The 57671-nt window shown below is 47.8% G+C and carries 40 protein-coding genes (1 of these 40 running past the window's edge); 28 read left to right on the top strand and 12 right to left on the bottom strand.

From position 1 onward, the window contains the following. Window positions 1–443 carry the 5' portion of a 23S rRNA pseudouridine(2604) synthase RluF gene (rluF, locus tag ADIS_RS03780; protein ID WP_010853004.1) on the bottom strand. It extends 274 nt beyond the left edge of the window, so 443 of the gene's 717 nt are visible here — the first part of the coding sequence; it begins with the start codon at window positions 441–443; the stop codon falls past the left edge of the window. 3 nt (window positions 444–446) lie between these two features. Continuing rightward, a complete protein-coding gene (locus tag ADIS_RS03775; protein WP_162141550.1) occupies window positions 447–1901 on the bottom strand; it encodes an alpha/beta hydrolase family protein in 1455 nt (484 codons plus the stop codon). A 580-nt stretch (window positions 1902–2481) separates the two neighbouring features. Here ADIS_RS03775 and ADIS_RS03770 point away from each other — a divergent pair. Further along, complete coding sequence (locus ADIS_RS03770) at window positions 2482–3372, top strand: DUF6807 domain-containing protein (protein ID WP_051113253.1); 891 nt, start codon at window positions 2482–2484, stop codon at window positions 3370–3372. A 9-nt stretch (window positions 3373–3381) separates the two neighbouring features. Here ADIS_RS03770 and ADIS_RS03765 read toward each other — a convergent pair whose 3' ends face one another. Beyond that, entirely contained in the window at window positions 3382–3963 is a 582-nt protein-coding gene (locus ADIS_RS03765; protein ID WP_035804575.1) for a hypothetical protein, read from the bottom strand. A 230-nt stretch (window positions 3964–4193) separates the two neighbouring features. On the opposite strand from ADIS_RS03765, the gene ADIS_RS03760 reads away from it, so the two are divergent. The 19 genes from ADIS_RS03760 (at window position 4194) to ADIS_RS03670 (ending at window position 30786) form a co-directional block, all read left to right on the top strand. Then, window positions 4194–4967, top strand: coding sequence for a sialate O-acetylesterase (locus tag ADIS_RS03760; RefSeq protein WP_051113252.1), 774 nt, complete (start codon window positions 4194–4196; stop codon window positions 4965–4967). Further along, window positions 4957–5862 carry a metallophosphoesterase gene (locus ADIS_RS03755; RefSeq protein ID WP_010852996.1) on the top strand — a complete coding sequence of 302 codons (906 nt, stop codon included), beginning with the start codon at window positions 4957–4959 and terminating at the stop codon, window positions 5860–5862. The genes ADIS_RS03760 and ADIS_RS03755 overlap by 11 nt, the downstream gene beginning before the upstream one ends. 111 nt (window positions 5863–5973) lie before the next feature. Further along, window positions 5974–6474: a hypothetical protein gene (locus ADIS_RS03750; RefSeq protein ID WP_010852995.1), complete on the top strand. Its 501-nt coding sequence runs from the start codon at window positions 5974–5976 to the stop codon at window positions 6472–6474. A gap of 5 nt (window positions 6475–6479) precedes the next feature. After that, entirely contained in the window at window positions 6480–8378 is a 1899-nt protein-coding gene (locus tag ADIS_RS03745) for a DNA topoisomerase IV subunit B (protein ID WP_010852994.1), read from the top strand. A 128-nt stretch (window positions 8379–8506) separates the two neighbouring features. Continuing rightward, entirely contained in the window at window positions 8507–11119 is a 2613-nt protein-coding gene (locus ADIS_RS03740) for a DNA gyrase/topoisomerase IV subunit A (RefSeq protein ID WP_010852993.1), read from the top strand. Window positions 11120–11217: 98 nt separating this feature from the next. Beyond that, window positions 11218–11898, top strand: coding sequence for a TrmH family RNA methyltransferase (locus tag ADIS_RS03735; RefSeq protein ID WP_035804597.1), 681 nt, complete (start codon window positions 11218–11220; stop codon window positions 11896–11898). 132 nt (window positions 11899–12030) lie between these two features. Further along, window positions 12031–13980: a threonine--tRNA ligase gene (gene thrS, locus ADIS_RS03730; RefSeq protein ID WP_010852991.1), complete on the top strand. Its 1950-nt coding sequence runs from the start codon at window positions 12031–12033 to the stop codon at window positions 13978–13980. 87 nt (window positions 13981–14067) lie between these two features. Further along, a complete protein-coding gene (infC, locus tag ADIS_RS03725; RefSeq protein ID WP_010852990.1) occupies window positions 14068–14619 on the top strand; it encodes a translation initiation factor IF-3 in 552 nt (183 codons plus the stop codon). 21 nt (window positions 14620–14640) lie between these two features. After that, a complete protein-coding gene (rpmI, locus tag ADIS_RS03720; RefSeq protein ID WP_010852989.1) occupies window positions 14641–14835 on the top strand; it encodes a 50S ribosomal protein L35 in 195 nt (64 codons plus the stop codon). 88 nt (window positions 14836–14923) lie between these two features. Beyond that, the gene (rplT, locus tag ADIS_RS03715) at window positions 14924–15268 is read left to right on the top strand and encodes a 50S ribosomal protein L20 (RefSeq protein WP_010852988.1); all 345 of its coding nucleotides are present in this window, start codon (window positions 14924–14926) and stop codon (window positions 15266–15268) included. Between the two features lie 196 nt (window positions 15269–15464). Beyond that, complete coding sequence (locus tag ADIS_RS03710) at window positions 15465–18680, top strand: UvrD-helicase domain-containing protein (RefSeq protein WP_010852987.1); 3216 nt, start codon at window positions 15465–15467, stop codon at window positions 18678–18680. Further along, on the top strand, window positions 18677–21550 hold the full coding sequence (locus tag ADIS_RS03705; protein WP_316931193.1) for a PD-(D/E)XK nuclease family protein: 2874 nt from the start codon (window positions 18677–18679) through the stop codon (window positions 21548–21550). The genes ADIS_RS03710 and ADIS_RS03705 overlap by 4 nt, the downstream gene beginning before the upstream one ends. 173 nt (window positions 21551–21723) lie before the next feature. After that, window positions 21724–22803, top strand: a complete 1080-nt coding sequence (locus tag ADIS_RS23335) for a response regulator (protein WP_010852985.1) — start codon at window positions 21724–21726, stop codon at window positions 22801–22803. A 47-nt stretch (window positions 22804–22850) separates the two neighbouring features. Next, on the top strand, window positions 22851–23648 hold the full coding sequence (locus ADIS_RS03695; RefSeq protein ID WP_010852984.1) for an MlaE family ABC transporter permease: 798 nt from the start codon (window positions 22851–22853) through the stop codon (window positions 23646–23648). Window positions 23649–23651: 3 nt separating this feature from the next. Continuing rightward, complete coding sequence (locus ADIS_RS03690; RefSeq protein ID WP_010852983.1) at window positions 23652–24401, top strand: ABC transporter ATP-binding protein; 750 nt, start codon at window positions 23652–23654, stop codon at window positions 24399–24401. Beyond that, entirely contained in the window at window positions 24398–25378 is a 981-nt protein-coding gene (locus ADIS_RS03685) for an MlaD family protein (protein ID WP_010852982.1), read from the top strand. Before ADIS_RS03690 ends, ADIS_RS03685 begins: the two co-directional genes overlap by 4 nt. 138 nt (window positions 25379–25516) lie before the next feature. Then, window positions 25517–28297, top strand: a complete 2781-nt coding sequence (acnA, locus tag ADIS_RS03680) for an aconitate hydratase AcnA (protein WP_010852981.1) — start codon at window positions 25517–25519, stop codon at window positions 28295–28297. A gap of 392 nt (window positions 28298–28689) precedes the next feature. Further along, window positions 28690–29697 carry a Gfo/Idh/MocA family protein gene (locus ADIS_RS03675; protein WP_035804571.1) on the top strand — a complete coding sequence of 336 codons (1008 nt, stop codon included), beginning with the start codon at window positions 28690–28692 and terminating at the stop codon, window positions 29695–29697. A gap of 63 nt (window positions 29698–29760) precedes the next feature. Further along, the gene (locus tag ADIS_RS03670) at window positions 29761–30786 is read left to right on the top strand and encodes a Gfo/Idh/MocA family protein (protein ID WP_035804569.1); all 1026 of its coding nucleotides are present in this window, start codon (window positions 29761–29763) and stop codon (window positions 30784–30786) included. Window positions 30787–30789: 3 nt separating this feature from the next. Here ADIS_RS03670 and iolG read toward each other — a convergent pair whose 3' ends face one another. Further along, window positions 30790–31782, bottom strand: coding sequence for an inositol 2-dehydrogenase (gene iolG, locus ADIS_RS03665; protein ID WP_010852978.1), 993 nt, complete (start codon window positions 31780–31782; stop codon window positions 30790–30792). A gap of 119 nt (window positions 31783–31901) precedes the next feature. Here iolG and ADIS_RS03660 point away from each other — a divergent pair, with 119 nt between their 5' ends. The 4 genes from ADIS_RS03660 to ADIS_RS03645 are packed head-to-tail and all read left to right on the top strand — an operon-like array spanning window position 31902 to window position 38174. Further along, window positions 31902–34928, top strand: a complete 3027-nt coding sequence (locus ADIS_RS03660) for a PSD1 and planctomycete cytochrome C domain-containing protein (RefSeq protein ID WP_010852977.1) — start codon at window positions 31902–31904, stop codon at window positions 34926–34928. Between the two features lie 2 nt (window positions 34929–34930). Next, window positions 34931–36394, top strand: a complete 1464-nt coding sequence (locus tag ADIS_RS03655) for a DUF1501 domain-containing protein (RefSeq protein ID WP_051113250.1) — start codon at window positions 34931–34933, stop codon at window positions 36392–36394. 4 nt (window positions 36395–36398) lie between these two features. Next, window positions 36399–36851 carry a DUF1569 domain-containing protein gene (locus ADIS_RS03650; RefSeq protein ID WP_035804568.1) on the top strand — a complete coding sequence of 151 codons (453 nt, stop codon included), beginning with the start codon at window positions 36399–36401 and terminating at the stop codon, window positions 36849–36851. A 51-nt stretch (window positions 36852–36902) separates the two neighbouring features. Next, window positions 36903–38174 (top strand): M14 family zinc carboxypeptidase, encoded by a 1272-nt coding sequence (locus ADIS_RS03645; RefSeq protein WP_155907100.1) that lies wholly within the window; start codon window positions 36903–36905, stop codon window positions 38172–38174. 62 nt (window positions 38175–38236) lie between these two features. On the opposite strand, the gene ADIS_RS03640 is transcribed toward ADIS_RS03645, so the two are convergent. From ADIS_RS03640 to ADIS_RS03615, 6 genes are all read right to left on the bottom strand, one after another. After that, window positions 38237–39172: an FKBP-type peptidyl-prolyl cis-trans isomerase gene (locus ADIS_RS03640; RefSeq protein ID WP_010852973.1), complete on the bottom strand. Its 936-nt coding sequence runs from the start codon at window positions 39170–39172 to the stop codon at window positions 38237–38239. Window positions 39173–39271: 99 nt separating this feature from the next. Continuing rightward, window positions 39272–40495: an FG-GAP repeat domain-containing protein gene (locus ADIS_RS03635; protein ID WP_010852972.1), complete on the bottom strand. Its 1224-nt coding sequence runs from the start codon at window positions 40493–40495 to the stop codon at window positions 39272–39274. A gap of 14 nt (window positions 40496–40509) precedes the next feature. Beyond that, window positions 40510–43596, bottom strand: coding sequence for a PVC-type heme-binding CxxCH protein (locus ADIS_RS03630; protein WP_010852971.1), 3087 nt, complete (start codon window positions 43594–43596; stop codon window positions 40510–40512). 199 nt (window positions 43597–43795) lie between these two features. After that, the gene (locus ADIS_RS03625) at window positions 43796–45031 is read right to left on the bottom strand and encodes a PQQ-dependent sugar dehydrogenase (RefSeq protein WP_010852970.1); all 1236 of its coding nucleotides are present in this window, start codon (window positions 45029–45031) and stop codon (window positions 43796–43798) included. Between the two features lie 175 nt (window positions 45032–45206). Then, window positions 45207–45989: a 3-keto-disaccharide hydrolase gene (locus ADIS_RS03620; protein WP_035804591.1), complete on the bottom strand. Its 783-nt coding sequence runs from the start codon at window positions 45987–45989 to the stop codon at window positions 45207–45209. Between the two features lie 19 nt (window positions 45990–46008). After that, window positions 46009–47526 (bottom strand): DUF4301 family protein, encoded by a 1518-nt coding sequence (locus tag ADIS_RS03615; protein ID WP_010852968.1) that lies wholly within the window; start codon window positions 47524–47526, stop codon window positions 46009–46011. A 215-nt stretch (window positions 47527–47741) separates the two neighbouring features. Here ADIS_RS03615 and ADIS_RS03610 point away from each other — a divergent pair, with 215 nt between their 5' ends. Further along, window positions 47742–49508: a TIM-barrel domain-containing protein gene (locus tag ADIS_RS03610; protein WP_035804589.1), complete on the top strand. Its 1767-nt coding sequence runs from the start codon at window positions 47742–47744 to the stop codon at window positions 49506–49508. A 74-nt stretch (window positions 49509–49582) separates the two neighbouring features. Here the strand turns inward: ADIS_RS03610 and ADIS_RS03605 are convergent, their stop codons facing one another. Next, the gene (locus tag ADIS_RS03605; protein ID WP_010852966.1) at window positions 49583–51667 is read right to left on the bottom strand and encodes a M48 family metalloprotease; all 2085 of its coding nucleotides are present in this window, start codon (window positions 51665–51667) and stop codon (window positions 49583–49585) included. 898 nt (window positions 51668–52565) lie between these two features. Further along, complete coding sequence (locus ADIS_RS03595; protein WP_035804563.1) at window positions 52566–53621, bottom strand: helix-turn-helix domain-containing protein; 1056 nt, start codon at window positions 53619–53621, stop codon at window positions 52566–52568. Between the two features lie 187 nt (window positions 53622–53808). Between ADIS_RS03595 and ADIS_RS03590 the strand changes: the two genes are divergently transcribed. The 3 genes from ADIS_RS03590 to ADIS_RS03580 are packed head-to-tail and all read left to right on the top strand — an operon-like array spanning window position 53809 to window position 57235. After that, window positions 53809–54777 (top strand): AAA family ATPase, encoded by a 969-nt coding sequence (locus tag ADIS_RS03590; protein ID WP_035804561.1) that lies wholly within the window; start codon window positions 53809–53811, stop codon window positions 54775–54777. Window positions 54778–54786: 9 nt separating this feature from the next. Further along, window positions 54787–55797 carry a S8 family serine peptidase gene (locus ADIS_RS23110; RefSeq protein ID WP_010852959.1) on the top strand — a complete coding sequence of 337 codons (1011 nt, stop codon included), beginning with the start codon at window positions 54787–54789 and terminating at the stop codon, window positions 55795–55797. Continuing rightward, window positions 55679–57235 (top strand): S8 family peptidase, encoded by a 1557-nt coding sequence (locus tag ADIS_RS03580; RefSeq protein ID WP_316931191.1) that lies wholly within the window; start codon window positions 55679–55681, stop codon window positions 57233–57235. The genes ADIS_RS23110 and ADIS_RS03580 overlap by 119 nt, the downstream gene beginning before the upstream one ends. The last annotated feature ends 436 nt before the right edge of the window (window positions 57236–57671 follow it).

Below are 57671 nucleotides of genomic sequence, written 5' to 3'. Positions count from 1 at the left end.
CGATCAATAAAGTGTTGATCGAGCGGACGGTTTACGGTCACAATGTATTCCTTTTCGTGGTTGTTGCCTGCCCGGAGTATTTTATTGACGATATCGCCGTCGCTGGTAAGCAATATCAACCCCTCGCTAGGCTTATCGAGCCTGCCAATATGGAAAATTCTGCGGGGATGACCGACAAAATCGATGATATTTTTTTTTTCGTTAGCGGTGTCCGTAGTGCAAACGATGCCCACGGGTTTGTTCAGTGCAAGATAGACATGTTCCTCTTTTGGAGGGTTAACCACTTTGCCGTTTACCGACACCTTATCTCCTTCGAGGACTTTGGTGCCAACTTCAGGGATTTTGCCGTTGATTTTCACCTTCCCTTCCTCGATCAATCGATCGGCTTCCCGCCGTGAGCAAAATCCGATTTCACTGAGAAATTTATTGATGCGGGTTGCCATGCGCTAGTGCAGTTGCTTGATCCAATCGACCATGTCCTGAATTACCTGTACGTTAAAGGTTTCTTCAATTTCTCCATACTCGGAGACGGCACCCGTTTTTGCGGTCTGAAAAAGGTGGTTTAAAGCTGGGTAGCTTTTTATAACATGGCGGGCATTGTCCGGCAGGATTTTTCTAAGGGCATCCCCGTTTTCTGCGGCATTGACCTGCACGTCTTTTTCCCCAAATGCTGCCCATACCGGTAATGTGAGTTGCCTGATCAGCGTGCCGGGATCGGTGCGGATGAAATGGTAAAACCAGGGGTCTAAAAGCTGCTCGAAGGAGGAAAGTTGGTCGGTAACCTGCTTTTCCAGTTGGGATCCGCTTAGTCCCTGCTGGGTTCCGTGGATTTCCAGCACTTGCGTCAGGGAATTCTTGGCCGAGGCGGGGTTGTCAGCCTCTGCAATTGCCTGGTAGAGGCTACGATTAAAGGCTCCTTGGCTTTTCGCCAATGTCTCCGGTGCTCCGGTTGCCCGGATGGCGTCCTCCGTCTGCCGTTCCATCAATTCGGCAATGGGCACCACCGGAGGTGCCAGTGCCAGCACAAAATTGGGTAGCTGTTTCTGTTCCGCTCCGAGTATCCATGCAATAAGCCCTCCCTCGCTGTGTCCAATAAGGCCAATCTGGTTTGGGTCAACAAACTCAAAATAGGGAAGTCGTTCCATGGCAGCGCGGGCATCTTCGGCAAACTGCCACGAGGTAGTGCCATCAAAGGATCCCTCGGATTGGCCAACACCCCGTTCATCGTAACGAAAAACCACGATTCCCTGACGGGTAAGGAAGTCGGCGATAACCCAAAAAGGCTTGTGGCCCAATAGTTCCCCATTTCTGTTTTGAGGCCCGGATCCTGTTACCAGGACGACAGCCGGGAAGGGGCCCTCGCCAGCGGGTTTTGTGATCGTTCCCTTCAGCGCGATCTTTTCGGTGCCCGAGACGAAGGTTACTTCCATCGTTTCATAGGGGAAGGGACCTTTGGGTTCCTGCGGACGGTTGACTGTTCCACTACCTGAAGCGACCCCCGTTTGCTTTAGCAGAGTAAGCGGCAATTTAAAACCGTTTTGGTTAAACTGCCCTCTGAACTCCCCTTCCTGCAAAACACCTTCAAACGTTGCCTGCAGCGGTTCTATTTCCACTAGGAGCATCATTCCGTCAAACAACACCTTGGTTAGCGGAATTCCTTCTGCTCCCTGGCTGGGACTGTCCATCTTTCCCTTCCAGTTTCCGGCATTACCTTCAAAATGAAATAGAAGGGGAAGTTTTTGAAAACCCAGGTCTAGATCGCCCTTCCAGCTACCAACCAACGGAGCTTGGGAGTAGGCCAAAGGGCTAAGCGCAAAGAAAAGACCGAATAAAAGGCAAATGTTTTTACGGGAAAGATTACGCCAGGAAATAGCGAGGAAAAGGGAGGTCTTACGGTACATCGGATTCATAAACTAACCTAAGTGTGTCGGTGCCAACCGTGCGCACCCGAGTACAAAGCTATCGGATTATTCAGAAATTAGTTCACAAAGGTGTCAAAAATCCCCATTTGTCCGAATGATTTAGGTGAAATATATTTAATATAAACTTCATGAAATTTTTATCCGATAATATTGCATCGTGCCATATTATTAGTATGTTTAAGCGATTTTAGAATTCAAAACGGATATTAAAGTCAACATAAACGAAATAATAATAGCTGTTAGTCAGTTATAATGAACCCAGCCTAGAGGAATCTGAACACAGATTCCTTTTTTTATACCCTTTTTTTAAACCAATATTTGGGTGATTTTTGCGAAAATTCATTAAATAGGTTCAAATCAAAACCACTCCAATCGCAAGGTGATGCTGAAACATAGACTGGGATGTTTTGAAATTGACCTTGTTTTTGGGATATAATCCCCATTTTTAGCAACCACGTTTTTTTGAGAACCAGCAGCTACCCGCAATTTTTTTTAAACGGGTTTCCTCGCCGCCTATTTATTTCTATTTTTGGCGATGTCAATCAATCCCAACATGATCATGAACTACTTGTTTTCTACTCTTTTTGTTTTGATAACCCTACTCGCTCCGCTGAAAGCCCAGCAAAAAGTACGGGCAGAAAAAATTGGAGACCGCATAGATGTGTATATAGGTAATCTGTTTTTTACCAGCTATCATTTTGCCACAAACGAAAAGTACCCGTTTTTCTATCCCGTAAACGGGCCCTCCGGTGCGTCGGTAACCTCCAAGCGAAACGGTACCTATCCCCATCACAGTTCCCTGTTTTTCGGCTGCGACAAGGTAAACGGGGGCAACTATTGGCAGGAGGGTTTGGACCGCGGACAGATCGTTACCCTTCGGGCGGAAATAGAGCAGGTTTCTGAGGGGATGGTGGTCATTCACAATGAGAACATTTGGACAAGACCGGGTGCTAGCGCCCCCATCAAAGATGTAAGAAAAATATCCATCAGCAATCCATCGTCTTCTGTCTTCCAAATCGACTTTGACGTAGAAATGGAAATGCTTCAGGATGTGGTCATCGAAAAGACCAATCACTCCCTGTTCAGTGGCCGTATGGATCCGGATCTCGCCGTTACAAACGGAGGGACCTTGATCAACGCAGAGGGTGAAAAGGGAGAAAAGGACACCTTTGGCAAGTCCTCTGCTTGGATGGATTTCTATGGTAAGCGTGGAAACGGCATAGAAGGAATGGCAATTCTTCAGCATCCCTCCAATGCGTGGTTCCCATCACCTTGGTTTACAAGAGATTATGGTTTCTTTTCTCCTACCCCCATGTATTGGCCCGAAAATGACAAAGAGACCCGATTGGCTAAAGGAGAAGTCGTCAAACTGAAGTATAGGGTGTTGGTTCACAGCGGCGACCATATACAGGCCGAGATTGCCAAGCATTTCGAAACCTACGCCAAATGAGCCAACCTGCTAAAGAAAGTCAAGTTGATAAAGCAACTGGACTCCGGTAAAGGAACCTATGAATGTACCGGTGGCTACTTCTATCCAGCGGTGCCTGCCCAGGTGTACCCGAGACCAAGCCAATAGAGGGATAGCGGCCGCCAAAACCACCGACCAAGTTGGGTTGAGTGGGACCAGGCCCAAGGCAATGTAGCTACATACCGCGAGGTGAAGGGAGGATTTAAGGCGGAAGTTAACTAGGAATGAAAGGACTATAACTTGGATCATCAGCAGTGAACCGAGTCGTATTTCCCGAGGTTGTTCACTGAGGTAAAGGTAGGCGATAAGCAAGCCGGCAAGTAGGAAAACAAAGCCGAACATAGAGTAGCGCTGTTCGCGAACAGATACATCGAAATTATGGTAGACCCCCTGCTTAAGTTTTATCCAGTTCCAAAGGGTCAACGGGATGATGGTGAGTCCGATCATCGCAGCGATCGTTACAAGGGCTTGGGAAGACTCCTGAATCTTGATGTTACTGTAAAAGACAAAAAAAGTCAGGATTACCAACGGATGAACCAAACGGGAAATAAAAAGGGCAATTTGTTTTGTCATGCGTCTGTCATGGTTTTTTCAAGGTCATTAATTGTCCCGATAGACGACGGGAAAATCCTTGGTATTTCCCCGTTGGCGGGGCTCGGTTTCATTTGATTGGATCTTTCTCTGGTTAATCCGCCTCAGTCAGGATAAGTCAGAGTGCGTTCATGCCTACGGAAAGTCGCCTCGGTAAATCCTTTTAAATATAGGGTCATATCGCTATCTTTCAAAAAATCATTATCGGTACTATGCGTTTCTTTCTGATATTCGTCGCTATTGTTGGAGTTTATCTGCCTGAATCGATCGGCCTGGCCCAACAGGCTGCCAGGCCCATGGAGATATATCTGGCCATAGGGCAGTCCAACATGGCGGGTAGGGCTAATATCCCGCCCAAGCTTACTGGGGAGTTGGCTGGTGTTTTTTTGTACACAGGTGACGGGTCCACTCCCTGGGTTCCTGCAAAGAATCCGTTAAACCTGTACTCATCCATTCGAAAGGAGGAGTCCATGCAACGGCTTAGCCCGGCCTATTCGTTTGCGCGACACGTAGCAAAACGTACTTCGGCCAAAGTGGGTCTGGTGGTCAACGCGCGCGGAGGAACCTCAATCGCAGAATGGATGCCCGGTACAGATTATTATGAGCAATTGATTCAAAAAGCCCGCGAGGCAGCCGCTTTCGGGATCATAAAGGGGGTGATATGGCATCAAGGCGAATCCGATTTGGGGAAACTGGATACCTATATGTCTGATCTGGAGAAACTGATCCAACGCATACGAGCCGACATGGAGTTGCCCCAGTTGCCCTTTGTAGCGGGCGAAATAGCAGAAGATCAACCGGGCAGAGATGCCTTCAACAGGTTGCTCATGCAGCTACCGGGGCAGGTACCCCATACGGCCGTAGTTTCTTCGAAAGGTACCAAAACCTTTGATGAAGTTCATTTTGACACCAAAAGTCAATTGAAGTTGGGTAAACGATACGCGCAAAAGATGAAAAATTTAACCCACCCTACCCATGAGCTATAGTCTTACTATTTTGTTTATGCTTAGTGCCTGTTTTACAGCCTACCCTGCATTCACACAAACCAACGATCTTCCTTTGTTTTCCTTTGGCGTGATTACGGACGTGCAGTATGCAGATAAGGATCAGGCTGGTTTGCGGAATTACCGAGGGACACTGCGTACCTTGGAAAATACCATTAACGTGCTAAATGGGTATGAACTCTCGTTTACGGTAAACCTGGGTGACTTGATCGATGAAGACATTGATAGTTTTGCGAAGCCACTAGCACTTTTACAAGCCAGCAAATCTCCGGTGTATCATGTATTTGGTAATCACGACTTCAGCGTAACGGACGCCGAAAAAAGAAAGGTTCCGGGAATCCTTGATAATCCCCGAGGCTATTTTTCCTGGCAGCAGGGGCCGATACAGTTTGTGGTCTTGAATGGGATGGATGTAAGCTTGGATGGGCATGAAAAGGGTTCCAAAGGCTATCGTCATGCCGAAGCCCTGTTGCTGTCACTTGAACAGTCTGGTGCCAATAATGCCAAGCCTTGGAACGGTGGACTTGGCAAAAAGCAAATGAGCTGGCTACAAAAAGTCCTAAAGTCCGGTGAGCAAGAGGGATTGAAAACCGTCCTTTTTTGTCATTACCCAGCCCTGCCGGAAAACGGGCTTCAGCTGCTTAACCATGGGGAGGTATTACGAATAATAGCTGATTTTCCGGGAGTAGTCGCCTACTTTTCCGGGCATCACCACGGGGGCAACTATGTAGTAGAAGATGGCGTGCATCATCTAACCTTTTATGGGATGGTAGAATCCCCCACCGACGCCCTCGGAGCTGTGGTGGATGTTTATCCCGACCGTTTATTTCTCCGGGGAATTGGAAAGCAGGAGGATAGGGAGTTGGTGTTCCGATAAAAAATGTGGCCTGTAAATCCTTGGTTTATTGCAGGCTCGCGTATGGATTGGTGAAGTGGGGGAAATGAAACCGTTTTAATATTTATATTAGCGGCTTAATTCACCAAAAATATGTACGTTAGACTTGGCAAGGCATTTTATTTTCTGAGTGCAGTATTCTTTCTGATTGCTTTCCTATATATCTACTCGGCGTCCCCGGAATATGTTACCTATGAGCTTTCTGCACGCGGATTACCCCTAAAGCAAGTAAGTAAGGAGATCCTGTTTTACTTGGTCGTCGGGGTTTTTCTAGTCTCCAATGTTTTGCTGATCCTGCCCGCCAAACTGATAGAAACGCAGTACACGGGTTCATTGAAACGGGTTTTTCCGGTTGGTGATCCATTTCGCGATCAGGTGCTGACCTGGGTCTACACCTTTACTGGAGTCGTGAATATTTCCACCATCGTTTTTGTGTTTTATTTGCACAGCATTACCAATCAGAATGAGATTAAGAGTGAGGAGATCAATTTCTTTTTTTACCTGGTGCCGATATTATACGTCGTTTGGATCGCGGTTTTGTTTTACCTCCTAGCCGCTAAGATCAAGCAAGTAAAGACAGGCCCTACTAATTAGCAGCTATGGCAGATAATGTGAAATACACCGAAGAAAGTATCAAGTCCCTGGATTGGCGGGAGCATATTCGCCTACGTCCGGGCATGTATATCGGTAAATTAGGAGATGGCAGTGCACAGGATGATGGTATTTACGTCTTGGTGAAGGAAGTGTTGGACAATAGTATCGACGAACACATGATGGGTTATGGACGTACCATCGATATCAAAATATCCGAGCACTTGGTAGAAGTGAGGGATTACGGACGGGGGATTCCACTTGGTAAGGTCATAGATTGCGTATCCAAGATCAATACGGGCGGAAAATACGATTCCGGTGCGTTTCAGAAATCCGTCGGCCTCAATGGGGTGGGTACCAAGGCCGTGAATGCACTTTCTCAGTATTTCAGGGTACAATCTTTCAGGGATGGAGAGACCAAGATTGCGGAATTTGAAAAGGGAATTCTTACGGTAGATAAGCCGCTTGAAAAGACCACGGAGCGAAATGGTACCAAGGTTGTTTTCACTCCGGACGCTACAGTGTTCAAAAATTACCATTTTATTCCGGAGTACCTGGAAAACCAGATCTGGAACTATGCCTTTCTTAATGCCGGTCTTACCATCAATTACAACGGAAAAAAATATTTCTCCGAGCGGGGTCTATACGATCTACTTATGCGCAAAGTGGATGACGAACAGATTCGGTATCCGGTCATCCACCTTAAGGGCAAGGATATCGAGATGGCAATTTCCCATAGCAATCAGTATGGCGAAGAGTACTACTCTTTTGTAAACGGCCAGTTTACCACGCAAGGGGGCACCCATTTGGCGGCGTTTCGGGAGGCGGTGGTAAAAACGATTAGGGAATTTTATAAAAAGGATTACGATGCCTCCGATATTCGGCAATCGGTGGTGGCTGCCATTGCGGTAAGGGTACAGGAACCTGTTTTTGAATCACAGACCAAGACGAAATTGGGATCGCAGAGCGTGGGTCCGGATGGCCCGACCCTGCGGACTTTTGTCAATGATTTTGTCAAGACAGAGCTGGATAATTTTCTCCACAAAAACCCCTCCGTGGCGGATGCCATCCTGAAACGAATTCTCCAGTCTGAACGCGAGCGAAAGGAGATATCGGGAATAAAAAAACTGGCCAACGAAAGGGCCAAAAAGGCAAATTTACACAACAAAAAGCTGCGGGATTGTCGGGCACATTACGACGACACAAAGGTGGATGAAGAGCTTAGAAACAACACCATGCTGTTCATTACCGAGGGAGATTCAGCTTCCGGATCCATCACCAAATCCCGTGATGTCCAAACCCAGGCGGTTTTTTCCCTACGTGGTAAGCCCCTTAACTGCTTTGGTATGACCAAAAAGGTGGTGTATGAAAACGAGGAGTTCAACTTGCTGCAACATGCCCTGAACATAGAAGATGGCATCGAGGGGCTTCGGTACCGAATGATCGTGATAGCAACTGATGCGGACGTGGACGGCATGCACATACGGCTGTTGATAATGACCTACTTTCTTCAGTTTTTTCCGGACTTGGTACGAAATGGCCACCTTTTCATTCTGGATACACCCTTGTTTCGGGTGAGAAACAAGAAGGAGACCATTTATTGCTACACTGATGAGGAGCGACAGCGGGCTATCCATAAGCTGGGGAAAAGTGCTGAAATAACCCGGTTCAAGGGGCTTGGTGAGATTTCACCAGAAGAGTTTGGGAATTTTATCGGTGAGGAAATCCGGTTGGATCCGATTATTCTCAACAAGGAAACCAAAATTGCGGAGCTGTTGAGTTTTTATATGGGCAAAAACACGCCCAATCGACAGGCATTTATCATAGATAACCTCCGGATCGAAAGAGATTTGGCACTTGATGACCCCAAAAAGGCGCAAAGTGAGGAGGACAGCGAAGCCGCGTGATCCATTTATCGATATTTACCCGGTGGAATCATTTCCGTTCGTGAAAGTAATTGGTAATCAGCAGGTTTTCTACCCACAGGTTGGACTTGACCAACCGAATTGATTAATACGAAGTAGGATACAAACACATGAGTGAAGATACAAACGAGCTAGGCGACAAAGGAGGCGAAAGCCTGCACGATTCGGTGCCGGTTACCGGCATGTACAAGGATTGGTTCTTGGATTACGCCTCCTATGTGATCCTGGAGCGGGCCGTTCCCGCTATCGAAGACGGCCTCAAGCCGGTACAGCGGCGAATTCTTCATGCGATGAAGGAGATGGACGATGGCCGGTTCAATAAAGTGGCCAATATCATCGGCCAATCCATGCAGTACCACCCCCATGGAGACGCCTCGATCGGTGACGCCATCGTGAATTTGGGGCAAAAAGACCTGCTCATCGAAACCCAGGGTAACTGGGGTGATGTGCGTACCGGTGATGGCGCCGCCGCTGCCAGGTACATCGAGGCGAGGTTGTCCAAGTTTGCGCTGGAGGTGGTATTCAATCCCCAAACGACCGAGTGGCAGCTTTCCTATGACGGCAGAAAAAGGGAGCCGGTCACCTTGCCTGTGAAGTTTCCGTTGTTGCTGGCGCAGGGAGTTGACGGTATCGCGGTGGGGCTTTCCACAAAGATTTTGCCCCATAATTTCTGTGAGCTTATTGCCGGATCAATATGCGTCCTAAAGGGACAAAAGACCACTATTTTGCCCGATTTCCCGACAGGAGGGCTTGCGGATTTTTCCGAATACAACGAAGGCCTGCGGGGTGGAAGGGTAAAGGTAAGAGCCCGGATAGAGGAAGAAGACAATAAGACCCTACTCATCAAAGATATTCCATTTGGAACTACCACCAATTCCCTGATCGATTCCATCATCAAGGCCAACGACAAAGGAAAGATCAAGATCAAAAAGGTAGTGGACAACACAGCCAAGGATGTGGAAATTCAGGTTCAGCTGGCCCCTGGCCAATCCCCGGATATGACCATCGATGCGCTGTATGCCTTTACAGATTGCGAAGTCAGCATTTCTCCCAATGCCTGTGTGATTATCGACGAGAAGCCAGTTTTTTTGTCGGTAAACGAAATGTTGGCCTATAACACCCAACTGACCAAGGAGCTGCTGCGAAGGGAACTCGAGATTCGAAAGGGGGAACTGATGGAGAAGCTTCTGTTTTCTTCTTTGGAGAAGATCTTTATCGAAAACCGGATCTACCGTGATATAGAAGAGTGTACTACCTGGGAGTCGGTATTGGAGACCATAGACAGGGGATTGGATCCTTATAAGCCAGACTTTTACCGGGAGATTACCACAGAGGATATCGTACGTCTGACGGAAATCAAGATCAAACGTATTTCGAAATTTGATGCATTCAAAGCAGACGAGCTGATGCGTAGGCTGCAGGATGAACTGAAGGAGGTAAACCACCACCTGAACCATCTTACCGAATATGCTATCAGCTATTACGAAAACCTGCTCCACAAATACGGAAAGGGTAGGGAGCGAAGGACAGAGATCAGGGCCTTTGACACCATCGAGGCTACCGTGGTAGCGGCCAACAACGCCAAATTATATGTGAACCGTCAGGATGGATTTGTGGGATATGGTCTCAAGAAGGATGAATTTGTGTGTGACTGCTCCGATTTGGATGATGTCATCGTGATCCGACGGGACGGCGTATGCGTGGTAACACGGATTCAGGAAAAGGGCTTCGTGGGCAAGGATATCCTGTACGTGGGCATATTCCGAAAAGGGGATGAGCGAATGGTGTATAACCTGGTGTACTTGGATGGGGCTTCCGGCAGAAGTATGGTCAAACGCTTTCAGGTATTGGGTGTAACCAGGGATAGGGAGTACGACCTCACCAAAGGAACAAAGGGATCCAAAGTAACCTACCTGACTGCCAATCCTAATGGGGAGGCGGAGATCGTTTCCGTCAGCCTGACGCAGGGTTCCAAGGCAAGGGTCAAGGTCTTCGACTTTGATTTCAGCACCGTTGAGATTAGGGGCAGGGGTGCAGGTGGCAATATACTCACCAAGTATCCGGTCAGGAAGATTCAGTTTAAGATGCAGGGAGCCTCTACGTTGGGCGGATTGGACATCTATTATGATGCCTCCATCGGTAGGCTGAATACGGATCAGCGTGGTAGGAAAATAGGTAATTTTCTCGGTGAGGATAAAATCATCGTATTCTATAAAAATGGGGATTATGAATTGACCTCCTTTGAGCTGACCAATCGGTACGAGGCAGCGCAAGTGCTACTGATCGAGAAGTTTGACCCCCAGAAGGTGGTTTCTGCGGTTTATTACGATGGTGCCTCCAAGACGTATTACGTAAAGCGGTTTTTGATCGAGACCAGCACGATGAACAAAAAGTTCAACGTGGTTTCCGATCACCGCCAGTCTTATCTGCAGGTAGTGTCCACTGACAAGCAGCCACAGGTGAGGATCGTGATCAAAAAAGGCAAAGAATCCGAAGAGCAGGAATACGATTTGGATATGCTCATCGATGTGAAAGGATGGAAAGCCATCGGTAATAAAATATCCTCCTATCCTGTCGAAGAGATCTCCATGCTGCACAATTCGGAGCCGGAAGAAGAAGAGAATGATGAGGACGACGAAGAGTTGGAAATAGGGTCCCAGGTGGATTTTAAGATTGAAAAGGAAAAGGGAGAAAATGACGAGGAACAGCTGGGGCTTTTTTAGCAACTATAGGGATGTTATTCCTGGAAATGTACATCAAGAATCCTACTTTCGGTTTCGTTGATTTGCGGTTTTCGATGCTGCATTTGGAGATTATAACAATGAATGCAAGAGATCTACAATTTTTGGAATATCTCAAGGGATATATTACACCTCATAAACTCGGGAGAATCGAGGAGGTGTTAGCATTCAGGACACGGTATCTGACGGTCGTATTAGAGGACATCTATAAACCCCACAATGCCTCCGCGGTTTTGCGCACTGCGGATTGCTTTGGCATACAGGACGTACATGTGATCGAAAAGTCCAGTAGCTACAAAATCAATCCCTACGTGACCCGGGGGGCGGCCCAATGGATAGACTTGCATAAATATGCTGACTCTTCCCAATCTGCGGTAGCTTCTTGTTTTTCATCCCTGCGGGGCAAGGGCTATCAGATTTATGCCACCAGCCCAAACAGCGGGAGCGTATCCATCCGGGATTTTTTCCCCCGTCAGAAGACAGCGCTGGTATTCGGTAATGAGCACGAAGGTGTTAGTGACGAAGTGGTACGGGAAGCCGATGGCCTGATCCATATTCCGATGTTTGGCTTTACCGAAAGTTTCAATATTTCTGTTACCGCTTCGCTTTTCCTGTACGATTTTTTGGGAAAGATCCGACATGATTTGCCTGAAGGGTTTTTTCTGGGGGATTCTGAAAAACAGGAACTGCGCTTTCGCTGGTACCAGGAAATCGTGAAAAACGCTCACATACATAGAAAGAAGTTTTTTGGCGACGGCTAAAAAACCGCTAGAAAGCAAGATATCCCCATTGGGGCATTCACCGGATTTTTAAAAGCCATTGGCAATTGCCATATTTGCAGCTTGATAAAAGGTGCCTGTTTGTAAAGGTCGCCGTAACCAAACCAAATTTACATGTCTAATCAGGAAATTAAAATTACCTTCCCGGACGGTTCAGTCCGGGAGTTTGAAAAAGGGAGTACTGGCCTTCAGATCGCTTCCAGTATCAGCGAAGGTTTAGCAAGAAACGTGCTTGCGGCCAAAGTCAACGGCGATGTTTGGGATGCGACCCGTCCGATCGAGGGAGATGCTTCCATCGAATTACTTACATGGAACGACCGGGAGGGCAAGTCTACTTTTTGGCATTCATCGGCCCACTTGATGGCAGAAGCGTTGGAAGCACTGTATCCGGGCATAAAGTTTGGAATCGGCCCTCCGATAGAAAATGGTTTTTATTATGATGTGGACTTTGGAGATAAGCCCCTAGACGGGGCCGATCTGGAAAAAATAGAAAACAAAATATCCGAACTTGCCAAGCAAAAAAGTGAGTTTGTACGGAAGGAAATCGCCAAACCCGCTGCCGTAGAATACTTTAAGAACAAAGGGGACGAGTATAAACTTGATCTCCTTGCAGGATTGGAAGATGGCTCGATCACCTTTTATGAACAGGGTAACTTTGTGGATCTCTGCAAAGGGCCCCATATTCCCCATACCGGGTTTATCAAGGCGGTGAAACTCCTCAACATAGCAGGGGCCTATTGGAGGGGTGACGAAAAAAACAAGATGCTTACTCGTATCTACGGTATCACCTTTCCCAAAGCGAAGGAACTCCAAGAATACCTGACAATGCTGGAGGAGGCAAAGAAACGAGACCACCGAAAGTTGGGCAGGGAACTGGAGTTGTTTACCTTTTCCGAAAAGGTGGGGATGGGTCTGCCTCTTTGGTTGCCAAAGGGTACACTTTTGAGAGAGCGCTTGGTCACTTTCCTGAAAAAGGAACAGGATAGGTCGGGCTATCAGCAGGTGATCACCCCGCATATCGGACATAAGGCACTATACGAGACTTCCGGCCATTACGAGAAATACGGCAAGGACTCCTTTCAGCCGATTGCGACACCCAATGAAGGCGAGTCGTTTTTGCTCAAACCCATGAACTGTCCCCATCATTGTGAGATCTACAAGAGTAAGCCCCGTTCTTATAAGGAGTTGCCGGTGCGCTATGCGGAGTTTGGGACTGTATACCGATATGAGCAGAGCGGTGAATTGCACGGATTGACCCGTGTACGGGGATTTACGCAGGATGATGCCCATATCTTCTGCCGACAGGATCAGGTGAAGGAGGAGTTTGTGAAGGTTATTGACCTGGTGCTTTATGTTTTCAAAGCATTGGGCTTCAATGATTTCACCGCCCAGATTTCCCTTAGGGATCCGCAGGATAAGCAAAAATACATAGGCGAAGACGAGGCGTGGAACCTAGCCGAGCAGTCTATCATCGAGGCCGCGCAGGAAAGAGGCTTGGTTACCGTAACTGAGTTGGGAGAAGCCGCATTTTATGGTCCCAAATTGGACTTCATGGTAAAGGATGCGTTGGGAAGAAGTTGGCAACTAGGTACCATTCAGGTGGATTACCAACTACCTCAGCGGTTTGAGCTTGAATATGTTGGGGCTGACAATCAGCGTCACCGGCCCGTCATGATACACCGGGCTCCCTTTGGTTCGTTAGAACGCTTTGTAGCGGTTTTGATTGAACACTGTGCGGGTAATTTCCCCCTTTGGTTGGCACCGGAACAGGTAATTATCCTGCCTATATCAGAAAAATTTGTGGCGTATGCCGAGGAGATAAAGTTGACCTTGGAAAATGAGGGGATAAGTGGCAGCATTGATAACCGGGATGAAAAGATAGGACGTAAGATTCGTGATGCCGAAGTCAAGAAGATCCCGTTCATGATCATAGTGGGGGAAAAGGAACAGGAGGAGCGGAAGCTATCCCTTCGTAAGCATGGTGCCGGTGATCAGGGAACCTTTTCGCCTGAGGAGTTTGTGTCCTATTTCCAGGGCATTATCAGGGAGTCGCTGAGCAAATAATGAGGGGATAAAAAAAATGTTGGATTTTTTATAATTCAAAATTTATTCGATATTTGCAGCTTAAATCTAAAAACAACCATAAACATTTTGAGAGGAAAAAGAACCTACACTCCGAGACAAGAGGAGCCATACAAAGTTAATTCCAAGATAAGGGCCAGGGAAGTGCGGGTAGTCGGTGATTTTGTGGAGGGCGGCAATGCGGTGATGCCCACGGATAAGGCTATCAAACTGGCAGAGGAAAATGGACTCGATCTCGTGGAAATTTCTCCTTCCGCCGTCCCGCCTGTCTGCAAGGTGATCGATTATGCGAAGTTCAAGTACGAGCAGAAAAAGAAGCAGAAGGAAATCAAGGCGAACGCCGCAAAAACAGTCGTAAAGGAAATCAGGTTTGGCCCCAATACCGACGACCATGATTTTGATTTCAAGCTCAAACATGCGATCAACTTCCTTAAAGAGGGAGCGAAAGTGAAAGCCTACGTACACTTTGTTGGGCGTACGATTGTTTTTAAGGAGCGGGGAGAGATGTTGTTGCTTAAGTTTGCCCAAGCCCTCGAAGAGTATGGGCAGGTGGAGCAGCTACCCAAAATGGAGGGTAAGCGGATGAACATATTCGTAGCCCCTAAGGCTGGTAAGAAGTAATTTCAACTAACAGATAATATAATGCCAAAAGTAAAAACAAAATCAAGTGCGAAAAAACGGTTTACCGTCACGGGAACCGGGAAGATTAGAAGGAAACATGCCTACAAAAGCCACATCCTGACCAAGAAGTCCACCAAAAGGAAGAAAAACCTGACCAAAATGGGCTTCGTACACGCGTCGGATGAGGGCAGAGTGAGGGATATGCTCAAAATCTAGTTTTCCAACACAATCAAAGGTTATTTATTTCACCGGATCCTTGGTCACATAAGTCCGCAAGGCACCAAGCGTCAAAAACTAAAAAATCATGCCAAGATCAGTAAATGCAGTAGCTTCCAGAGCTAGAAGAAAAAAAGTGCTAAAGGCCACCAAAGGATACTTCGGAAGGGGTAAAAACGTGTGGACTGTAGCTAAAAACAAATACGAAAAAGGGTTACAATACGCCTATAGAGATCGAAAAGTCAAAAAACGTGAGTTTCGTTCACTGTGGATTCAGCGTATCAATGCCGGTGCAAGGTTGCATGGTGTTTCCTATTCACAATTGATGGGCTTGTTGAAGAAAGCAGATATAGAGCTGAACCGAAAGGTATTGGCTGATCTGGCCATGAATCACCCCGACGCATTTAAAGCTGTAGTTGAAAAGGTTAAGTAAGTATCGCACAGACTTACTTTATCATAAAAGGGCTCCCGAATGGGAGCCTTTTTTTATACCCCTTGCTGCTTACCAGTGGGCCCATCAGCTAAAACTTTTTTCATTGAAAAATAGGCAGCTGCTTTGTGGAAACGGAACCAAGCCCGGTTCTTAAGGATTAATTGCGTAAATTCAGGTTTTCCGATTTTCGACGCCTATGCTGCCAAGTCCGTTTACCATCTATAAATCCTCTGCCGGATCGGGCAAAACCTACACCCTTACCCTTGAGTACTTAAAGCTCGCACTGGTGCATCCGTTAGCCTTTCGGCAGGTGTTGGCGGTTACCTTTACCAACAAGGCCACTCAGGAGATGAAGGAGCGCATCCTGATGGAGCTTACTAGGATCAAGCGCAATGTGGATCCAAGTCAAACGATGGACCGCGAACTGCTCCTGCACTTGAATATAAGCCCCGAAGAACTGATGGTACGTGCAGCAGGTACGTTGTCTGCGATTCTGCATGACTATGCGGCTTTTTCGGTCAGCACGATTGATAGTTTTTTTCAGCGGATCATCCGTTCATTTGCCCGGGAGATAGATCTACAGGCCAAATTCGAGTTGGAGTTGGATCAGGAGGCCGTGTTGGATAGGTTGGTAGAGCGTCTGATATTGTCCGTCTCCGCAGACCCCTTTCTGCACCGATGGCTAGTGAACTATTCGATCGAGCAGATTCAGGAAGGACAGGTGTGGGATGTGCGGAAGAATATCAAGGAACTGGGGAGCCAGCTTTTTCAGGAGTCCTTCAAGCGATATCGGTTTACGATTCAGTCGTTTTTGCAACAGGATGAAAACCTGGAATCCATTAAACGACAGGTCATGGATACACGGCGCAAGCTGGTGTCTGAAGGTGTGGAATTGCGTAAGCAGGCTCAGGGAATAAGGGAAAGGCATGGGCTAAGTTGGCAGGATTTTAAAGGAGGCAATCGCACATTTGCGAATAAATTTGAAGCCTTGGGCAGTCCGGGGAATCCGTTTCCCACAGTATCTCCGAGTCAGATAGGATTGGAGGATCGTCCGGATGATTGGTATGCAAAGACCAGTAAGCTGATACCCCAGATTCAGGCGGCCTTTAATGAAGGCTTGGGAACCATTTGGGGCCGGATTAAGCCCTTGCAAAGATCCTGGAATACCAACGAGGCCATACGGAAAAATTTGGATGTATACGGCGTGTTTCGGTTTTTGCTCCACGAATTGGAATCCCTTAAGGAAGAGGAAAATATCTTGCTGATATCCGATGCAAATGACTTTCTGCGGGAAATAACCGCGGACAATGAAGCCCCCTTTGTATATGAGAAAGTTGGGCAAAAATACCGTCATTATTTGATCGATGAGTTTCAGGATACCTCCGGTTTTCAATGGGACAGCTTTCGTCCCCTTTTAATCGATAGCCTTTCGCAGGGCCATGCAAATTTGCTGGTGGGGGATGTGAAACAATCTATATATCGGTGGCGGGGCGGCGAACTAAGGTTGCTCCTTGAGCAGGTAGAAGCTGAAATCCATCAGTTTGGGATACAGGTTAAGAATTTGGATATCAATTTCAGGAGTCTTCCCCAGCTGGTTCGCTTTAACAATGCCCTGTTTCGGCGACTTCCCGGTCAGTTGGTAGGGGTTTTGGAGCAAAAGTTCGATATCTCAGACGCAGGGATTCTGGCAAAGGCTTATCAGGACGTGAGTCAGCAGGTGTCGCCGTTTAAAGAGAAATCCCCTTATCAAGGATTGGTGAGAATCGAGTTTTTGCGCTCCGAAGATTCAGAAGATAGGTTTTTTGACCAAGCTCTTTCCAAGATCCCGGAGGCGATCGTCCGGCTTCAGGGACAAGGCTACCGACCTCGCGATATAGCATTTTTGGTAAGGACCAAGAAGGAGGGCGTCGCAATTGCGGATCAGCTGATATCGTACGGATTGGCAAACCCAGGCTCTCCCTATTCATTTGATGTGGTATCGGATGAAGCCCTCTTGGTAAGTAGGTCCAGTACCGTCGCCTGTGTGGTTTCAGCCCTCCGGCATTTGACTGAGATGGACGAGGAGATACACCTAAAGACCATGTGGTACCACTGGGCGGTGATCTCTGGCCATTCCGTAAGTCATGCGTTGTTTGAGAACGTTTCCGGGATTTCTGAGGTGGACGAAATGAAAGCGCGATTTTGTGCCCTGCAGGACTCCTTATTGCGGTTGCAGTTGCTGGATCTGATCGAGCGGATCATTGAAGTTCTGGGGCTTCAGGACTCAGGATACGAACGTGCTTACCTGGAGGCTTTTAAAGATGCCATCTATGAATTTGTTGCTACCAACCGGGCGGATTTACCTGGTTTCCTTTCCTGGTGGGATCTTCAGGAAAAGAAGCGTACCATTAAAATACCGGATGACCACGACGCCATGCGCATCCTGACCATACATAAATCAAAGGGTCTTCAGTTCAAAGTAGTGCTTATGCCTTTTTTGGATTGGCGAATATTCGATACCACCAAAAAGCCGATCGTCTGGACACCTTACCAAATGGAGGGAACGTTGGGAGAGGTGATCCTCCCGCTGACGATGAAAGTTGACTTGAAGGATTCGGATTTCAGAGAGGTATATCAAGAGGAGGCCTTGATGGCTCATTTGGATACACTTAATCTGGTGTACGTCGCGATAACCCGTGCAGAAGAGGTGTTTTGGGCCTTTGCTCCTGTTTCTAACTTGGAGAAAACAATGTATGGAAACCTTGCGCCTAATCTTGAACGGGTGCTGCGCGAGAAATCGGATTTGGGTGCTGGCGTTTCTTTGGGAGATTATTTCGATACGGTGGAAGATGTCTTTCAGGTCGGAGACTGGCCACCCTCAAAGAACCCCACCGGAGGGGCTTACCGGGTATTTCCGGTTCGATGGCAAAGCAGAAAATGGGAGGATTTGCTGAGCGTCAAAGCTACCGCAGCTGATTTTTCGGAACAAAATCTCAAGCTCCGCCAGAAAGGCTCCTTTGGTACCTTGGTACATGGCCTATTGGAAAAAGCACAAAGTACGGGTGAGTTGAATCTTAGGCTGGAAGAACTGTATTTTCAGGGCTTTGTAAATCAAGAGGAGATGGAAGCCCTACGGACTCAATTGGGGCGGTTATTACGATTGCCGTTGTTTTCCCGATGGTTCAGCGGGGAGGGAGAAGTGCTTAGCGAGCGGGGCATATTGTTGCCGGATGGCTCGCTGAAGCGTCCAGACCGCGTCATATTTTACATAGACCGGGCTGAGGTGGTCGATTTTAAAACAGGGCAGAAGCGGGAGTTTCATGTGCCGCAGGTTAGGGAATATATGCACCTGGTCAGAACTTTGACCAGCTTGCCGGTTAGGGGTTACCTCTGTTATTTGGATGATATGGAAATACTTGAAATAGACCAATGATGGATTCATTTCTGAGAGATTCGGCAAGGCGCTTATTGGCTGGGGAAATACCGCTAAAAGATATTACCGTCGTGTTTCCAAACCGACGGGCTGGGATATTTTTTCTTAAACAGTTGGGAACACTTATCCATGCACCTGTCTGGATGCCAAGGGTTTTGACCATCGAAGACTTGTTTTATGAGCTCGCCGGACAGCGGCCTGTAGACCAACTTACCTTACTCTTCGAGCTGTATGGGGTGTATGCCCAACTGTCCAATCACCCTGAAACCTTTGACCGGTTTTACTTTTGGGGTGAGCTGATTCTTAAAGATTTTAACGATGTGGACCAATTTCTGGTAGATGCAAAGCGGCTGTACCATCACTTGGCGGACATCAAAACCATCGAAAAGGATTGGTCGTATCTCACCGATCATCAGCTTGCGTTGATTCAGGCATTTTGGAAATCCTTTGAGGGTACAGGAAGTAAGCACCAAGAGAGCTTTCTTCGGTTTTGGCAGATTCTTTTTGAACTTTACGAAGGGTTTAGGGCCTCCTTGGAAACAACTGGCTATGCGTATCCGGGCATGTTGTATAGACGGGTCGCCGAAAGCCTCTCAGAGTTGTCGGCACCGGGATCCCACCTCGTTTTTATGGGATTCAATGCGTTTACCTCGGCCGAGGAAAAGCTGATCAGGCATTATGTACGGTATCACGGTGCGGAGGTGTATTGGGATATCGACGCCTATTATGTCGAAGATGCCAGGCAGGAAGCTGGTATGTTTTTCCGTCAGTACCAAAAGGACAGCGTATTGGGGCCTACCTTTCCAAAGGAGCTTCCTGTGGGGATACAGGACAATCCTAAGGAAATTGCCAGCTATGTGACGCCCCTGAAGGTCAGTCAGGCCAATCTCGTGGGCAGCATATTGGAGCAGGTTTCAACCAAAGAGGATTGGGAGCAGACCGTCGTTATACTTCCCGACGAACAACTGCTGTTTCCCGTACTGAACTATTTGCCCCCCGCTGTGGGCAGTGTCAACGTAACGATGGGTTACTTGGTAAAAAACGCGCCAGTCTATATTTTTTTGGAAGCAGTACTGGACTTACAACGATATACAAAGCGTATAGGGGATGACCTCTTTTTTTACCATAAACCGGCGAAAGAACTCCTTTCCTCCGTTTATTTACACCATTTGAATCCAGTATTTTGCAAACAGGTTATCCGGGATAGTACTCTTCAAAATCAGGTGCATTTGCCTGCGGAAGTGCTGGCAAACGGAGGCGAATTGTTTTCATTGGTTTTTCGTGCCTATCATCCCGAGACGGTATTGAGCGGATTGCAGGGGATTATGTTGGCATTATCGGGGCAATTATCGGAGGAAGCGCTGGAAAGAAGCTATCTTTTCCAATGCTATCGTCAACTCAACAGACTTAAGGAGGTGTTCGACGGGCGTGATGGAAAGCTTCCAGGTATGGAGCTGATGCTGCGGATTGTCCGGCAGCTTTTCAGGCAGATCCGTATTCCCTTCGAAGGTGAGCCTTTACGGGGCCTACAGGTGATGGGGGTTTTGGAGTCCCGAAACCTGGACTTTAAACGGGTGATCATTTGCCAGATGAACGAGGGCAGCTTCCCACCTTCGGGCAGTTTAAACTCCATGATTCCATACAATTTGCGGCGGGCGTTTGGGTTGCCGGTTCAGGAGCAAAACGATGCCGTTTATTCCTATACCTTCTATCGCTTGCTTCACAGAGCGGAGGAAGTCCATCTAATTTACACCATATCCGGCTCGGAGGGAAAGCCTGCGGAGAAAAGCCGCTACCTACTTCAATTGGCAGAGGAACTCACCGGGGAGCAGATTCAAAAGCGAGAGGAAGTTGTTTTTGCACCGGTGGATGCACGAAATGCCCCCGAGATCACTATCGCAAAATCCGATGCTGTCATGCATGCGTTGGATAGGTATATGTTTTCCCCGAATCGGGACAGCCCTGTGGCGTTTTCGCCCTCTGCCCTGAATACTTGGCTGGATTGCCGGCTAAAGTTCTATTTTATGTATATCGCCGGGATCACCGAGACGGAGGAGGTAAAAGAGGGAGTGGATGCGGCCGTTTTCGGCAATTTGATCCATGGTGCGTTGGAAAACCTTTACCTTGGGTTTATAGCGCGAAAGAAGAGAACGACACTGGAAGCCGCGGATTTTCCTGGTTTGAAGCCATTTGTGGATCCGGCCATCGAAAAGGCCATTCGAAAGCAGTACTTTTTGGAGGAAAGCCAAGAGGTAAAGGTGGAGGGACACCTGGCCATTGTCCGCGATCTGTTGCACAACTACATGTTGCAGGTTTTGAAATGGGATGAAGAGCAGGCTCCTTTTCAGATTATTTCATTGGAAGCGGGCAAAAGATATCGCGCCCAGCTGGAAATTCAGACCGCATTCGGACCTAGAAACGTGGCGTTGGGAGGCATCATAGACCGGGTAGATCTGCAAAACGGTGTGGTACGGCTGATGGATTACAAGTCGGGGAAGGACGAGAAGCAATTCTCCTCCGTAGCGAGTCTATTTGATCGGGATGACAAGAAACGAAACAAAGCAGCTATGCAGACTTTTTTTTATGGTTTCCTATTCAGGCAAAATTTCCCCGACAATACCCTGCCGGTCAGACCCGCCCTGGTTAATTTACGGGATATTTTCCTGCCCGATTTCACTCCCTATTTGGTTGAAAAAGAGGTAAAAGCGGATCCTTTGGAAGTGACTGATTATGCAGATTACCAAGAAGATTTTGAGGCGGGCCTGCGGGGATTGCTGGAGGAAATCGTTGATCCTGAGGTACCCTTTGATCAGACCTCTGACCTGCGTAAATGCGGTTACTGCCCCTATAGGACTTTGTGCGGGCGTTGAATAATGGAGTTGCTTGTACCAGGTAATAGGTCTATTTAAAAATATTATTTTTATCTTCAAGGCCTGAATGTAACCGTATGAGGCCTGAAATAAAATGTACCCTTCGGTATGGGACGTTGGCTGGGTTCTGTTTTTTAGTCCCGGCAGTTTTCTACGTGCCTATAAGGTCTTGGTTGAATTTGTCCGAAGGTATCCTGTTGACGATGATGGCCGTTTCATTGGTTGTTTTTGTGACCGTTCATGCCTACACTACCTCCATTCGGTTTATAAAGCTGGAGGAGCAATTGAGGAATCAGGCCCGAAAGGTATTGGAAAAGCTACCCAACTCGGTTTGGATTCTGTCTGCCGATAAGCAGGAGGTCTTGTTTTCAAATGAGATGGCTGCCCGGTATTACGGGACAATTGATGCCATAGAGGGTAGTCAATCAGCCTTTTTGGCATTCTTTCAGAATCCGGAGAGGGTGGATTTGTCGGCAGTAAATCAGGCGTTTACCGTACGAAGCCTAGTAATGGTCGATCGGTTTTATGATCCAAGACAGGTGGATTTGATCGTAATGCCTGTGGAATTTGAGAATAGGGCCTGCCTGCTGGTACTGGCAGTAGATCATTCCATTGTACAACAATCGGTAGAAGAAAATCTTAAGCTGAACGATTCCTTGGTTGCCCAAAACGAGCGGTTCAGGGATTTTTCTTTTTTGCATTCCCACCATATTCGTAGCCACCTGGCGAATATACTCGGAATTACCCAAGTTATAGGCGATCAAAAAAAGCTTTCCGCAGACGTGCTGCACATGCTCAAAAAATCGGCAAAGGCGTTGGATAGGGAAGTAAAGAAGATAAATAAAATATTGATGGAGAATAGTGGTGAAATAAACGGATCTTCACCTGCCGGAGACCGGGTGGGTAAGGTAATCATCTTCGTCGACGATGATAAGGTTCAGCATATGATCAACAAGCGGATTCTGATGAAGATAAACCCGCTTTTGGAGTTGGTCTTTTTTGAGAACCCCTATGAGGCACTCAGTTGGTTGGAGCGGAATGTGGCCGATATTTTGCTACTTGATATCAACATGCCCTTGATGGAGGGCTGGGATTTCCTGCACCTAATGAAGGAACGCGGAATTAATATTGAAGTGAAGATGTTAACTTCGTCGTTGGATCCCCGTGATATCCAGAAAAGTCAACGTTTCGATATGGTAAGCGGCTTTTTGGTGAAGCCGCTTCGTAAGGAGGTGATCGATGAGTTTCTCTAGGTTTTTTTGAGATAAAACGTTACTAAAAACCGAATAATAAAAGGATCATGTCAAAAGCAACCGCTGATGAAAAACTGTTTCTTGGCAAAAGACTGAATAAATTCTTTGTGGGTCTGGCGAGTGCCTTCGATTTTGTAAAGCGGTTCTTTGTGGAAGTTTGGCTTCCCCCTTATGAAGGCAAAGAGTTTATCCGGCAGTGTTACCAAATCGGGTACAATTCGCTGCCACTTATTTCGCTTACAGGGTTTATTGTAGGGATTGTGTTTACCAATCAGTCAAGGCCTTCCTTGTCCGAATTTGGGGCTACTTCTTGGCTTCCAGCCCTTATTTCCATTGCGGTGGTACGTGCGATGGGTCCTTTGGTGACCGCGCTGATTGCTGCGGGAAAGGTGGGATCGAGTATAGGTGCGGAGATCGGTTCCATGAAGGTAACCGAGCAGATCGATGCCATGGAGGTGTCTGCTACCAATCCATTTAAATTTCTGGTGGTAAGTAGGGTCTTGGCGAGTACCTTCATGATCCCTGTCTTGGTCATGTACACCGATTTCGTGGCGTTGATAGGATCCTTTATCAATGTAAACCAAAATGAGCTGGTGAGTCTTAGTACGTTTTTTGTTCAGGTGTTTGACGCCCTGTCTTTTTTGGACATAACCTCTTCCTTGCTCAAGTCACTGGTGTTTGGCTTTACCATTGGCATTGTAGGTTGTTATAAGGGATATAACTCTACCAAAGGTACAGAGGGCGTGGGCAAAGCTGCCAATGCAGCGGTGGTTATGGCCATGTTTTTGATTTTTATCGAAGAATTGCTTGCGTTACAGATCACGAACTTCTTCAGACAAATGTAGGCGATGCGAGAAAAAGTTATAGAAATTTCCAATCTGAAAAAATCCTTTGGAGATCTCCACGTTTTGCGTGGGGTCGATATGGAACTTTACAGGGGAGAGAATTTGGTTGTGCTCGGTAGATCCGGCACGGGCAAGTCGGTCTTAATCAAGATAGTCGTGGGTCTTTTGTACCAAGACGAGGGCAGCTGTAAAGTGCTCGGTCAGGAAGTGGAAGCCCTGCCCCTGAAAGAGTTGAACAAACTCCGTCTTAAAATCGGCTTCTCCTTCCAGAACAGTGCACTGTACGATAGTATGACCGTTCGGGAAAACCTGGAATTTCCGCTCACCCGAAACGTAAAAAACCTCACCAAGGCCGAGCGGGATAAGCGCGTCGAAGATGTATTGGACGGTGTGGGGCTTTTGGCTACCATCAATCAAATGCCATCCGAACTCTCTGGAGGACAGCGAAAGCGAATAGGCATAGCCCGCACGCTTATTCTGAATCCCGAGATAATGCTCTACGACGAGCCAACAGCCGGCTTGGATCCGATTACCTGTGTAGAGATTAATAACCTTATCAATCAAGTGAACGAGCGGTACCATACTTCGTCCATCATCATTACGCACGATCTCACCTGCGCAAAAATGACAGGAGACCGAGTCGTGATCTTGCTGGATGGGATATTTAGTTCCCAAGGCACCTTTGAAGAGGTTTTCCGATCCGAAGATCCGCGTATCAAATCCTTTTATGACTACAATTTCATAAATACATGAAAAACGATAATAAAAAAACCGTGATTGTGGGCATTTTTGTCCTGATAGGCATTATAATTTTAGTGCTGGGCGTACTTACGCTAGGTGCGCAGCAAAAGGCCTTTGTGAAGAGCTTTCGCGTCTATGCCGTGTTTGATGATATCGGTGGCCTGCAAACCGGAAATAATGTGTGGTTTTCGGGGGTGAAAATCGGAACCGTAAAAAAGATAAATTTCTACGGTGACTCCCAGGTAGAGATAGAAATGAACCTAGAGTCGAATGCCCGGGATTTTATTCGCAAAAACTCCAAAGCGACTATTAGTTCGGACGGGTTGATAGGAAACAAGATCATAGTGATCTACGGAGGAACGAACGAGGCGCCGATTATTGATCCGGGAGACCGATTAGAGGCAGTGATGCCCCTAGATACGGATAGAATGATGGAGACCCTTCAGGAAAACAATAAAAATCTCGTGTCAATTACGACCGATCTTAAAGTATTGACCGGAAGAATAGCCGCAGGTGATGGCATCGTGGGTGCCCTGTTGACAGATTCGTCGTTGGCAGTAAGTTTACGAGAATTGTTGGTTGATCTTGACCGTTCGGCCCAAAACAGCCGCATCCTCACTTCTGAACTGGCCAGTTTCTCCAAAAAGCTTAACCAGAAAGGAACGCCCATTGACGAGTTTCTGCGAGATACTACTTTGGTAGGCAGCTTGAAGGCTTCTACCTCTGGATTGGAAGAAACCATTCAACAGGCGAATGTGGCGGCAGAAAATCTTCAGCTGGCCACCAAAAAACTGGGGAGCTCTGACAATGCTGCGGGTATGTTGCTGAATGATAAGGACTTTGCCGCCTACATCAAAGGTACTGTACATAATCTGGAAGAGGGTACGGAGTCGTTTAATGAAACACTGGAAGCCTTGCGGTATCACTGGTTTTTCCGGCGTTCCTTTCGGAAAAGTGAAAAGGCAAGACAGGAAGCCTTAGAGGAATAAATAAATTAGCGGAGCCATCTCCGCTTTTTTTTTGTTTCGTGCTTTTGGTCTAAAATGTCGCTGATCAAGGAATCAAAGCCCTTTTTTTTGGGTTATTCTTATATCTGTCTTTTTTAATTCCACCTAATTCACTTCATTATGTCACAAGATCCATTTCGAGTCAAAAGAAAATTAGAAAGTGCTAAGGGTGCCTTGTATTACTGGAGCCTCGCTGAGCTTCAGCACCAAGGGCATGCCATAGAGAAGCTGCCATTTTCTATCCGTATTCTGTTGGAAAACGCCCTACGGAACTTCGATGATTTTGCCATAACAAAAGAAAACCTCGATACGCTCCTGAACTGGACGCCCAAGCCCTCAGATAAGGATATTCCCTTCAAGCCGGCTCGTGTGTTGATGCAGGATTTTACTGGTGTGCCGGCGGTGGTGGATATAGCCTCTTTGCGGGCGGAAGCCGTACGAAAAGGCAAAGATCCCAGCCAAATTAACCCACTGATCCCTGTTGACTTAGTAGTAGACCATTCCGTACAGGTTGATTTTTTTGGTACCAACTATGCGTACAAAAAGAACGTCGATGTGGAATATGAACGGAATGGCGAGCGCTACGAATTCTTGAAATGGGCGCAGAAATCCTTTGATAATTTTTCCGTGGTGCCCCCCGGCATGGGAATATGCCATCAGGTAAATCTGGAGTACTTGGCCCAGGGAGTTATAGCCCGCGATGGGGAGGTCTTTCCCGATACACTGGTGGGAACGGATTCCCATACCCCCATGGTGAATGGCATTGGCGTTGTGGGCTGGGGCGTAGGTGGCATAGAGGCGGAAGCTGCTATTCTTGGCCAGCCCATTTACTTTATCATGCCCGAAGTGGTAGGATTGAAATTGTCGGGAAAGCTTCCTTTGGGTACCACTGCCACAGATATGGTGCTGACCATTACCAAATTACTAAGAGATCATGGGGTGGTGGGCAAGTTTGTGGAGGTATTCGGCCCAGGGCTGGATAGTCTGTCCGTGCCCGACCGGGCCACGATTTCGAATATGTCCCCTGAATTCGGCTGCACGGTGACCTACTTTCCGATCGACGAACGCACCCTTGATTACATGGAGAAGACCAACCGCTCCTCTGATCAGATCGACTTGGTGGAGGTATATACCAAGGAAAATCTTTTGTGGAGAAACAACGAGGAAGCAATTACTTACTCAAGCGTGGTAGAGCTGGATCTCAGCACGGTAGAGCCAACAGTATCCGGGCCGAAGCGACCACAGGACAAAATTTTGCTCCGAAACTTCAAAGCAAAATTTGGAGAGGAGCTGGAGAAAGTTCATGGTCGTGCATACATCCCCATCGATCAGCGGGATGAAAGCCGCTGGTACGCTGAGGGCGGTGGTGGTCAGCCCATGGGTTCCGGAGAAGGTACGGGTTCAAAAGACATCGAGATCGAAACCAACATAAAAAATGGTTTGAAAACCGTGGTCGTGAAGCATCAGAATGAAAAGTTTGCGCTGCACGACGGGTCTGTGGTGATTGCTGCCATTACTTCATGCACAAATACCTCCAATCCGAGTGTGATGGTCGGAGCGGGTCTGATGGCAAAAAAGGCCCGGGAGCGCGGATTGGATGTAAAGCCCTGGGTCAAAACCTCTTTGGCACCGGGATCCAAAGTAGTGACGGATTACCTCCAAAATGCCGGCCTGTTGGACGATCTGGAGGCCCTGCGTTTTCATGTAGTGGGTTATGGGTGTACGTCCTGTATCGGGAATTCGGGGCCACTGCCGAGGCACATTGCCCAGGCAGTGGAGGAAAACGATTTGGTGGTCGCTTCCGTATTATCGGGCAATCGGAATTTTGAAGCCCGGGTTCATCCACAGGTGAAAATGAATTACCTGATGTCCCCCATGCTAGTGGTCGCCTACGCCCTTGCAGGGAGGGTAGATTTAGACCTACAAAAGGAACCGATCGGTTATGACCCCAATTTGGAGCCTGTTTATCTGAATGACATCTGGCCCTCGCAGGAAGAAATTATGGAAGTCATCAGTTCCGTGTTATCCCCTGCGGATTTTGAAAAGAATTATGGGCAGATTTTTGCCGGAAACGAGCAGTGGCAGGCACTTACGGCGCCCACGGATCAAGTATATAGATGGTCTGAGGAATCCACCTATATCAAAGAAGCTCCTTTTTTCAAAGGCATTGCAGAGGAGGTAACCGATCCCAAGGACATTGCTGATGCCAGGGTTTTATTAATGCTGGGGGATTCAATCACCACGGATCACATTTCCCCGGCAGGTTCTTTTAGGGCAGAATCAGCGGCCGGAAGATACCTGACCGAGCGGGGCGTTCCGGCAGACCAGTTCAATTCCTATGGGTCTAGGCGTGGCAATGACGAAGTGATGGTACGTGGCACCTTTGCCAATGTCCGTATCAAGAATAAACTCGCCCAGCAGGAGGGCGGCTTCACTGTTCATTTGCCCAGTGGGAAAGAAATGAGCGTGTACGATGCATCTATGGCCTACCAAAATGACCAAACGCCCCTGCTGGTATTGGCGGGGAAGGAGTACGGTAGCGGTAGTTCGCGGGATTGGGCGGCTAAGGGTACCAACTTGTTGGGAATAAAGGCAGTATTGGCGGAGAGTTACGAGCGTATCCATCGGAGCAACCTCGTGGGTATGGGTGTGTTGCCACTCCAGTATGCAGACGGACAAACAGCCGATTCGTTGGGTCTGACCGGGAAGGAATTGTTTTCCGTCGAGGGTATTTCTGGCGGATTGACCCCGCTAAAAATATTACAGGTGTCCGCTACGCGGGAAGATGGAACGACGCAGAGCTTTGAGGCCATTGCTAGGCTGGATTCCGAAATAGAGATCGCTTATTATACGCATGGAGGCATACTTCACTACGTCCTGAGGCAGTTTTTGGCGAGGTGAATTACTTCATTCTGACGCCTCATGCCTAATACCTCTGGAACATGCTTCTACCCGGTAGACAGGTTCGGCTATGTTAAAATGATATATGCTTCGCGATATAAGTGGATATATGCCTTCGGCGATATAGGGGGGTACGTTTATGAGGTTGGGTTCGCTTCGGTTTTTTGGCTTTGGAATGGATGTAGGATTCTAAATTCTTACGTACATGGGTCTTACATAAATCTTATGTCTTATGTCTTGTGTCTCACATCTCACATCTCACATCTCACATCTCACATCTCATCTCTCATCTTGCGTCTTAAGTCTTACGTCTCGAATCCTACGTCTCTCAAAAACAACAATTCCCGACCCACATTTGCGGCATAGGCAAACATTTTTGTAAGTTTAGGCCTATGATAAAATTTACGGATAAGGAGGTACGCTGGGGCGTGCTGGGCGTGGGGGCGGTTTGTGAACGCAAAAGCGCTCCCGCCATGCAAAAAGTGGACAATTCCCGCTTGGTGGCTGTGATGCGACGAAATGGCGAATTGGCCCGAGACTACGCCCAGCGACATGGTGTGGGCAAATGGTACGACGACGCAGATGCGCTCATTGCAGATCCCGAGGTCAATGCCATCTACATTGCTACTCCGCCAAATGCACACCTCGAGCTCACCCGAAAGGCCGCGGCGGCAGGAAAGCCGGTATATGTAGAGAAACCCATGGCCCGTACCCACGCCGAATGCCTGGAGATGATTCGGATCTGCGAGGCAGCAGGAGTGCCCCTTTTCGTGGCCTATTATCGGAGGACCCTACCCAACTTTTTGAAAATCAAATCCCTGTTGGAATCTGGTGTGATCGGTGACTTGCGCTATGTGCAGGTTCTGATGAATCAGCCCGCCCACCCGGACGTAAAGACCGGTCCGGATGAAAACTGGCGCATCAATCCCGATATATCCGGAGGAGGGTATTTCTACGACCTAGGTTCCCATCAGCTTGACTTTCTTGATTACTTATTGGGTCCGGTAAAATCCGTACGGGCGTTGGCCAAGAATCAAGCAGGTTGGTATGGGGTAGAGGATATCGTTTCGGCCGGTTTTGAGTTCGAAAGCGGCGTGATGGGGTCTGGTGTTTGGTGTTTTACTACTTCGGAGGTTGCCAAAACGGACATGACCACCCTCGTCGGATCCAAAGGACAGATCAGCTATCCCTCTTTTTGGGATACCTACGTGGACCTAGAGACGGATGCGGGCGTAAATGAGCGGTTCACGTTCGAGATGCCCGAGCATATTCAAACGTTCCTGATCACCTCTATCGTGCAGGAATTGCTAGGTGAGGGAAGCTGCCCCAGTACCGGACACAGTGCTGCCCGCACCAACTGGGTCATGGAGGAAATGACCGCTTCCATGCGAAAAATATAATGGAAGAATAACGCCACGTCTATTTTAGTTTAACTTAATAAACCATCACCTATGTCGGAAACTATGAGTAAGAAAGAACTTGGATTTGGAATCATCGGTACTGGAGCCATCGCCGGTATGCATGCGGCCGCGATCAACGCCTGCGAGAGCGCTAGGCTGGTAGCCGTATGCAGTTCAACGGCCGAAAGAGCCAGTCAGGCAGCGGAGAAGTTTGGGGTGCCGGCCGATCATCAAATCGAGGAGTTTCTGAAACGGGAAGACATAGACATAGTAGCCATTTGTACACACAGTGGCAATCACCTCGAGCCCGCCCTCGAAGCGGCCCGGGCCGGTAAGCATGTGCTGTTGGAAAAGCCCATCGAGGTCAGTCTGGATCGTGCCGACCAACTCATAGCAGCCTGTGAGCAGGCGGGGGTAAAATTGGGGGTGATTTTTCAAAACCGCCTGAAACCAGGCTACCTAAAGCTTAAGCATACGGTGCAGGAGGGCAGACTTGGAAAACTGCTTTTGGGAACAGCGGCCATCAACTGGTATAGAGACCCATCCTACTACAGCGGCAGCGACTGGAAGGGAACATTGAAGGGCGACGGTGGCGCGGCCCTGATCAATCAGGGGGTGCACACCATCGATTTGTTGTTGGATATCATGGGCGAAGCCCAATCCGTCTTTGGTCAGGTCAGAACGGTTGTTCATGCGATCGAGGGGGAAGACTTGGGGGCAGCGTTGGTGAACTTCAAAAATGGTGCACTGGGTACCATCACCGGTGGCACGGCCCTTTTTCCAGGCAATCCCGAGCGCCTGGAGGTCTACGGCGAAAAAGGGAATATCATACTGGAAGCCGGTAAGATTGTCGTGTGGAACGTGTCCGGAAGCGATGCCGGTGTGCCTGATTCTGATGTAGGTGGCAGCGGCGCTTCTGATCCCATGGCCATTGATTTTCGCCTTCATCAGGGACAGGTGGAGGACATGGTCGAGGCTGTATTGGCCAATCGAGAGCCGATGGTTACCGGCAGGGATGCCAGGCGTTCCCTGGAGCTTATTTTGGGAATCTACGAGTCCTCAAAAAGCAATTTGCTGGTTAAATTTTAACCTTTATCCCAACCGCACCGGCCGGTTTTCAGCGATGGAGCGCATGGCTGCTTCGGCAATCTCCATTGCCTTTAAGCCGTCATACCCGGTAGCAGGCATGGGGCTGCCCGAGGCGAGCGCTTCGAAGAAAGCGGCTAATTCCAGGCGGTAAGATTCTGCGTAGCGATCCATAAAAAAATCCAGGTTTTTGCCGCCCAGGGTTCCGGTTGAACTGGAAAGGAGGGTGCTGGTTTTGACGGGATTTTCGACACGGATCATGCCCTTGGAACCAAATACTTCCATTCGCTGATCGTACCCGTAGGAGGTTTCCCGGCAGTTTTCAATGGTAGCAATAGCCCCATTGGCAAAGGTGAGCACGACGGACGCAAAATCAATATCTCCAGCTGCTTTGATGTCTTCGCTGACCATATTCGCGCCTTGGGCATACACCTCCACCACTTCGGAGTCCAGTTGGTGGCGGGCCATGTCAAAGTCATGGATAGTCATATCCATCAGCATGCCGCCCGACCGCTGAATATAAGCAATGGGAGGAGGGCCTGGATCCCGACTTATCAGTCGAAGTGACCGTATCCTACCCAGATCTCCCGAGGCGATCCGCTGCTTTGCCTCCGCAAAACTGGGGTCAAAGCGTTGGTTGAATGCGAGCATTAGGGGAACGTCGCAATCCGATACGAGGGCTAGCGTTTGTCGTACCCTATCCAGCGAAAGATCCAGCGGCTTTTCACAAAACAGGGCCTTTCCGGCCTTCGCTGCTTGTTCCACGTAAGCAGCGTGGCTGTCTGTGGCAGAACACACCAAAATGGCGTCGATATCGGGATGTGAAGTAAGTTCGGTTGCGTCCTCTGTCACCAACGGAACACCCATTTGGGCTGCATAATCCCTACCGGATTGGGAGGGATTCATGGCCCCCAATACCTTGACTTTCCGAAAATGGGTCAGGCAGTTTTGCAGGTGGATTTTTCCGATTCTTCCAATTCCGATAATGCCGATGTTCATAAGTGGGTTTGTTTGCCCTAAAAATAGCCTTTTTTTTAGCTTTTTGGATAAAAGGTATGGACTTTTGATGGATTAAGCCATAAATTGGAAAACAAACAAAGAGCTCAAAATCAATCGGTATGTTCAGTTGGAAACTCGGTCGTCTTCCTTTAGCGTTTCTTGCCTTAGTTGGTGCGTTGCTAGCCTTTGCTGTAGGCTGTGGAAGTGGAGGGAAGGAATCCGAAGTTGGTTTACCCGAGGTGGTGGATTTCAATTTCCATATCAAACCCATCTTGGTGCAAAAATGCTACCTATGCCACGGACCCGATCCCAGTAGCCGGGAAGCTGATCTAAGATTGGATTTATTCGATGGAGCTACGGCCAAGCTGGAGAGAGGAAAACAGGCTATTGTGCCTGGAAAGCCAGGTAAATCCTATCTGTTGGAGCGCATCACCCATCACGACTCGGAGCTGCGGATGCCGCCGGCGGCCACCAATCAGGAGGTTACAGCGGAGGAGGTCGCCCTTATACGGAAATGGATCGCCCAAGGAGCGGAATATACGCCTCATTGGGCTTTTGTCGGGCCGGATGCATCCAAGTTGGAGCGTTTTGCCACGTTGACGCCCACCCAAGCCATCGATAGCCTAGTAGGGGAAAGCATACGGCAAAAAGGGCTAGCGATCGCAGCAAAGGCAGATAAAAACGCCCTTATTCGCAGGCTTTCCTATGTATTGACCGGGTTGCCCCCCAACCCGGAGGAGGTGGAAGCATTTCTGGAGGATGATGCCATATACGCCTATGAAAAGCTGGTGGACCGTTACCTTGAGGCTCCCTCTTTTGGAGAACGCTGGGCAAGGCATTGGATGGACGTGGTGCGCTATGCCGAAACCCGGGGTCATGAATTTGATTATGCCATACAGGGTGCTTGGCGCTATCGCGATTACCTCATCCGTGCTTTTAACGAGGATGTTCCCTATGACCAATTTATTAGGGAACAATTGGCGGGCGATTTGATGGAGTCTCCGAGGTTTCATGCAGAGGCCCGTACCAACGAATCCGTACTTGGCACGTTGTTTTATACCTTGGGGGAGGGAACCCATAGCCCTGTGGATACCCGCAAGGACGAATCAGACCGCATCGACAACATGATCGATGTCACCAGCAAGGCCTTCCAGGCACTGACGGTGGCCTGCGCAAAATGTCACGACCACAAATTTGACCCCATTCCCACGGCCGACTACTACGCGCTTTATGGAATCATGGAGGGAACTCGGTTTTCACCCCAGCCAGCCAACCAACTGGAAATGAGAAACGTGTCCCTTCGGGAAGCGCAAAAGCTTCAGGCTCACATCAGGCAGCAGTTTGCATCGTCTTGGGAATCCGCCCAGGGAAAACAGGTGCCCGTTCAGTTGACCAACCTTCATACAGTGGATGAAGTGGTTGAAGGCGGGGTAAAGGTGCTGGGGGATTTCAGAGGTCAGGATTTTGGAGGTTGGAAGAGTGATGGCATGGCCTTTGGTTCCAAGACTACCCTTGGCAATCCGGTGTTGACCGAGGATAGAAAAGCCTTGCAGAAACTGGACGAGGGTATGGCATCCAGTCGATATTTTGGTCTGGGCAAGTTTGGGGTATTGAGATCGCCGGATTTTGTCATCGATGCAAAGTACGTGGGGGTAAAAGCGAGGGGCAGCTTAGGTACGGTTCGGGTAGTGATGGACAATTTTCAACTTATCCAGTATCCCATTTACGGTGGGATGAGCCAGCTGGTACAGTCGGGGGATTGGAAAGAGCTGGTGTTTGATGTAGGACAATGGAAGGGCCACAAGGCTTACTTGGAGGTGATGCCGGGACGTTTTCAGTCCCATAATTACGTGCAAGGTCACCAGGACTTTGTAGAAGTGCAGTATGCCATATCTTTTGACAATTCCTGGCAAGAGCCTAGTCTGAAGCATACAGAAGGCACGCCGCCTATGGGGACAATTATCAAAAATTGGGTTGGTTATCGATCCTCTCCCCATGAAATCGAGCATCTAAACCACTGGATTGCGCAGGGTAAGGAGAGGAGAACCGTGGAGGGATTGGAGAAAATGGCCCGGCAATGGGCGGACTTGACCGATCAGGTCAAAGATACAGTGTTTTTCAGCGGCGTAACCGAAGGGTACAGAACCGAAAGTCCGGTTTTTATCCGGGGTAGCCATACGGATCTTTCTCCCGATAAGGTACCACGCAGGTTCATGCCAGGAATTACCGGCAGCAAGCCGGTTTTTGGAGACGCCGGTAGTGGTCGGCTTGAAATGGTGGATGCTTTGCTGGGTTCAGAAAACCCCTTGACCAGCCGGGTAATGGTAAACCGTATTTGGCACCATCTCTTTGGTCGCGGCATCGTGGAGACTGTGGATAACTTTGGATTACAAGGCAAGTTGCCCAGTCATCCGGAATTGTTGGACTACCTAGCACTGGTATTCGTCGAGCAGGGATGGTCCGTGAAAGAGTTGATTCGAGCCATAGTCATGACCGAAACCTTTCAGCGGGATTATCAACCCGAGGAAATGGCCAGAAAGTTGGATCCAGAAAATATTTTTCTTGCCAGTTACCCTGTAAGGCGGCTGGAAGCAGAGGCCATTCGGGACGGAATGCTTCGGGTAGCCGGAAATCTACGCGAGGAGTCGTTTGGCAAGCCGGTACCGGTGCATCTGACCGGATTTATGCAGGGTCGTGGCAGGCCCGGTTCATCCGGCCCGTTAGATGGCGATGGCCGAAGAAGCATCTATATAGAAGTACGTAGAAACTTCATCAACCACCTGTTGCAGACATTTGATTTCCCAACTCCCTTCACCTCTTTTGGTAAGCGGGATGTTACCAATGTACCTGCCCAGTCCTTGATGCTGATGAACGATCCCTTTGTGGTACGCCAATCCGAAGTCTGGGCACTACGTGTGCTGGCAGCCGGAGACAGTACCTTGGCCCAACGTATTGACCGTCTTTATTGGGAGGCTTTTTCACGTAAACCGACGGCCGAGGAACTTCAGGTGGGCATTGACCTGATTCGGGGGTGGGGTGTGCGGCAGGGTATGATCAGCGACCTAGATCTATTGGGAGATAATGGATTATGGTCGTCCTATTGCCACTCCCTGTTTAATTTGAAAGAGTTTATTTACCTGATGTGATTATGTCGAAACTACCGTTATACCACCAATTGAACCGCCCGATTAGCCGAAGGGAGATGCTGGAAGTCTGCCGATGTGGCTTTGGGTCCCTGGCCTTTATGGGCATGATGGGAGGGATGGCAGCTGCCTGCAGACCTGCCGCCAAGCCTGCTTCGCCCAAGGACGTATTGGATCAATTGGCGAAAACACCTCATTTTGTTCCCAAGGCCAAAAACGTCATCTTTTTGTACATGGATGGCGGGGTATCCCAAGTGGATTCGTTTGATCCAAAGCCCCGCTTGGAAAAGGAAAACGGGCAAGATCCCAAATTCAAGGTGGATGCCACCCAGTTCAACGACAATGGCAAAATTCTGATGAGCCCATGGAAGTTTAAACAGTATGGTGAATGTGGCATGGCAGTTAGCGAGCTTTTTCCACACATTGCTACCTGCGTGGATGACCTGGCGCTTATTCGTTCCATGGTTTCCAATTTCCCGGAGCACACCAATGCCAATTATTTTCTCCATACCGGAAGTGGCCTTCAAGGAAGGCCCAGCATGGGAGCCTGGATCAATTACGGCCTCGGTACGGACAACAGCAACCTTCCGGGCTATGTGGTGTTGGACGGCGGACTTATTCCTCCCGGCGGAGTCGACAACTTCAAAAACGGATTTTTGCCGGCGGATTACCAAGCTTCGATTATGAAAGCCGGTGATGAACCAGTCGCCAATATCAATCCATACGATGCAGAGGGCAGGCCGCAGCGGGAGAAATTGGACTTTATTCGGGCCATGGACCTGTCCCGATTGGGAGACGTCGGGGCAGTAGATGCGGTCGAGGCTGCGATTTCGAATTATGAATTGGCCTATCGCATGCAGTCTTCGGTGCCGGAACTTACGGAATTTGATGCCGAGTCGGTTGCTACCAAGCGCCTTTACGGGCTTTTTTCAGACGATCCGAACACGCGAAATTATGGCGCCCAATGCCTGATGGCCCGACGGCTGGTGGAGCGGGGCGTTCGCTTTGTAGAGCTTACCTGTCCCATGGTGGGCAGGGGAGTGGACCGATGGGATCAGCACTCCAATCTGAAAGATGGGCATGAGCGGAATGCCCACGCCGTTGATCAGCCGATTGCGGGGCTTCTTAAGGACTTGAAGTCGAGAGGCCTCTTGGAGGAAACCCTGGTGGTTTGGACGGGGGAATTTGGCCGCACACCCTTTGCGCAGGGGAGCGACGGCAGGGATCATAACCCATCGGCCTTTAGTATGTGGATGGCAGGTGCAGGGATAAAGGGAGGTACCATCTACGGGCAGACCGACGATTACGGATACCGTGTGGTGGAAAATCCGGTTAGTATCCATGACCTTCATGCCACCATTCTTCATCTATTGGGGGTGGATCATTTTCACCTTACCTACCATTTTGGGGGAAGGGATTTCCGCTTGACCGATGTACACGGACACGTGGTAAAGGCAGTCTTAAGTTAGACAGATGAAACGAACCGTGCTTCAGAAAGCTTTTGCGGATGGGCTCATAGAAAGGGCAGAAAGGCTGGAGGCTGGGCTGGTTCCCCGCTGGGGTACCATGACGCCCGCCGAGATGCTTCGGCACTGTACGGTAACCAACGAGCAGATTCTGACTTGGGAGGGCACTCTGCGCCCGGCGACCCTATGGCAGCGAGTGGTCAAGTGGTATAGCCTCTACCTGCTTCCGCGCTTTCCGAGGCATGTGAAAGGGCCGAAGCGATACGATATGAAGGGGCAGGTGGCAGATGGGCAGTTTGAGACTGAAAAGAGTCGCTTAATTTCACAACTTAGAAAGTTCCCCCACTTGCGAAAACCACTGTATAGCCCCCATCCCTTTTTTGGCCCCTTAACTACCCGTGAATGGGGATGGGTAGTCTATAGGCATTTAGATCATCATTTTAGGCAGTTTGGCGTCTAAAGATATACGCTCTTGGATTTAGCTTCTGATTGGGAAAATAGTTCATCAGGTATGGGAAAAGGATTCGATAGGCTTATTTTGAGGAGATGCCTCTGTCCCTTGTTTATTGCGCTTCTGCCCGTCTTCCAAGGCATGGGACAAGGTCAGCGCGAACTTACCTCGGTATCGTCACCACATGCGGCCACCCTTGGGATAGATGCCGATTTTCCTGGGGGCAACGTGCGGGTCGAGCAGATTATAGCTGATACGGTGTATTTTGGGCCAGATCTAAGGGATACCTCCGGTGAATGGTTTTATTGGAATTTCCGGGCACTTTCGTCAATTCCCAAGACTTGGTATTTTAAAGCAACAAAAAGTAACCTGATGACGGGGCTCGGGGCGGCCTACTCCCTGGATGGGGGTGAAACCTGGCATTGGCTTGATCGCAATGATCACCTTAGCGACCGCCTGTTTTCGTTTACCTTCGATCGGGCAGACCAAGCGGTACGGTTTAGCATGGGCATGCCCTATACCCAACGGGATCTGGCTCGGTTTTTGACTGGTTTTCAGGGAGATCACCGGATCGCCTTGGACGAGCTTTGTATCTCGGAGCGTGGAAGATCGGTGGAAAAACTGGCGATAGGAAGCCGTTCGGCCTCGCCAAGCTATAACGTGCTGGTTACCGCCCGCGCCCATGCCTGCGAGATGATGGGCAACTACGTGATGGAGGGTATGATTTCGGCCCTGCTTAGCGAAACTCCCGAGATGAAGGCCCTGGCTGAACAGGTTTCTTTTTGGTTTATCCCTTTTTTGGATAAAGATGGGGTGGAGGATGGCGATCAGGGAAAAAACCGGATACCCCGCGACCACAACCGGGACTATTCGGGAGAGAGTATCTATGCGAGTACCCGATCCCTACGGGAACAGGTGCCCAAGTGGGTAGGTTACGTTCCGTGGGTGGGCATTGACCTTCATAACCCTTGGATCAAGGGTGAAAACAACGAGTGGATCTATTTTGTAGGGAATGCAAATCCTGCGATTTCTTCGGAACAGGAGCGTTTGGTAGAGATACTTGCCAAAGGGCACCGAGGGCCGATGAAATTCACTGAAAATGAGGGCTTTCTTCCCTTTGGGGTCGCGTGGAATACCGGATCAAATTACGATCAAGGTGCTTCCTTTGGGCAGTGGGCAGCGGGATTTCACGGCAGAGGACTGAAGATGGTCACCACATTGGAGTTTCCTTATGCGTTGAACCATGGACAGATGGTAACAACCGAGGGTGCCCATGCTTTTGGTGTGGACCTGATGTATGCCTTGGGGGAATACCTGGATATCGGGAAATGAAAGGGCAAAAAAAATCCCCGACGTCTCTGCCGGGGATTTGAAGTATGGTTTTTTTGGAGACCTCAGTTGGCCACATCCATGATTTCCACGTCAAAGACCAAGATGGAATTGCCAGGAATATCGGCTCCGGCACCCCTCGTGCCATAGGCTAGGGGTGATGGAATGATCAGCTTCGCCTTGTCGCCTTTTCGAAGCAGGCTTAGGCCTTCATCCCAACCCGGAATAACCTGCCCCACGCCTACCTGTAGGTCGAATGGACTGTATCCTCCCGCCTGATCTCTCTGCTCATTGTATATATTGTTTTGCTGCGCCACTTCCTTGATACTAGTATCGAATATTTTCCCATCCAATAGGTAGCCGGCATAGTGTACAGAAGCTTGGCTTCCCTCTTCAATCTCAGGACCCGAACCTCTCTTTTCGATTACATAGTACAAACCCGATTCGGTTTTGGTCGCATCTAGGTTGTTATCCTTCACGTATTTTGCAATGGTTTCATCCTCAAGGATCAAGCGATCGGCAGCACCGGCATTTTCAGCATCCATAGCTTTCTGCTGTAGATCATTGAAATAAGCCATGATGTTTTCTTCGTCCAATACCTCAAACGCGCCAATTCGGATTTTAATGGTTTCATCTGAGGTCAAAAATGGAGGCGTATTGTCTTCAAATACTTTGGAGGCTTTCGCTTCCACAAGTATGCTGTCTCCTTTTTTAAGCCCCAGAAATATTTCATCCATAAAATTGTTCTTAGGTATGGAGTCGGAGTACCTCAGGTATCCAGGCATGCCCTGATCTGCTGTGGAGATAAAAACACTGTCTTTGCCGGTTCTTACTTCCAGGTTGTAAAGGACAAATTCGCCCTCTAACGGTTTTTGAGTACCTTTTTTGATGTAAGTAAATTCCTGTCCATCGGATGTTTTTCCGGTCTCTTTGCAGGAAACATTAAATCCCACTAAGGTGGAAAGTGCTAGATAAAAAAATGGTTTGATCGACTTTTTCATAGATATTTAATTGTTTTTAAGAAGCTGTTTGAACCCCAACATCGCTACGGGCAATCTAGATAATCAGCATTATCCATTCCCGATTCCATGGGGATAAGTTTATTTTTTGGTCGGTTGTCGCTGTTGCTCAAATACAAAAACGCCCTTCTTGTTTGCCACTATTATGTCTATTAGCCCATCACCGGTAATATCCTCGGTAATGACGTGCACGCCCACTCCTGAATCATCGTCTACCGGATGGCCTATCCAGTTAGGCGTTTCTCCCGGTTCGAATTCATACCAATACACGAAGGGAGTGTCGAATTCTCCCGGATCAGCACCCATGTGGGCAAAATACCTTTTGCCGGTTACCAGATCGGGATTCCCATCGTTGTTGATGTCTACGAGTTCCAACGCGTGCGTCTGGGTGAATGCGTCATCAATATCATGGGTTTTCCAGGTTATATTGCCCTGACTGTCCCTGATTTGCTCGTGCCACCACATGCCCAATTGGTGGGCAGAAGTGGAGATAACATCCTGTAAACCATTTCCGTTCACATCAAACGCATACATCTGGGCACTGGCTTCTCCCAACGCAGCTGGATGAAAGGCCCACGGCCCTGTGGTAGGGTCGGCGGGTGCTTCCCACCAGCCTTCCTTGATGATGATGTCCGGGCGGCCGTCCAAATTCATGTCGCCCACACCCAAGCCGTGTGCAAATTGAGCTGTTCCAGGGCTGTTGGGTTCGCTGATCACAAATTTTTGCCAGGTAAGATCTTCCGAAGAAGTGGGTGCTTTGAACCACACCATTTCACCTGTCTCGGGAATACTTCCGACCAATTCTTTTCGACCATCTCCGTCGATATCATAGAATCCAGCAGATTCGTTGCCCAAACTCTCTGTGATCAGATGGGTCTTCCAATGGCCCGGGTTATTTTGGGGATTTTCGAACCACTGAACCTCTCTTCCCGGGAAGCCGATGCGAACGAAGTCTATCCAGCCATCGTGATTGACATCCATTCCGTAGCTGATAAAGGCATCGCTGTACCCTTTGTCGTAGTAGAATGTTTTCACGGGAGCTAATTCATGAACGGTCCAGTGGGGAGCTTCAAACCAATAAGGGCCTGCCATCACGTCAATAAGGCCATCCTTGTTTACATCACCAACCGCTACCCCTTCTGCAATAAAATCGGTAAGAAGAACGTGTTTCTTAAAACTAACTTGGTCACCGGGTACTGCTTGCGGACCTTTGTCCGAACACGCAGCCAAAACGCTGACAAATATAAGCAACGCAGCGAAAGGAATACTTTTTTGGAGCTTTATTTTTGGGTTTTGTGCATTCATGTTTTTGGGAGGCTTTATTTTACGCTTAATAGATAACCCATTAAGCTGTTGAATTTATCCTGGTCAAGGGTCTCGCTGAAGGTGTCTGGCATTAGCGTCATGGTGGACGCAGTCTGCTCGCTGATTTCATTTTTTGGTATGCTGAATTCCTTCCCGCTTTGGTCGGCCAGGACGATTACCTGTCCCTCTTCCCGTCTAAACAGGCCTGATTTTACTTCTCCATTGTTTAGACGGATGTTGTACGTGCGGAAGTTTTCCGAAATATTCCGGTTTGGATCGATGATTTTGGTGGCCAACGCCTGAATTCCCCAGTTGCCCACACCGTCCAGCTGGGGGCCGATCATCCCTCCTTCGTTGTTCACCTGGTGGCAGAGTGCGCAGTTTTCAGTGAACAGTTGTTTGCCGGAGGCAAGCGCGTCTTCATTGACCGTATAGCCTTGGATTCGTTGGCTTATCAGACGTTCCCTTTCCTCACTGATAGGCATCAGATTGGCGGTCAGAGATTCAAAGGACTGCCGTTGCAGGGTGTTTGCGTGGTTTCGAAACGACTCTTCTACATTTCGGGTCTTCAGGACCCGTGCGGGGGCGTACCCTTTGCGGATTCGCTCGATCAAAATCGAAATCCCCGGTTCGGAGCGGGCGAGCTGGGCAGCGATGGAAGTCTGTAATTCCATAGGCGCATCTTTGAGACCGTCCGCCAAAATCGCGCGCGCCTGCGGGGTAGCAGATTGACCGATTGTGTTCGCCATTCGTTGCCTAAAGGAGGTTTTTTGGTCGGAATCGTTCATTTGCACCGACAAGAAATCCATATGCGCAGTTGGTGAAATGCGGATCAAGGCTAGGGCAGCCTCTCCGCGTAGAGCCTCGGGCACTGGTTCGCTTTGTACCAGTTGCTTCAATGGACCGGTGTGGCCGGTAAAACGGTACCTACCTGCCGTACTAGCTGCAAACTGATATTTTTCTTCCATGTCTGCCGACCATCGGCCAAGGTCGGATTCCAGTCCGGAAAGGGTTTGCCCGCCGATATCCTGAATCCACGATACCAACCGGGCAGGTGTTTCCATTCCCCGTTGCTGAATCCCATCCTGTAGCGCCAACGCCCACTTAAAGGAGGCAAGGTTGCTTTCCCCGGACTTTTCAATTGCCAGCTCCACTACAACAGGCAATTGACCGGGCGGAACGGATCTGGCGGCACTGCGTATGTAGCCAATCCATCGATCTTCCGGTACCTTGCGTTCCCTGAGGTAATCCAGCAGGTATTGGCCGGCCTCGGGGCTGTCGGTGTCGGAGACTACCAGCGCGATCAGTGCGGCCTGTTCTTCTGTCCACATTTCCTCCGCTGCAAGACGTATCAGGGAAGGATCCCCCAAATGGGTAAACAGGGCCATTTTAAGGGTATATACCAAATGGGTGTCCTCGGCTGGAGCCAGCTGATGGGCCTCTACCAGTGCCTTGTAAAACGCGGCATGCGGATGCCGGTTGATTGCCTCTGCGGCCGCTCTACGAACATGGGGGTTTTCGTCGCCTAATCCCGCCAAAGCCCATCCACGATGCACCTCGTCCCATTCGGGCAAATTGGCGAAGACACGGAAAGCATGCACCCGTACCATGGGGTCTGCGTGTCCAAGGCCAGATTTCAACTCCTCAGGTGCCAAACTTTGTAGCCGGTGCAAAGCCCAAAGTGTCTGGATGCGCTGATGAGGGCTGGTAGGATCCGCTTGTAGCAATTTTTTGAGTTCAGATGTGGCCCCTTTTCCCTTATAGTCCACCAGTGCATCGGTGGAGGCCAGTCGTGTAGCTAGGATGGGGCTGCCCATTTCTTTAAGCAACTCGCTCATGGAAGCCTTGGACCAGTCCCGTATTTCTCGCTGCTTTCCTTTGTAAGTGATCTTCCAGATCCTGCCGCTTTTCCGATCCCGGTCAGGATGGTCTAGGGGTACTTCGTAATGACCTATAATGGGGTTGTAAAAATCCGCGACGTACATGGCTCCGTCCGGCCCGATTTTGATGTCCACGGGTCTGAACCAGGGATCCTTGCTGACCAAGAAATCCCGTTTTCGGGTAGCTTTCGGCGTGGATCCGCTAAACGCCATCACGCTGCGACTGATGCGGCAGGTGACCACGTCACCGGAGTAGAAGCTATGCTGGTATTCTTCTGGAAACTGATTGTCGGTATAGTACACCAAGCCGGATAGGGCGGTGGAGTTAAGTCCATAATCCATCATGGTGGGGGCAAAACCCATGTTGGGATCTTTTTTGCCCCATTGGGTATAATTGCCACCCCAGATAAGCTGATAGATGGGGAGGGTATGGCAGTCTGCTGAATAGTGATAGCCCCACTCGTCCAGGTCCGAGCCAAAAGGGTTGATTCTACCATCGGTGGTTTTTTCCACCCGGCTGCCATCCATGCGGAACCGAAAGGTGTTGCCGGAAGTCATGGTGATGGAATCTCCGTCTGATCCCGAAACGGTGGAAATGTTGGAAAACCCATGAGAGGCGTGGATCCAGCCATCCAATCCACGGAACAGGTTGTTGACCATGCCATGGGTATCCCTGTGTTCAAAATCGGCAATCAACACCTCCCGGGCTTCGGATTTGCCGTCGCCATCACGGTCGTAAAACCGGTATACGTGGGGAATGCTATAGCCAATGGCCCCGTCCTTTACGGGGATGATGCCGATAGGGATATTCAGGTCCTCGGCAAAATGGGTGATTATATCGGCTTTACCGTCCCCGTTGCTGTCTTCTAAAATGCTGATCCGGTCCTTTCCTTCTCCAGGACCTGCTTTAATGGGGTATTCGCCCGACTGGGTAACCCAGAGCCTGCCTCTGTCATCAAAAGCGATATTGATGGGCTTGCTGATATCCGGCTCGGAGGCGAAAAGCGTCACTTCAAAACCGGGAGGGAGGGTAAAATCCGCCATTTCCTTCTGGGGTGTTTGAAATCCGGTAGTTCGTACGTGCTCGGCATAGATGGGATCCGGCTCCTCTTCCACATAGGTGGTGTCGTAATCGGAATCAGTAGTAGCTTGGCAGGCAAAAGCCAAAGCCAGCAAATAGGCCGACCACGGCTTGGGGTTAATTGGGCTGGGGTGGTTCATGGACTGTATAGCAGCAATTTAGGGGCTTGTAAGATCTTAAACATACCGCTAATTCGCCAATTATGCAATAGGTCGCCTTTTACTTTGACTACCGGAGCATGAATTGGACCTAAGGATTCCCCATACGCCTATTGGAAATCCTTAGGTGTTTATAGCCAGAGGAGCAGGGTATCCTGCGGAGCCTAGGGAAGGAAATCGATCAGTCTGCTACCTGTATGCGGTAGAGTGCGCCGTCCCCTTCATCGGTCACCAAATACATCGATCCATCTGGACTTTGGCGAACATCCCGGATTCTTCCGATCTTTTCCGTCAACAAGGCTTCCTGATGTACTACCTGTTCATTCTTTATTTCCAGTCGGTACAAAGTCTCTTTCAACAGGGAGCCTGCAAAGAGATCCCCGTCCCATGCATCGATCGTCTTTCCGGTATAAAAGGCCAGTCCAGAAGGTGCCATACTTTCTTCCCATACCCACTTTGGTTCCGTAACGCCGGGGGCCTCCTGCCCAAGACCAATTTTTTCATCGGTATCGTATTCTGTTCCGAAGGCTACTTGTGGCCATCCGTAGTTGTTGCCTTTTTCGATCAAATGAAGCAGATCCCCGCCGTTTGGTCCATGTTCTGTGGCCCAGAGGTTTCCGGTTTCTGGGTCGATTGCCAAGCCTTGGTTGTTGCGGTGGCCGTAGCTGTATATCTCGGGTCGCAGGTTACCGGGAGCGACGCCGATAAAGGGGTTGTCATCCGCTACCCCGCCGTCTTCCTTCAATCGGATTACCGATCCAGCCGGGTCGGTAAGGTCCTGCGAGTTCCAACGAAGACCCCTGTCTCCAATCGTGAACCAGACGGTGCCATCGCCGGGAAAGACAATGCGGGATCCGTAATGCCTGCCGGGATTGGTCCGCGGCACCTGTGCGTAGAGGGTTTCCAAGTCGGTGAGCTTTCCTTCTTCAGTGTCTATTCTGGCTCTGGCCAATGCGGTGCCGGTCCCATGACCATGATCACCTGTGACCGAGTCGTCATCGCCTGGGCTGGAGTAGGTAAAGTAGATCCAACCGTTTGTTTCATAATCCGGATGGACGGCTACATCCAATAGACCACCTTGGTTTCCGCCGTCAGGTGCCGAAAGTTGATCTTCATCCGTGTCGATTTTTGGAAGACCGGTTAGTTGGGTAATCTTTTCCCCGCTGACTAGGTACAGCTTACCGGGCCTTTCGGTAACCAGAAGATTGCCATCTGGCAAAAACCCTACCGCCCAGGGGTGGTTCAGTCCTTTTACTACTTTGGTGATTTTAATGGTAGCTTTTTCGGTTTCCATCTGGCTATCAATGGTTTTATTTACCATTTGTACCTGCGCGAGCCCTTCTTGGGAAGGATGCAGGAATCCCCAAAAGAAGGCCGCCGCTACGATGAGTATTGTTTTGAAATGGGTGTATATCATGGCTCGTCTGGTTTGTTGGTTTGAAATTCCCTAGCTAAAATTCAAACGCTGTTCCAAACCTCACCAACATCAAAAAGCCGTTGCCTATCCTGTATTTACCAGGGTAGACAACGGCGATTTTAGCAGTTGATGATTCAAAAAAAGTTCTATCTCAAACTTCGTTTTTACTACTTGACTAGAAGTCGGTACTTGGCCCAGAAAGGTTTAGCGGCTGAATCCAAATATTTCGATAAAGCACATCGTGGCCCTCAGCCTGTAGCTTGATGCCTCCCGGACGATCGGTGATTCCCTTTCCCGCATCGTTCCCTCCGTCCATGCCCGAATTGGGGCCGCCCCAAACCTGCTGTATGGCCTGGTCTTCGTGGATTTTGATGCCATTGAAATAAATGGTGGTGCGTGCCTTTTCGGTTAGCTTGCCGCTGTCATCAAACCGGGCAGCTCGAAACTGCATGTCGTAGGCATTCCATTTCCCTACGCCGTTGTAGGCCCGGTAGGGCGCGGCGTGTTCATTGATGATGGCGGCCATGCCGTGGTCGGTGCTGTCGCCGTCCAAGATTTGGATTTCATAGCGATTCTGTAGGTACACGCCGCTGTTGCCTCCCGGATTGGCGATCAGAAACTCTACATGCAGGCGAAAATCCCGGAATTCCTCCTTGGTCACGATGTCTGCAGCCCCATATTTTCCTCCGGCTGCTGCGGGATCATTTGAGCTCACAGCGGTTCCTTTGTCCACAGGATCTTTTACAATCGCCCACTTGATGGGTGGCTCTGCGGCCAAACGGGGGCCCTCCCAGTATTGCCAATTCCCATGTAGGGATTTTTTGGATCCGTCAAATAGCTGTTTGGCCCCTTTTGGAGCCTTGGCTCCTACACCAATTTGGGCATGTGATATCCCTTGTATCAATAGGAGCAGTACGATAACGGATAGGTATCTGATCAATTCCCTGCGGTTTTTCATGGTCATAAATGTGGGTAGGTTATTGGTGTACATCCCGCAAGAGGTCATTGATGGTCTTTACGGGGTTAAATGTAATCAAAGGTACCTCGACAAAGATGGAGTTCCAATGGGCCATGGAGCCATTCCAAAGTCCGGGTAGCTCCTGGGCTTTCAATTCCCGCCCGCTTTTGGATTTCTCGGTGATAAATCCCGTTTTCGGATCTCTGAATTCCAATAGGTTGAACTTGTGGCCTTTGTAGTCTTTTACGCCACAAACCAGGTCGGTGGGGTTGAAATGGGAGGACTGCTGAAACAAGGCTTTTTGTGTGGGATTGTTCAGGTCCAACTGGGCGGTTTCGCCGATCTGCAGCGAAAGGGACCCGTCTGCTTCCCTGACCCAGAACGGGCCACCTCCGGGTTCACCGGTGTTTTCCACCATGCCGCAAACACGGATGGGTCGGTTGAGTTTGGAGCGAAGAAAATCCGCTTTTTCGGATAGCGTCATGGACTCAAAAGCGGAGGGCAATTTGGAACCCAGTTTGCCGGTATAAACGGATTTTGCCTGGTCAACCGAGCTTTCTGTTATCTCCTTGTCCAGCGCTTCCAATGCTGCAAATACGGCCTCCTGGGCATCCAGAAGTATGCCCCCAATCGCTTTTTTATAGGTATTGGTGGGATCTTTGATGCGGTCGGGAACCACGTTGTCGATGTTTTTGATGAAAATTAGGTCCGCATCGATGTCGTTTAGGTTTTCAAGCAGGGCCCCATGTCCCGCCGGGCGGAACAGGATCTCTCCATCTTCCTCCACAAACGGGGCATTGGCTATGTCTACCGCGATGGTGTCAGTGGATTTTTTTTGTTGGGAAAAGCTGATGTCAAACTTAGCGTTGAAAGTTGCTTCCATCTGGGGCTTGATAGCGGCTACATGGGCCTCAAACTTCTCTTGGTGTTCGGGAGAAACGGTGAAATGCAGCCGTATGGTATTTCCCTCGCCCAGTGCGTAGGCCGCACCCTCTACGAAATGCTCCTGTACCGGCGTGCGGCTGCCGTCGGGGTACCGGTGAAATTTGAGCAATCCCTTGGGCAGGGACCCATAATCCAATCCGTCCGGGTTTAGTAGACGGGCAACGATCAATGGATAGTTCTTTTGTTCCAAGGCAGCGGCAATGCTATCTCCGGTTTGCTGAAGGCTGCTTTCAAGGTCTTCAAAAAAGGCAAAATCCGCCAGCTTTTCAATAAACTTGCCCGTAAACGCATCTTTGGAAAGATCGCTTCCATTTTTTTCCAAAAAGGAGAACAGGTCCTTGAACATGCGGCTTGCAGCCCCACTAGCCGGGACGAATTTCACGATTTTTTTCTCCGGGGATTTAGCGTCATAGGTTTCCAGGCAATTTTTGAGAGAGGCTTCGTCCAAAAGCTGTATACCATCACCGATGGCGGCAGCGGCGTGGATTTCCAACGGGGGAAAGCCTTCTATGAAATTTCGGATTTGTTCTTCTACCAGCGTCAGGTCCATGCCTTGGCGGGTGATTTGGTCTTTCTGTTCTGTGGTAAGCATATCGAATAAAAATGGTTAGTTTTCCTTAGGTTTTTAAACCATCCAATATAGCAAATCGCCCCCTTTCCCACCTAAGAAATCCCGGAAAATCCTGCAATTACTTCCGTTTCGCAGGCCAAATGGTGGACGGGGAGAATCAAATCTGTTCATTTTTGGGAAAGGGCGGGGTATTTTCCGTGCAATCCGGCGTATTACCCCAGAAAACCATTGTAGCTATGTGGGTGAAGTTTTTGAAAATACTGGCTTGGATTGTAGGTGTTTTGGCCCTGTTGGCCTACGGCCTATTTCTGTATCCTTTTTGGGGAGTTCCGTTTAACAAGCAGCGGCATGGGAATCCGCCCCTGACCCCCGCGTGGGCCTTGGAATGCTGGCTTTGGGAGGATGATGTGAATACGGCCGTTTATGTAGATGAGCTGTTGGAGGGATATAGGGCCCATGATATTCCGGTGCGAACGGTGATACTGGACAGTCCATGGAGTTTTCGATACAACGATTTTGAAATTGATACCGTCTTGTATCCCGATCCTGACCGGTGGTTTGCCAAGTTGAAAGAAGACGGCTACCGCATCGTGCTTTGGATGACCACCATGGTAAACAGCTACAACAAAGGACTGCGTGAGCCGGATTCGGAGCTGTGGTACCGGGATATCAAATCAAAGGGCTATCTAGCTGGAGGGAAAGAGAATAAATGGTGGAAGGGTAGGGGCGGATTCATCGATTATACCAACCCGCAGGCCATGGAGTGGTGGCGGGGTCTTCAGCAGCGGGTTTTTGACCTCGGCATAGACGGGTGGAAGCTTGACGGTACAGCGACCCTGTTTTCGACGGATTTTTTTGGCATTCCGATTTTCTATAAGCGTACAGCGGCCGGCTGGATGAGTGCCCGTACCTATATGGATCATTATTACCGGGACGAGTACGCCCACGGGCTGAGCCAGAATCCGGAGTTCGTCACCTTGTCCCGGGCCATTGACCGCTGGTACCATCCCGAGGGCTTTGCGCCCATAGATGCTTCGCCTGTCAACTGGGTAGGCGATCAGGTACATCAGTGGAAATCCCGGGAAATGTTGGAGGATCCCGATCAGGGCAAGGTAGACATCGCCTTGAAGGGAATTCAGGGATTTGAATCTGCCATTGAAAGTATTCTAAAAAGTGCGGATTTGGGCTACAATGTGATCGGTAGCGATATTGCCGGTTTTTCGGGAAGTGTTATCCCTCCCAGGCTGTACATGCGGTGGACGCAGTTTTCGACCTTTTGTGGGCTGTTCATGAACGGAGGCCATGGAGAGCGGGCGCTTTGGAAGCGCACCCAAGAAGAACTGGAGGTGATCCGCAAGTTTTCTTGGCTGCATACCGAGTTGGTGCCTTATATGTACCATTATGTGGTCACCGGTCATCAGGGAGGTACCCGCTTGCAGCGTCGTATGCCCGGTACCTACCACTACCTTTTTGGGGATTACCTGTTGGTAGCCCCTGTTTATGAGGACCGTACGGACCTGGAAGTGACTTTGCCGGAGGGCACCTGGTATTATTGGCTGGACGACCGGGAGGAATTTCAGGGGCCCAGGCAGATTTCAAAAGACTTTCCCATGGACGAGTACCCGGTTTTTGTGAAGGCGGGAGCGATCATTCCCATGCAGATCAGCCGTGGGTATACCGGCTTTGGCAACGATGGGGACGAGGGACTGCTTACGCTACTGCTGTATCCCGATGGGGAAGAATCCAGCTTTACCATTTACCGGGAAAACGATGCTCCGACCGATGTGCGTATGAAGCTGTCCGGAAATCGCCTCCGCATCGGTATTACAGGGAAGCAGGTTCCCCATGTATTGCGTATCCGGTCTGCCGCCGCACCTCGGGAAGTGGTGGCCAATGGCGTACCCCTGGTGGCACAGGAGGGGTATTTCTTTCATCCGGCAAAAGGCCAACTGGAAATCCGATCAGCGTCGGGGACCCTAGGGGAATTGGAGGTGGTTTACTGATTGATAGTACGAACCTGCCTTTCCTATGCCGGAGGAAGCTCCGGTTATCCAAACTACCTCTTCTTTGCCATCAGCTAGGTAACAAGGGTCGAGCTCGATTGCGTTTGGTTTTCCATTAGTCTTTCCTGGTAGTCCAATACCGCTTTTTTGAGTAAGAAATACTTCCTAGATAAGAGATACGCATAATTGTCCAGTGCGGTAAATAGCAACGCTATATTTTCCTCCTTGTAAATGGTCACACCAAAGTAATCCCAGGATGCCGACGTGTATTTTTCAAGATTCTCTCTTATCTCAGGGGTAATCTCGGATGTTAGCATATTGTCAACCAATAGCTTATTAATCTCATTCTTTAAGGTTTCTTCAATAGGTTTTATTCTTTTGAAGTTTGAATTTATCTGTTCAGTGGGTGTCGTAACATTTATAAACTGTAATTCATTTTGCAAGGTGATAAAGATGCTGATTTTTGCCTCAAATTCCCCATCAAAGTCAAAAAATTCGGTGTATAACTTTTTCAGTTCATTTGAACTATTTTGTTTATTTTCCATTCTTTGAAAGAATTGGTAAATGTTTATATCGTTTCCTTTAATTTTCTCATTGATGTTTTCAAGCTCTATACTTAGCTGTTTAATCAGGTTTTTTGCTTCTTTTCTCCTGTATTTAATTCCATCGTAATCAAATGTCTTAATGGAAATAGAGTTGTTTGCTATGTTCTCAAGGGTTTCCGTGTCATTCTGTAGTGCGATCGAAGTATAAACCAAGTCAATTTTATCATCGGAAAATAATTCAGAAATATTCAGTTCGTCAGTATAGGATTGGCTTGGAGTCAATTCAACATGCACCGGATTTTTATTGTCATAATAACCGTTGTACATCTTGGAAAATGAATTCTTTAGCGTTTCTTGCCTGTATTCTTCCATGAATTTCTCGGAAGTGATCGGATAGGCTTCCCCCTGATAGGTTGCGGTTTCAAATAGTACGTTGGTAAATTGTTTTTGGATCCGAATTATATCTGAAAAAACACTGTTCGCGAGGCTGTCTGTATGGGTTTCCTTTCTATATCCTGTTTGTTCTAATCTCTTAATCCTTTCCGCTATGGAAGGGTGTGAGGCCCACTGGTCTTTAATAACCAGCTTAGATTTGTCGAATCTGATTTGTTCTTCAAGAGATATATCCGGGAGATTATCCGTTATTTTTAGATTGTTCACTTCTGAAAGGAATTGGACAAGCGCCGATTGGTCATCGTACAAATTTTCACTTTTGATATTTTCGGAAATTTTACGATTATAGAAGTTCAGCACGTTATCGAATGAACTGTCGGCAAGGTTCATTCTAAGTAATGAGCGCTTTAACGGTAGATAGCCTGTTACGCTGGCAGCTATTTCATCCGCATGAAATTCCATCTCCCTTGACAGTCCCAAGTAGTTTTTGTTGACCAGCTCATACAATTTTCTTAAAACCCACTGGATTCCCATGATTATTTTTACGGCGATGGAAACAAACAGCGAGAAATAGCCGCTTACCTCTGCCCATTTTTGAATAATTTTTTCGTATGCGTCATTGTCAAAAAGCATGTTGTAAATCACTTGGTTTACGTTATATACATAACTTCCCACCTTCATCGTTCTTTGCGAGAAGTGACCAAATTCATGGGCTAATATTGATTTTAGTTCTTCCTTTGTTACGGTGTTAACCAACCCCAATCCTATTTGTAAGTTCTTTTTTACGGGTAAAAACATACTCCAGAAGCTTGAGTCATAGAATACAGATGCATTTACGTCAGAAGATAAATACACCTTTTTGGGGAAACCAGTCCCAACCTCAACAACAATTTCATGAATCATGGCAAATAACCTGGGTTCCTTATCTTGAGTTATTTCCATTAAATCAGAGCGATCCGTTTTGCTGTTTTGGAAAACAAACTTCAGCAAAAAAATCAGGATCAGAATCCCCAAACTGGCTAAACCAATTCCGAGTGCAATCGTGAATAACATTGGTTTTAAAGCAATCAATAAAACGCCGCCTGTGATGCATAGCGCGGTCAGGCCGATTGTTACTAATAGAATTAACAAGTAGGTGACTACGAAAAATGCAATTGAAATAATAGCTTTTGTTGCCTGTTTTTTAAACTCCTTAGAGAGCTGAATTTCCTTCTTTTTCATTTTAAAGCATAGTTTTTAAAAGTTACAAAATACGTTGCTTGCAATGGGGGATTTTGAGGCATCTTGGCCTGAGGGGAGCAAGGAAGCATAAAAATCCGATCGGAGATCTGAACCCCCATTTACAAGCCGCTCTTGTCATTGAGCCGAAAACCGGTGGGAAAAAAGCATCGCCAGACTTGTGGGTTCGGAATCCACGCCAATGTACTCATTTTTTTGTTCAGGAAAATACCTTTGCCGATGTAGGTTTTTTTAATGTGTACATGAATTGCTTTTCAGCGGTCACATTGAATCTCGCATTTTTTAAGATCATCTTTGCATGGATCATAATTCACAACCGGGGACAGGATCGATTATGGCATTGGAAAACTGTTGACAAAGGAATTAGGGTAGGACTCGAATCAGAAAAAGATGTCGGCGTACGGAAAACCAAGAGAAACCATGACAAGATGGAACACGGCAATGTGGTGTGCTTTTATATGGAGGTGTTGAAGAAGGCTGGATAACTGGCAAAACTCTACCTGATCATTGGTGGCTAAAAGCTGATCGAATCGTGGAATCTGAAATGGCCAAGTTGAAAAAAAGCTGAGGGGTTTCTATAATCTGCTAATTTATCTCAACTGTTTACCGGCTTATGGATAGAAATGGAAATCCTTTTTTCGGACGGTAGCCGGGAGGAAAAAGATTGGAATGGAAACGAAGTGGCACCATTTGATCGAAAACGCTGGCATGGTCCGACCGAAATATCCAAGAGGAAGCCCCGTATTCAACTAAAGCATTTATTCTTAACTTTTTTAAAGACTGTGGTGTGAGGATGAAGTTCCAATTTAAAAGAAATCAGAAATCAAATCGGGCCCAATCAACTCAATAAAAACTAAGGCATCCGTAACAGCAATCCTCATCAGATGATCCTATTTTCCTTCCTAAACTCCGCCAATTTCTGATTTTTCAAGGCAGCTGCCTTACTGATGCTGATAAACTCTTCTGCCAAGGCTCTGAACAAAAGCTGGGAAAATCGATTGGAATGCTCCATTCCTTCATAATCCACCGGTTCAGTTACCCGAAATCCCAGCTGATTGAAAACTATGTAGAATTGCTTGAGGTAATTTTCAGAGATCAGCCCGAGATTTTTAGCCCGATAAACTAATGCCTGCATGGAAATCCCATATTGCTGCTTGATGGCTCCCAATTCAATCATGGACAATTTGCTTCTTTTTCCTCCCAGTTCTTCTCTTAAGGTTTCTTTGGGGATCAACATAGCGGATGCAAAAGCACGGCAGAATTTTTCCTTTTGCTTCTCTTCGTATCCATTTACATCAAGAAGCAAATGTCCCAATTCATGTAAGGCAGTGAAACGCTTCCGATCAAGTTTATGCACAAACTTGGCTTTATTGAGTACGATTAAAGGAATGTCTTTCCCATTCACCCAAGTAGCGAAACCATCAAATGACTCCTCAGATTCAATTTCAATCACCTTGACATGATGATCTTCTAAAAGTTCGATTACATTGGAAATGGCATCAGTTCCCAAGCCCCAAGCCTTTCTTAAGGTTTCAGCCGCTTTTTCAATATCCTCTAGAGAATTAATAGTCATTCCATCAAGCGGATTGTGGAACTTGGTTTCAATACCCAATATTTCCTCTAACTCAATGTAGCGGCTCAATTCATTTTTGGCTATTTCTACAATCCTGTTCTTTTCTTTGACTGGGTAAGAATCCAGTTTTCTAAATTCTATTTCCCCAAATTTTATGATAGTATCGGTATGAAAATAGTCCGGTCTGACATGCAGGGCTTCTGCCAAGATGCCTATCATTTCTGAGTCAGGAACTACCTGCCCCTGCTCATACTTACTAAGTGCTTGTTTGGTGATACGGTTCTCTATCCGGTCTGCCAGACCTTGCAAAGATAAGCCATTCATCAAACGGGCTGATTTGAGACGGGAAGCGAGGTGTTTCATTGATTATTAGATGTTTGAACTTATGTAAAAATAAGTATTTTGGTTGACAAAATATATAATTTTATATAATTTGTCAACAAGTTTTCGGGCTAGACAAAAAGAAAGTAAGATATTTCATGGCTTGTTGAGGCATATTGTATTATTTTACGTTTACATCTAAGAGTATGGATTTTTAGTGATTTAAACAATGGCAGCTGCAGAACAAATAAAGACATTGATCAAATCATTTGGAGAAGGGGATGAATCCCGCTTCTACGCTACTGCTATGCAAATTGCTGCTTCTGAAGCTAGAAAAGGGCATGTTGCACTGGCTGAGGAATTAAAAAAATTGATTGATAAGAGTAAATCTTCCAAAGCTGTTGTCAAAAGATTACCTGTCAATGCAGCTCAAAAAGAACTGAATGACCTACTGGAATTGGTCAGTCCGGACACTAGATTGAAAGACATGGTGCTTTCCAAGGATATTCAGGAGACCTTGGCTAAAGTCATTCATGAACAAAGGCATTTGGATAAGTTATTAAGCCATAACCTGCAACCTCGAAGGAAATTGCTTCTTGTAGGTCCTCCCGGTTCTGGAAAAACCATGACTGCCCATGCATTGGCTGGAGAATTAGGGCTTCCCTTATTTGTCATTCGTTTGGATGGCCTGATTAGCAGATACCTTGGTGAATCTATAGCGAAGCTAAGATTGATTTTTGATGCTATGATGGACTTTAGGGCTGTTTATTTGTTTGATGAATTTGACAGCATTGGTAGCACCAGAACTCAGATTCAAGATGTGGGAGAAATAAAAAGGGTATTAAACAGTTTCTTGCTGCAGATAGAGAAAGATAAGTCCAATAGTTTGATTATTGCAGCTACCAATTTACCGGAAAGCTTGGATACCGCCCTTTTCCGAAGATTTGATGATATCATCCTTTACACAAACCCTTCGGAGGCACAAATCAAACAAATTTTCTCCGCTAGGTTAGCAGAGATAGGAGTCCTAAAAGAGATGGACCTAGATCAGCTGTCCAAAAAATCTATGGGGTTGAGCTATGCCGAAGTGCATAAAATATGCGAAGATATCTGGAAAGATTATTTGCTCTATGGAGAAATTCAGGTAACCGAAGAAAAAATAATTCAGTATATAATGGCTAGAAAGAGAACCTACTAATCAAAACACATGGATGGATTTTTTAAGCATATATTTTTAGAGAATAAAGCCAGATCCATAAGCTTCACACCATTAGGAAGGGTTAGGTTTGAAACAAACAAAAACATCGATCAAACCAAACACGGGAATAAACTAAAGAATGAATTTGAAGAAGCTTTTTTAGATTTTTGGCAAGGTGAACCAGGTGATTTCGTGTATGTGGAGCTTGAAACTTTTCCCGGTTTTGAACTCGATATCAAAAAATTTGAAAAAAAAGCAGGAGATATCAGAATTGCTTCTTTAAAACAGGTAATCGAGAAGGATGGTCAGGAAAAAACAATCAGCTCGATCTATCTTTCCAAGAAGGGAGTTAAAGATTTTCTCGAAAAAATTAATGATTACTCTCAAGTAGAAAGAAATTATGATTCAGGAAATCCTAAAAACGCAAGCCTTTTATCCAACCTTGAATCCATACATCAAGCTACTTTAAAGTCCTTTTGGCAGGAACCTGAAATCCCTTTCCCTGATCATGAACAGGAAGTATGGTGGGAAGTTTGGTTAGATATAACGACCACATCAGCGGAGGCTGTCCATTCGGAGATCACAGAGCGATTACAAGCATTCGGTGTACAGGTATCCTCTCGATTTTTGGTTTTTCCAGAACACTTGGTGATCCTAGTAAAAGGAAGTTCCAAACAACTGGCTGAACCACTGCTATATTCTCAATACCTGGATGAATTAAGAAAACCAGTGGAGCTATCCGATGTCTTTACTTCCATGGATATTCCTGAACAAAAGGACTGGATCGCCAACTTGGCTCAGCAATTAGAAATTCAGGAAAATCCAAACTTGTCAGTATGCCTTTTGGATTCTGGCATCGATGAAAGCCATCCCTTACTGGCACATTTGTCATCAATTATCCATGTGGATACGGTTGACCCTTCATGGGGGACTAATGATTCTTGGCGTTTCCCCGGTCACGGAACTGCTATGTCCGGAATCATCTTTTTTTGGGGATTTATCGGAAGCCTTAGTATCTAGGGAAAGCATTAGGATTTTCCACCGATTGGAAAGTATAAAGTTGATTCAGCAATCAAAACCAACAGATCCAGATCAATATGGTGCGGTTACAGAAGAGGCCATTGCCAGAGCGGAGACGAATCCCATCGACCAAAGAGTATTCTGTATGGCAATAACTGCTGATGGAGATACCCACTTTGGCAGACCTAGTGCATGGTCTGCTGCAATAGACAAATCAGCCTTTGGAGAAGAAGATTGGAAACGGTTAGTATTGGTTTCCGCAGGAAATATTCCCAATCATAGATGGCTGGAATATCCTTTATCCAATCAGGATTACAGCATACATGATCCGGCCCAAGCTTTCAATGCCCTGACCATTGGAGCATATACCTTAAAAGACAGAATTGATTTATCCAGATATCCAGGTGTAAGTCTTTTGGCGCAAAGGGGGCAGTTAGCTCCTTCAAGCAGTACAAGCACAACTTGGGAAAAAGAATGGGCATTTAAGCCAGAGGTTGTTTTTGAGGGAGGAAATGCGGCAGAATGGAATGGCGGTCTTTGTGATCCTGATTCCTTGATGCCTTTAAGTATTTCCAAAGGAGGAATGGCAAGTTCTCTATTCTGCACTTTTGGAGAAACGTCCTCAGCCACGGCATTTGCCAGCAAATTTGCTGCAAGCATTTTGGATAATTATCCTAACATTTGGCCTGAAACAGTAAGGGCACTTATGGTCCACGCTGCCCAATGGACAGATCAAATGTTGGGTGACAGGAAAATTGAAGACCTTTCCACAGTTGAAAAAATGCAATTATTGAGGACAGTAGGTTACGGTGTGCCATTTTTGCCAGCTGCCTTGTACAGTTTACAGAACTCCGTTTCCTTAGTTGTTCAAGAAACCATTACACCTTACAAATTTGAAAGCAGTAGGGTTCAGGCCAATGAATGCCATATATTTACCCTTCCATGGCCACAGCAACAATTGTTGGAAATGGGAAATACACTGGTCAGGTTGAATGTAACGCTCTCCTATTTTATAGAACCCAATCCAGGTAATAAGAGGTATGCCAAGGCAAACAATTATGCTTCTTTCGGTCTTCGGTTTAAATTGAAGGATACCAATGAAACTTCCACAACTTTTTTGGCAAGGATCAATAAAGAGGCTAGAAAAGCCTTAGAGGAGGATTATCAGCAAGAAGGAAGTGAAAACTGGGTAATCGGTCAAAAAACACGAGACAAAGGATCCATCCATAGAGATATTTGGATCGGCAATGCAGCTGACTTAGCTACCAAAAACGAACTGGCCATCATTCCAACTGGGGGTTGGTGGAAGACAAGACCCATTCATCAACGCTATAACAAATCCGTCCGATATAGTCTGATTATCAGCATAGAAACAGATTCGGAGGATCTGCTTACTCCGATTTTGAATGAATTGAGGGTGGGGGTTGAAGCTATTTAAAAAAGAAGTGATTAAAACATTTCTTTATGAAGATTTTCAAGATTTTCGGAAATCAATGTTGAACTTAACATTTCACAAATTTCAATAACTTTTTCACTAGGATAAGGATTTACCATAAACGAGGGCTTACTTTTATAATCAAAATTCTTAAAAATAATATTATTGATTTCTGGATATTCCGGAGCATGTTGACCCCTCTTAATCGGAATGATTTTGGGCAGTGAGAGTGACCTGAATGGCCAGAATCGACTGGTTCCGATTCTCGGGATTGACCCCTTAAACAGGATATTCAGGATTATTCCGGAGCATATTGACCCCTTTTGGTCTAATTCCGGAGCATGCTGACCCCTCTAACGAATGGTTTTGGTTTCTTAGCGGACCTTTTATTTAACCGTAAGCAGCCGCCCATCCCCATCTGTTTTTTCGGGTAAATGGT

This window comes from Lunatimonas lonarensis, from assembly GCF_000390185.1.
In the GTDB taxonomy this organism is placed as follows: Bacteria; Bacteroidota; Bacteroidia; order Cytophagales; family Cyclobacteriaceae; genus Lunatimonas; species Lunatimonas lonarensis.
Note: the sequence above shows the minus strand (reverse complement) of the source record. Positions and strands in the feature narration are given on the sequence as shown.

What these genes read in the sequence shown, in the direction of transcription:
- ADIS_RS03775 (WP_162141550.1), bottom strand. Translation starts at nt 1,901, where the DNA reads ATGTACCGTAAGACCTCCCTTTTCCTCGCTATTTCCTGGCGTAATCTT.
- ADIS_RS03770 (WP_051113253.1), top strand. Translation starts at nt 2,482, where the DNA reads ATGAACTACTTGTTTTCTACTCTTTTTGTTTTGATAACCCTACTCGCT.
- ADIS_RS03765 (WP_035804575.1), bottom strand. Translation starts at nt 3,963, where the DNA reads ATGACAAAACAAATTGCCCTTTTTATTTCCCGTTTGGTTCATCCGTTG.
- ADIS_RS03760 (WP_051113252.1), top strand. Translation starts at nt 4,194, where the DNA reads ATGCGTTTCTTTCTGATATTCGTCGCTATTGTTGGAGTTTATCTGCCT.
- ADIS_RS03755 (WP_010852996.1), top strand. Translation starts at nt 4,957, where the DNA reads ATGAGCTATAGTCTTACTATTTTGTTTATGCTTAGTGCCTGTTTTACA.
- ADIS_RS03750 (WP_010852995.1), top strand. Translation starts at nt 5,974, where the DNA reads ATGTACGTTAGACTTGGCAAGGCATTTTATTTTCTGAGTGCAGTATTC.
- ADIS_RS03745 (WP_010852994.1), top strand. Translation starts at nt 6,480, where the DNA reads ATGGCAGATAATGTGAAATACACCGAAGAAAGTATCAAGTCCCTGGAT.
- ADIS_RS03740 (WP_010852993.1), top strand. Translation starts at nt 8,507, where the DNA reads ATGAGTGAAGATACAAACGAGCTAGGCGACAAAGGAGGCGAAAGCCTG.
- ADIS_RS03735 (WP_035804597.1), top strand. Translation starts at nt 11,218, where the DNA reads ATGAATGCAAGAGATCTACAATTTTTGGAATATCTCAAGGGATATATT.
- thrS (WP_010852991.1), top strand. Translation starts at nt 12,031, where the DNA reads ATGTCTAATCAGGAAATTAAAATTACCTTCCCGGACGGTTCAGTCCGG.
- rpmI (WP_010852989.1), top strand. Translation starts at nt 14,641, where the DNA reads ATGCCAAAAGTAAAAACAAAATCAAGTGCGAAAAAACGGTTTACCGTC.
- rplT (WP_010852988.1), top strand. Translation starts at nt 14,924, where the DNA reads ATGCCAAGATCAGTAAATGCAGTAGCTTCCAGAGCTAGAAGAAAAAAA.
- ADIS_RS03710 (WP_010852987.1), top strand. Translation starts at nt 15,465, where the DNA reads ATGCTGCCAAGTCCGTTTACCATCTATAAATCCTCTGCCGGATCGGGC.
- ADIS_RS03705 (WP_316931193.1), top strand. Translation starts at nt 18,677, where the DNA reads ATGATGGATTCATTTCTGAGAGATTCGGCAAGGCGCTTATTGGCTGGG.
- ADIS_RS03695 (WP_010852984.1), top strand. Translation starts at nt 22,851, where the DNA reads ATGTCAAAAGCAACCGCTGATGAAAAACTGTTTCTTGGCAAAAGACTG.
- ADIS_RS03690 (WP_010852983.1), top strand. Translation starts at nt 23,652, where the DNA reads ATGCGAGAAAAAGTTATAGAAATTTCCAATCTGAAAAAATCCTTTGGA.
- ADIS_RS03685 (WP_010852982.1), top strand. Translation starts at nt 24,398, where the DNA reads ATGAAAAACGATAATAAAAAAACCGTGATTGTGGGCATTTTTGTCCTG.
- acnA (WP_010852981.1), top strand. Translation starts at nt 25,517, where the DNA reads ATGTCACAAGATCCATTTCGAGTCAAAAGAAAATTAGAAAGTGCTAAG.
- ADIS_RS03675 (WP_035804571.1), top strand. Translation starts at nt 28,690, where the DNA reads ATGATAAAATTTACGGATAAGGAGGTACGCTGGGGCGTGCTGGGCGTG.
- ADIS_RS03670 (WP_035804569.1), top strand. Translation starts at nt 29,761, where the DNA reads ATGAGTAAGAAAGAACTTGGATTTGGAATCATCGGTACTGGAGCCATC.
- iolG (WP_010852978.1), bottom strand. Translation starts at nt 31,782, where the DNA reads ATGAACATCGGCATTATCGGAATTGGAAGAATCGGAAAAATCCACCTG.
- ADIS_RS03660 (WP_010852977.1), top strand. Translation starts at nt 31,902, where the DNA reads ATGTTCAGTTGGAAACTCGGTCGTCTTCCTTTAGCGTTTCTTGCCTTA.
- ADIS_RS03655 (WP_051113250.1), top strand. Translation starts at nt 34,931, where the DNA reads ATGTCGAAACTACCGTTATACCACCAATTGAACCGCCCGATTAGCCGA.
- ADIS_RS03650 (WP_035804568.1), top strand. Translation starts at nt 36,399, where the DNA reads ATGAAACGAACCGTGCTTCAGAAAGCTTTTGCGGATGGGCTCATAGAA.
- ADIS_RS03645 (WP_155907100.1), top strand. Translation starts at nt 36,903, where the DNA reads ATGGGAAAAGGATTCGATAGGCTTATTTTGAGGAGATGCCTCTGTCCC.
- ADIS_RS03640 (WP_010852973.1), bottom strand. Translation starts at nt 39,172, where the DNA reads ATGAAAAAGTCGATCAAACCATTTTTTTATCTAGCACTTTCCACCTTA.
- ADIS_RS03635 (WP_010852972.1), bottom strand. Translation starts at nt 40,495, where the DNA reads ATGAATGCACAAAACCCAAAAATAAAGCTCCAAAAAAGTATTCCTTTC.
- ADIS_RS03630 (WP_010852971.1), bottom strand. Translation starts at nt 43,596, where the DNA reads ATGAACCACCCCAGCCCAATTAACCCCAAGCCGTGGTCGGCCTATTTG.
- ADIS_RS03625 (WP_010852970.1), bottom strand. Translation starts at nt 45,031, where the DNA reads ATGATATACACCCATTTCAAAACAATACTCATCGTAGCGGCGGCCTTC.
- ADIS_RS03620 (WP_035804591.1), bottom strand. Translation starts at nt 45,989, where the DNA reads ATGAAAAACCGCAGGGAATTGATCAGATACCTATCCGTTATCGTACTG.
- ADIS_RS03615 (WP_010852968.1), bottom strand. Translation starts at nt 47,526, where the DNA reads ATGCTTACCACAGAACAGAAAGACCAAATCACCCGCCAAGGCATGGAC.
- ADIS_RS03610 (WP_035804589.1), top strand. Translation starts at nt 47,742, where the DNA reads ATGTGGGTGAAGTTTTTGAAAATACTGGCTTGGATTGTAGGTGTTTTG.
- ADIS_RS03605 (WP_010852966.1), bottom strand. Translation starts at nt 51,667, where the DNA reads ATGAAAAAGAAGGAAATTCAGCTCTCTAAGGAGTTTAAAAAACAGGCA.
- ADIS_RS03595 (WP_035804563.1), bottom strand. Translation starts at nt 53,621, where the DNA reads ATGAAACACCTCGCTTCCCGTCTCAAATCAGCCCGTTTGATGAATGGC.
- ADIS_RS03590 (WP_035804561.1), top strand. Translation starts at nt 53,809, where the DNA reads ATGGCAGCTGCAGAACAAATAAAGACATTGATCAAATCATTTGGAGAA.
- ADIS_RS23110 (WP_010852959.1), top strand. Translation starts at nt 54,787, where the DNA reads ATGGATGGATTTTTTAAGCATATATTTTTAGAGAATAAAGCCAGATCC.
- ADIS_RS03580 (WP_316931191.1), top strand. Translation starts at nt 55,679, where the DNA reads ATGTGGATACGGTTGACCCTTCATGGGGGACTAATGATTCTTGGCGTT.